This is a genomic window from Pseudoclavibacter sp. AY1F1 (assembly GCF_002931075.1).
GTDB lineage: Bacteria > Actinomycetota > Actinomycetes > Actinomycetales > Microbacteriaceae > Pseudoclavibacter.
In genome coordinates this window covers 395,783-437,501 of sequence record NZ_PSTQ01000003.1, presented here as the reverse complement: position 1 = coordinate 437,501, position 41,719 = coordinate 395,783, and the positions used below count along the sequence as shown (strand labels likewise).

Here is a 41,719-nt window from a genome sequence, read left to right as displayed (position 1 = left end):
CGCGAACGCGTGGCCAACGATGATTGTGAACGCCACAGTGAACACGGTGATGAGGTTGAGAAAGACACCCGCTCTTGCGGCGGGGATGACGGTCAGCGCACGGTTCCACAGCAGGTACGACAAGACAGACGGGAACACGGCGATCAGCACGAGCGAGGTCAGCGCCTCCCCCGAAACCGGCAGCTGAGGGCCACCAGTCGCGAAGCTCACCGGAGCCACGATCAGCACCGTGAACACCGCCTGAATCGCCGTCGACGTGATCGGAGGCAGCTTCGGAGCGCGCCTCCCGACGATCGTGTACGCGGTCCAGATGCTGACAGCCCCCAGCATGAGTAGCTGCCCCGTCTCAAACCCCGTTGTCGTGAGTGCGGCAGGGTCACCTCCGCTGAGCACCACAACGACGCCGATGAGAGCGATCAGCACCCCGACAATGCCGCTCGCGGTGAGCCGCTGCCCGAGGAACACGGCCGCCGCGACCGCGATGAGCGCCGGGTTGAACGCGTTGATGAGCGACGCGCTGAACGCGTCACTGTGCTGCAGAGCCGAGTAGAACACGAGCGTGTAGCCGACGAGCCCGGTGCTGCTCAGCGCCAGCAGCCACGGCCACGCCCGCAACACCTCGAGCCAGCGCGGCCGCTCGACGATCTGCGCGATCGCGATCAGCGGGACCGCTGCGAGCATCCACCGCAAGAGCACGAGGCTCAGCGGGTCCATGGTCTTCAGCACGGCTTCGCCGATGATGTAGTTGCCGGCCCAGAACAGCGTCGCGCCGAGCAGTGACACGATCGCGATGATGAGGGGCCTGCGACCGGATGCATCCGGTGCGGTGCCCGGCCGCCCCGACGACCCCATCGGCCCCAACGTCACGAGCGCACCACGAAGACGGACACGACACGCACCTCTCAGACCTCGGAACGGTCGGGCGGATCAGCTTCACCTCCGCAGACTCACCTCGCGATTACCCAGCGTAGTGAGCCGAGCGAGCCCCGCGAGGCCAACCCCCAGGGGGAAGAAGACGGCCAGTTCCCGGCCACCATCGCTAGCATGCGATCCATGCCCATCAAACTCGAGAACGTCGGCATCGCCGTTCGCGACATCGAAGCCACCATCGCCTTCTTCACCGACCTCGGCCTGACAGTGCTCGGGCGCGACGAGGTCAGCGGCGACTGGGCCTCCACCGCGGTGGGCCTCGACGGCAACCACGCGAAGATCGCCGTCCTGCAGACACCCGACGGGCACGGACAGCTCGAGCTCTTCGAGTACATCCACCCCGACGCCATCGAGACCGAGCCCACGCTCCCCAACGAGATCGGGATGCACCGCGTCGCCTTCTCCGTCGACGACATCGACGAGTCGCTGGCCATCGCCGCCAAGCACGGCTGCCACCCACTCCGGGGTGTCGCGAACTACCAGGACGTGTACAAGCTCACCTACCTGCGCGGCCCGAGCGGCATCATCGTGATGCTCGCTCAGGACCTCACAAAGAGCTGACGCGCAGCGTTAGTCGCTGACGCCGAGCTCCCCTTTTGCCAGGTACTCCGAGAACGACAGCGGCGCCCGGCCGGTGATCCGCTCGACATCGTCGGAAACGCGCGACAGCTCGCCGCTTGCGATGGCCGTGTACGTGCTCACCCAAGCGTCGTTCTGCCAGGCGGGAGCACCCCACTTCTTCCTCGACTCGTACGCCTCGTCGATGGTCTCGTCGTGGAATGAGACGTCGGTGCCCCGAGCGTGCGAGATCGCTGCTGCGATCTCGGTCGCCGTGAGCGCCTCCGGACCCGTCAGGTCGTACGTCGCCCCCTGGTGTGCATCCGGTGCGAGCAGCACGGTCGAGGCGACCGCCGCCACGTCGGCGCGGCTCACGATCGACACCCGACCGTCGCCGGCGGGCCCGCGCAGCACGGAGTCGTCGCCGACGAAGAGCGGCATGACGTCCATGTAGAAGTTGTCGCGCAGGAACGTCCACGTCATTCCCGACGCCTTCAGGTGCTCCTCCGTCGCGAAGTGGTCCCGCGCCAGAGTGAAGGTCGAGTCCGGTGAGGCCCCGAAGAACGACGTGTATACGACGTGCTCGACCCCGGCATCTGCCGCCGAATCGATGAACGCCCTATGTTCCTCCAGCCGCGACTCGCTCTCCGCAGCCGACACCATGAACAAGGTCCGGATGCCGCGAAGGGCGGCAGTGGATGCGTCACGATCGGCGTAGCTGAAGGATGCGACAACGCGCCCCGGGAGCCTCGGCGCCTTCGCCGGAGTGCGCGCGAGGAGGAGCTGGGACGCCCCGGCGTCAGCGAGTTGGCGCGCGACGAGACCGCCAACAGCTCCCGTGCTGCCGGTCACCGCGAGACGCACCAGCCCTGGGGCGCTCATGCCGCTCGGCGCTCGTCGTAGCGCAGCTGCGCCTCCGCGACGCCGGACATGTGCTCGGTCGCCCAGTCGGTGAGGACACGCAACGGGCCGAGCAGACTGCGGCCGGCGTCCGTCAGCTCGTAGTCCACGCGCGGCGGCACCTGCGGGAACACGGTCCGCGTGACGAGTCCGTCGCGCTCCAGCCCGCGGAGGGTCTGCGTGAGCATCTTCTGCGAGACGCCGTCAACTGCCGCCTGGATCTCCGAGAAGCGCCTCGGCCCTTCGTGAAGCGTGCCGACGACAAGCACCGTCCAACGATCGCCGATGCGGTCGAGCAACCTCCGCGACGGGCAGTCGCGTACATATGGGTCCCACAGGGGTTCGGACATGCTGCGACCTTTCTCGAGTAACTGAACGTTACTCAGTCACCGAGAGAGACTCAAGGGATGCGGCACAGGCACTTTGCGGTAACTGACGCCCCGCAAAGTGCCTTCTTCCCTTCCACGCAGTGGGTCTCCTACGGTGACTGTCGGCGCCCGAGACCGGTCGCCGCGACGAAAGGACCACCATGGCCAAGATCACCATCCTCGGCGGAACCGGATACGCCGGCAGCAACCTCGTCAAGGCAGCCGCAGCAGCGGGCCACGAGGTCACGTCCTTCAGCCGCTCCCTCCCGGACGAGCAGATCACGGGCGTCAACTACGTGACCGGCAGCGTCCTCGAAGACGGCACCCTGGAGCGTGCATTCGACGGCGCAGAGGTTGTCGTCTCCGCACTGTCGCCACGCGGTGAGCTCGAGGGCCGCACCCGCGGGGTCCTCGAGGCCGCTGCCGTACTCGCCGCTTCGCGTGGCGTGCGCTTCGGAGTCATCGGGGGCGCTGGGTCGCTGTTCGTCGCCGAAGGCGGTCCGCGTCTCGCCGACACCGAAGGCTTCCCCGAGCCGGTCAAGCCCGAAGCCGCAGAGATGGCGGGCGTGCTCGACGACCTGCGCGCATCCGGCACCGAACTCGACTGGTTCTACGTGAGCCCCGCCGCAGCTTTCGGCGCGTGGGCCCCAGGCGAGGCGACCGGCGAATACCGCATCGGCGGCGACGTCCTCCTCACCGACGCAAACGGCGACTCGAACATCTCCGGTGCCGACTTCGCGGCCGCGATCCTCGCCGAGATCGAGACGCCAACCCACCGCCGCGCACGCTTCGGCGTCGCGTACTGAGCCCACCCACTCACCTGCTCCCGCCTTCCCGCCTTTCCGCTCCCGCTCCCGCCAGCCCAGTCCCGGGTGCATCCACACGAGCAATGCATGTTCGTTTCGAAATGAGCATGCATCTCTCGTGTGGATGCCCTCAGGGTCAGGGCGTGGGCGGGGGCGGGGGCGTGGGCGGGCAAGCGCCGGCGTGAGCTACGGGACGATGACTGCGCGGCCGCGCACCTCGCCGGCGTGCAGCTTCTCGTACGCGGCGGTCGCTTCGTCGAGGGAGAACTGCTCGACGTGGATGTTGATGGCGCCGCGCTTCGCGAGCTCCACAACCTCCATGAGCTCGGTGCGCGAACCCCAGTTGATGGCGCGCCCCGTGACGTCGAGCGGCACCGTCGTCTGGCCGATCGGCACCGCGCCGCTCGCGACGCCGACAACAACAACAGAGCCGGCGGCGGCGACCATCTTCGCCGACAGATCAGCCGTCGGCTGAATGCCGACGAAGTCGAAGACCACCGTCGCGCCAAGGCCGCGTGTGAGGTCCTTGACAGCTGGGATCGCGTCCGGATTCGAGAGGAACGTGTGGTCGGCGCCCACGGTGCGGGCGAGCTCGAGCTGCGCTTCTCCGACGTCGAGCACAACGACCGTCGCCGTCGAGAGCGCCTTGAGCAGCTGGATGGCGACGTGGCCGAGGCCACCCGAGCCGATGACAACCGCCGTCGACCCGGGAACGAGCTTCGGCAGCGCCGACTTCACAGCGCGGTAGGGCGTGAGGCCCGCGTCGGTGAGTGACACGTTCTTGACCGGGTCGAGGTCACCGATCGGCACCAGGTGGCGTGCGTCGTCAACGATCATGTACTCGGCCATGCCGCCGTCGCTGAAGATGCCGGGCGCGCGCATCCCCTTCTCGCAGTTCTGCTCGGCTCCACTCGCGCAGTGGTAGCAGCGGCCGCAACCCCAGGGGCCGTAGACGATGACCGACTCGCCGATCTCGACATCGTGGACGCCGCTGCCGATCGCCTCGACGATGCCCGCGACCTCGTGGCCGAGCGTCAGCGGGAGCGGCTTGAAGTAGTAGTCCTCGGCCGACGTGCCCATGATGAACTCGTCGGAGTGGCAGGCTCCGGCGGCCGTCACCTTGAGCAGGATCTCGCCAGCGGCGGGCGTCGGGGTGTCGATCTCGACGAGTTCTGGGCGCGAGCCGATCGCGCGGTACTGCAGTGCTTTCATGGCGCTGCCTCTCTCCGGGCGGAGCGACAGCCCGGCTTCACTGGACGACGCATCGCGCCGCGAACCCGGATGCGGGGTTCCTCCCGATGCTACGCCCCACTATGTGGAGAGTCAGCGAATCGCAAGAGACTCACGCGACAAACGCCGCGACCACGAAGCAGACCGCCGCGAGCGTGAAGTGCAGCCCCGCCATGGGACGGCTCGCCTTCACGTCGCCGCTCGTGAGGCGGTCGTAAATTTCGCGGAACCGGTCGCGTGGGCGGTCCTTGAAGCGGATGCCGAGCACCAGCGCGAGGACAGTTGGCACCGCGTAGATAGCCGTGTACCCCGCGAGCGCGGCGACCGCAGTCGGAGCCGACACCTCGGCGTCGATGAGCCGTTCGACGGCGAAGAACATCGGGAACGCGTTCGGCAGGTCGGCAAGCGTCGCGACGATGCCGAGCGGGAATGCCGTCAGGGGGTTCACCCAGCGCAGCAGCGGATACCCCCGCCGCTCGCGCGTGCGGAAGCGGCGCACCCCGAACACGACGAACATCGCGCCGAAGCCGAGGAAGATGATGCGACGCATCCACGTGGCGAGGTCTTCGACAAGCGTGCCGGCGAAGCTCGCCCCGAAGTACACGAGCATCGTCAGCCCGAAGAAGGCGACGACGGCGCCCGCCGCGTAGACCCAACCGGTCGCTACAGGGCGCTGCACGGTGAGCAGAATCAGGATGACGACGGCAATCGTCGAGAGGTTCAGCGAGTCGACAACCGCGAGCCCGAGGAGCGCCGCGACCAGGCCGCCGCTCACTCGTCACTCTCCCGCATGCCACTCTCCCGCATGCCGTGGACTCTACCGGGCGCGGGCATCGCGGGCCCCTCCACCGCGGCTCGGCTCACGGGCACATCACATCTCGGCGACCTCGGTTGGGACGTTGCTAGGTTGCGGACATGAGCAGGTCCCAGCCACGCGCGACCCAGCAGCACACGACCCAGCAGCAGACGACCCAGCAGCAGACGGGGAGCAACCCCGCGCCCGCACGCCGCGCGGGCGCCCTGCTCGCGAGCCGCCTGGCACTGGTTGCCGCGGCGACCGTGGTGGCCTGGATGCTCGCGGGTGGGCTTGCGGGCACTGCTTCGTTCCCGCCATCCCCGATGCTTGCATCCCTCAGCCTGCTGCCCGTCAACATCGTCTCGCTTGTGCTGGTCGCGCGATTTCTCAAGACCGAAGGCACATCGCTCCGTGGGCTGTTCAACTTCGAACGACGCCGCCTCCCAGCGGATCTCGCCTGGGCGGTCCTCTGGCTCACCGTCCTCGCGGTGCCGTTCGCCGCGACCATCCTCGGCACCGTCTGGCTGCTGCACGGCGAGCAGACCTTCACGGCGTTCGAGACGATCTTCTTCGCCCCGGATGCCGCCACGATCTCCTCGCCGGGCCTCGCGCTCGCGCTCGGCGTCCTGACGGTGCTCACGTTCGCGCCACTCAACGCCCCGGCCGAGGAAGCCGTGTATCGGGGATACGCGCTCTCCCGACTCTCGGCAGCATGGCCACCCGCGCTCGCCATCGCCGTGACGGCGCTCACCTTCGGGCTCCAGCACGCGTTCTTCGCTCCGTCCTCCGGCGCGATGCTCGTCTACGTGGCGGCCTTCACCGTGTGGGGACTCGGCGCAGCCCTCATCGTTCGCTGGCAGAAGCGCCTCCTGCCGGTCACGATCGCGCACTTCGTCGTCAACCTCATGACAAGCCTGCCCGCCGTGATCTTCCCGGCACTGCAGCTGACCGGCGCGATCCCCGCCTGAGACGCACGACCTGAAGCCCGCGACCTCGGGCCGCGATCCCGGCCTCACCAGTCAGCGCACCGGCACGTCCGCGAGCGCCGCGGCGAGCGCATCCGTGAAGCGCTCGATGTCGTGCTCCTGGAACGACAGCGGCGGCCGCACCTTGAGCACGTTGTTGTTCGGCCCCGCCGTCGACGTGAGCACTCGGTGCTCGCGCAGCGCGTTGACGAGAGCGAGCGCCGTCTGACCGTCAGCAGTCTTGGCTGCAGGATCCGAGACGATCTCGACGCCCGTGAACTGGCCGGCCCCGCGTACGTCGCCGATGCGCGCATCCCCCACCGAGCGGATCGCGGCCCGCAGCTGGTCGCCGACGACTGCTGCACGCTCAGGCAGGCCCTCGTCGCGTAGCACGCCGAGCACGGCCTGCGCCGCCGAGATCGCGACGGGGTTGCCGCCGAAAGTGTTGAAGTACGGGATGCCCGTGGCGAAGGGCTCGAGCACCTCGGGGCGCGCGGCCATGCCGGAGACGGGGATGCCGTTGCCCATGGGCTTCCCCAAGGTGACGATGTCGGGCACGATGTCGTGCCGCGCGAAGCCCCACATGCGCGGGCCGAGGCGGCCGAAGCCGGGCTGCACCTCGTCGGCGATCCACACGCCGCCCGCCTCGTGAACGGCGTCGAATGCTGGCTTGAGGAAACCTGCCGGGTCGGCAGCGACCCCGTCAGACGAGAACACCGAGTCGGCGAGGAACGCCGAGAACTTCACGCCGTACTTGGCCAGGTCTGCGATCGCGGCGCGAATGTCGGCGGCGAGCTTCTCCCCGACCAGCTCCGGCGCGGTGCGGTAGGTGTCCGGCCCCGGCACGGTGCGCACCTCGAGTCCAAGCGTCTGGCCGCTGCCGAGCGCCGGCGAGACGGCCGAGGTGAGCCCGGACGTGCCGTGGTAGGCCTCGCTCGTGACGATGACACCGGTGCCGCCCGTATACGTCGCCGCGACGCGCAGGGCCAGGTCGTTCGCCTCCGAGCCGGTGCACTGGTACATGACCTGACCGATCTCGGCCGGCATGGTCGAGAGGAGGTCCTCCGTGTAGTCGAGGATCGCCTCGTGCAGGTAGCGGGTGTGCGTGTTGAGGGTTCCGGCCTGCGCTGCCATCGCCTCCACGACCCGCGGATGCGCGTGGCCGAGGCTCGCCACGTTGTTGTACATGTCGAGGTACTCGACGCCGTCGCTGTCGTACAGGTACGTGCCGCTCCCACGCACGAGGTGCACGGGGTTCGAGTAGAAGAGCCGGTAGGAGGGCCCGAGGAGCCGCGTCCGCCGCTCGACCATGGCCTCGGTCTCGGCCGCCGCGGGGGACTCCCCCACCCGGTAGCTGTTGCCGTCCATGATCGTGGATCTGCTCACGTGACGTGTCCTCTCCCGCGGGCGCACCTCGCCCGGTCGGCGCTTCGATCCTGTCGACCCGAAGCGAGCGGACTGTTTCCTCCTGGTAAATCATGTGTAACGAGTGCCCCTTGAAGCCGCATTTCCAGCGAATCAGCACCTAGACATGGATCACCCCGCACTCAGCCGGCACACACCAGAGCCGCCGCGATCCGCGCATCCGCTGCCCGGATCGCCCCAGCCCGAGGAGACGACCATGATCGAGGCAACGCTCAAGCAACCCGTTTCGGGGCTCCGCGTCTTCGACGCCCTGGTCAAGGGCGAGGCAGCTCCGGCTTGGCTGCACGACGGGATGCTCGCCGCTTTCGGCGTCTCACCAGATGCTGCGACGAAGCTCATTTCGGTCTCCGAGAACGCGTCGTATCTTGTCGAGCTCGGCGGCCAGCCCATCGGGGTCGTGCGCCTGCAGCAGCCCGGCTACCAGGAGGGTGACGAGCAGCTGCGCTCCGAGATGCTGTGGGTCGAAGCGATCCGCGACTCCGGATGCGCGGAGGTTCCGTCCCCGATCCCCGGTGCGGACGGCAGGGTGACCCAGAGCATCCAGTCGCCGGACGGGCTCACCCTGAAGGCGGTCTACTTCGAGCACGTGACCGGCTCGATCCTGCAGGACATCGACGACGCGGCCCCCTGGTTCACGGAGCTCGGTCAGATCACGGCCCGCCTGCACGACCACGCCCGCAGCTGGCGGCGACCAGCAGGCTTCACGCGCTTCACGTGGGGCCTTCCCGACCTGCTCGGGTCCACCGCGCGGTGGGGCGACTGGCGCCGCGCATCCCTCACCCCGGCGCAGCTCGACCACCTCGAGCGCGCCGAGATGGCAGCCCTGACTCGCGTGCAGACCGCGCCGGCCGGCTGGCAGGACTGGGGGCTCGTGCACTCCGACCTGCGGCCGACCAACGTGATCCGCGACGGCGAACGCCTCATCGTCATCGACTTCGACGACTCCGGCTTCAGCTGGTTCCTCTACGACTTCGCGTCCGCGCTCACCTTCCAGGAGCACAAGCCCGCAGTGCGCACCATGGCGCGCAACTGGATCGATGGATATCGATCCGAGGGGCAGCTGACGGATGCGCAACTCGAGCTCGGCTGCGCCCTCTCGATGGTGCGAACCCTCACGATGCTCGGCTGGAGCACCACGCACCGCGACGAAGCCCTCCCGCCTGACCTGCAGGGCGGCGGCGTCATCGACGCCGCCATCCTCGCCGCCGACCAGTTCAAGGCCTCCCCCACCTGGCTCGTCGACTGACTTCGGGGCGTCCGCGCCCCGACTGCTCCACCCGTGCATCCCGCACGCTTCTCTCCCATGACCCCCACACAAGGAGCCATGTATGCCCGCTGCCGATCTCGCCTGGATGCTCGCCGCCTTCGGCCTCGTCCTCCTGATGTTCCCCGGAATCTCGTTCTTCTACGGAGGAATGCTCAACAGCAAGAACATGCTCAACATGGCCATGATGGTCTTCGGATCCATGGCCGTCGTCGCCGTCATCTACGTGCTGTTCGTGCACGGCATGGTGCTCGGCAACTCGGTTGGCGGTGCCGGAATCATCGGCGACCCGCTCGCGTTCGTCGGCATGGAGTCGTTCATGACCGACACGTCTGAGGGCGACACCATCGCCGTCGACGCCTACTGGGGCGCCTTCTACATCCTGTTCGCCGCCATCAGCATCGCGATCGTCGCATCCGGTGCCGCGGGGCGCATGAAGTACTGGGCCTGGCTCGTCTTCGCCGCCCTGTGGACGATCCTCGTGTACGCACCCCTCGCCCACTGGGTGTTCGCGTTCACGAGCGACGACGGCGAGACGGTCGGCGGGTGGATGCGCAACGTCCTCGGCCTGCATGATTACGCCGGCGGCACGGCGGTGCACATGAACGCCGGCGCTTCGGCTGTTGCCCTCGCTATGGTGCTCGGTCGCCGCAAGAACACCGAGATGCGCCCGCACAATATGCCGCTTGTCCTCCTCGGCGCCGGGCTCCTCTTCTTCGGCTGGATCGGCTTCAACGGCGGCACGGCCGCCGGCGCGAACTTCCTCGCCGGCTACGTCGTGCTCACGACCACCCTCTCCGCCCTCACGGGTGCCATGGGGTACCTGCTCATCGAGCGCATCCGCGACAAGCACGCGACGACCCTCGGCATGGCGACCGGCATGATCTCCGGCCTCGTCGGCATCACCCCGGCAGCGGATGCGGTCACCCCACTCGGCGCCCTCGCGCTCGGCTTCGTCTCGGGTGCCGTCGTGGCGCTCTGCATCGGCTGGAAGAACCGCGCCAAGATCGACGACGCGCTCGACGCCTTCTCGGTGCACGGCATCGGCGGCATCGTCGGGGCCCTGTTCGTGGTGTTCCTCGGTGCCGCCGCGGCACCGGCCGGCGTCACGGGCCTCTTCTTCGGCGGCGACGCGAGCCTCCTGTGGCGCGAGCTCATCGCCATCGTCGTGACCTGCGTGTACGCGTTTGTCGTGACCTACCTCATCGCCTGGGTCATGAACAAGATCGTGCCGATCCGCGTGCCGGACGAGGTTGAGGCCGTTGGACTCGACCGCGGCATCCACGCGGAGAGCGCGTACGAGATGGAGTCGCGCTGACCATGATGGATGCACGCAGCAGGGACACTCGCAGGCCCCAGTTCACCCCGCGCGACCAGAACACGCAGACGACGCGCGTTCCGCACGACCAGAACGCCCAGACAACGCCAGCCCAGAAGAGGAGCGCACGCCGATGAAGCTCGTGACAGCAGTGATCCAGCCGACGAAGGTCGACGACGTGAAGGACGCCCTCGAGGCGGCCGGCTTCACGGGCCTCACCATCACCGAGGTGGAGGGGCACGGCCACCAGAAGGGGCTCACCGAGTACTACCGGGGGCAGGCCGTGAAGGTCTCGTTCCGTGCCAAGACCCGCGTGGAGGTGCTCGTCGCCGACGAGACCCTCGACAAGGCGCTCGAGGTTGTCGTCGCGGCGGCCCGCACCGGCAACGTCGGGGACGGCAAGGTGTGGGTGACCGATGTGAGCCACGTCATCCGAGTCCGCACCGGCGAGTCGGGCCCCGCCGCAGTGTAGGTCACGCCCCGCGTGGTTCGCGCCCCGTGGCGCGCCCCTCCTCGGGTGCCCAGATCGTTGTGGCCCGTTGTTCCTCCCGGCACTGGGAGCGACAACGGGCCACAACTCTGCCTGCGGGCTAGTGCGGATGCGCGAGGCGCTCAGCGCTCCGGATGCTCACGGCGCCGCGCGCGAGCTGCCTCAAAGGGTCGTCACAGAGCGTCCAGAACGACCTTCTGAGGCAACTCGCACGAAGAACGAGACGGCGCGAGGGGTGTCAGCGCTCCGGATGCTCGCGGCGGCGGGCCCGGTACGCCGCGACGGCCGAGCGGTTCGCGCATCGCGTCGAACAGAAGCGCTTCGTGCGGTTGCGGGTGAGGTCAACAACAACCCCGTCGCAGCCGTCGGCGTCGCAGACCCCGAGGCGCGACATCTCGTCGGCGCGGATGAGGTCGACAACCGCGAGCGCCGTCTCGACTGTGATGCGCTCGTCGAGCGGGCGGTCAGAGTCGACGGCGTGCAAGTGCCAGTCGTGCCAGTCTTTGCCGTCGGGAGTGCCGTGGCGCACGAGCTGCGGGGTGGCGTTGTGCTCGACCAGCGCCTGGTTGACGAGCAAGGCCGCAGCGTCACGGTCGGCGGTGAGGAGCTCGCGGAGCCGCGGGCGGATCGCCCGGATGCGCTGGAACTCGGCCTCGTCGCCGTCGAAGCGGCCCGTGTAGCCAAGGTCCCGGAAGAAGTCGGCGAGCTCGCCGCGCGTGCGCAGCGAGAGCGGCTCCACATCGCTGTTCACGATCGCCGCGGCTGCAGCGAGCGCCTCTTCGGTGTCATTGGTGAAAAGCACCTTTGCAGATTACCAAACCGCAGCTAGTGTCATCTTCTATGAGGGCAAACGGCAATGACGCGAGCGGCGCAGCAGCCGCCTCAGCCGCCACTGCGACCGCGGCGGGGCCGCACACGGCACGGCTCGCGACAGGCGCAACCGCGGGGAACCCGGCGACCCCAGCAAACCCGCGCCTCGCATCCGGCCTGCTGTTCGCGCTCATCTCGGCGGGAGCCTTCGCCCTGTCCGGCCCGTTCGCGCGCGGCCTGCTCGACGCCGGCTGGACTCCCGGCGCCGCCGTCACGGCCCGAGTCTCGCTCGCGGCACTCGCCCTGGCGCCCGTTTCCCTCCTCGCGCTACGCGGCCGCTGGCACCTTCTCGCCGACCGCGGCAACCTCGCGAAGCTCGCGGTCTACGGCGCGATCGCCGTCGCGGGCACGCAGCTCGCCTACTTCACCGCCGTCGCAACCCTGCAGGTGGGCGTCGCGCTGCTCATCGAGTACACGGCCCCAGCCATCGTCGTGCTCTGGATGTGGCTGCGGCACCGACAGCGCCCGCACTCACTCACGCTCCTCGGCGCGGTCATCGCCGCCGGCGGGCTCCTGCTTGTCCTGCAGATCTTCGGCGGCGTGCAGCTCGACATCACCGGCGTTTTGTGGGCGCTCGGAGCGATGCTCGGGGTCGCCTTCTACTTCGTCATGTCGGCCGACACCGAGACGGAGCTCCCCGCGACGGTGCTCGCCGGCGGCGGCCTGCTGGTCGGCGCGGTCGTGTTGGGGATCGCCGGGCTCGTCGGCGTGCTCCCCATGACCGTGACGGATGCGCCGGTCGAGCTGGGTGGGGCCTCCATGCCGTGGTGGGTCGCGGTCCTCGTGCTTGGACTCGTGACGGCGGCCGGCGCCTATGTCACCGGCATCGCTGCCGCGCGCCGCCTCGGCCCACGCCTGACCTCCTTCGTCGGACTCTCGGAAGTCGTCGCGGCGGTGCTCTTCGCGTGGCTGCTGCTGGGCGAGCTCCCCAGCCCGGTGCAGCTTGTCGGTGGCGCGCTCATTCTCGTCGGCGTTGTTGTCGTGCGACTCGGCGAGACGCGCATCTCACGGTAGACGGCACCGGACGACCGACACCCGACCCCCTGACCGGCCGCGGGACCCGACCTGGCCTGGCCTGACCTGACCTGACCTGACCTGGCCTGGCCAACTTCAGTGCAGAATCGAGCCAAATTCGACGACAACACCGCCCGGGGCTCGAAATTGCACTGATATTGGTCAGGCTTCGCGGAGCAGTTGGACGGTGCCGCTCCGAGAATCCCAGAGCCGGAGCCCGATGGCCTGAGCCTCGATTGGTGTGAACTCGAGTGCCGACAGCGCACGTTCGAGGTCCAAGAGCCTCAGGCGCCGGGCGAGGGTGACGTGCGGCGTCCAATGCCCTGGCTTCGTATGCGGCAGGTCCGAGGTCGCCGGGAGTGCTCCGGCCAGCGCGTGCACCTCGGCGTGGAGCTCAAGCAAGCCACTCGTCGGGAGCACGCTCCGGGCCAGCACCGCACGGTCGCCATGGCGAAACAGCACAGGCGATCCAAGAGCCAGCGCCAGCGCCAGCGGGAGCCGACCGAATGCTCCGCGCACCGCCGCAGCAACGAGCGGAGGATGAGAAGGCCCGGCGTGGTCCGAAACCAGACCACCCGTGCCCGTGTGGGGCTCAGCCTCAGCGCCGGCGGAGCGCGAGACAGAGCCAGCGGCGGACTCGGAGCCGGATCCGGAAACGGAGCGGGATCGAGAGCGGGAGCGGGAGCGGGAGCCAGAGTCAGAGTCAGAGTCAGAGTCAGAGTCAGAGTCAGAGTGAGAGTCAGATCCAGAGTCAGAGTCAGAGTCAGAGTCAGAGTCAGATCCGGATCCAGAGCCAGATCCAGATCCAGATCCAGAGTCAGATCCGGATCCAGAGTCAGAGTCAGAGCCAGATCCAGATCCAGATCCAGATCCAGAGTCCGATCCAGATCCAGAGTCCGATCCAGATCCAGAGTCCGATCCAGAGTCCGATCCAGATCCAGAGCCAGAGCCAGAGCCAGAGCCAGAGTCAGGGCCAGAGTCAGGGCCGGAGACAGGAACAGGAGCGAGCGCGCTTCGCACGAGCAACGACAGGTGGGGACGGTTACTGGCCCCCATGTGCGCGCCCATGCTCGACACGCCCAGCTCCTGCAGCACCCGCCACTCGTCGCGGATGCGGGCCTCGGTCTCAGCATCGAACAGCAGCTCGAGGCTGACGACGTCACTCATAGGCCACCGCAGTGAGCGGGCTGGGCGCGGCCACGCGTCAGATGGCTCGGAGGGCCGCCGCCACGGCGCGCTGACCGGATGCATCCAGCTCGTGGACGGGTCTCGGCAGGTTGACGGTCGGCACGAGCCCGAGTTGCGCGGCTATCGCGGACGCGACCCGGTAGCTCCCGTGGGCGCGGAACAGCTCCCACAGCGGGTCGAGTTGCGCCGAGAGGCTCAGCGCGAGTTCGGCCTCGCCTCCGATCGCCGCCCGCGTGATCGCCAGGCACTCGGCGGGAAGAACTCCCGCGAGCACCGAGTACCAGACGTCGCATCCGCCGAGCAGCCCGGCAGCCGCGTAAGGATCGCCGCTGATGCCAACGGAGATAGGGCTGCCGACCTCGTCACGGAGAGCCGTGACTCGCTCGCTCACCTGGGCGACATCGAGTGAGGCCGGCGGGATCTTGATCGACTTCACCAGGTCGAGGCCGGCGATGCGCGCATGTAGCGCGTCGCTCACGACGATGCCCGTGGTGGTCGGGTTGTCGTAGACGATGATCGGCACGCTCGAAGTCGCGGCGACCTCTTCGTAGAGCCCGTAGACCTCGTCCTCCGTGAGCGGCTGGTACGACACCGGGGCGAGCAGCACCGCCGAGGCGCCCGCATCTTCTGCCGACCGGAGGTTCTCGAGCACGTCGCGGGTCCGGAGCGCACCGATACCGACGATGACCGGCACCGACCCCGCGTGCTTCACGGTGAGCTTCGCGACGGATGCGCGCTCCCCGAGGTCGAGGTACGCGTAGCTGCCGGTCGAGCCGAGCGCGCTTATCGAATCCACACCCGCGGCTTGGAGTCGCTCGATGAGCGCCGCGTAGCTGGCTGCATCGACGCCCGTCGATGTGATGGGTGTGAGCGGGAAGGCGCTGACGCCTTGGAAAAGCGAGTCAGGCATGAGGCTTTCCTCCTTCGACAGGCCGGGTGCCCTCAGCAGGCGGGGGCTCTGCGGCAGGCCAGGGCAGGTTGAGGGCAGCCCACTGCAGCAGCAGCACGGTCTTCGCATCCTGGATCTCACCGGTCTTGATCATGCGCAGCGCCTCGTCGAAGTCGAGTGCGACCGATTCGATCTCCTCGCCCTCCTCTTCGACGCCTCCTCCACCGGTGACGGGAGCTGCGGCCGCCCACGGGGCGGCGAAGAAGTGGATGCTCTCGGTCACCGAGCCGGGGCTCATGAACAGCTCGAAGACGGGCGTGACGTGTCCCACGACAACCCCGAGCTCCTCCTCGGCCTCGCGACGGATCGCGTCCTCTGGGGAGTCGCCGTCGAGCAACCCGGCTGCCGTCTCGAGGAGCATGCCATCCTCGTGGCCGTTGACGTAGACGGGATAGCGGAACTGGCGGCCGAGCAGGATCTGTCGCGCATCGAGGTCATAGAGCAGGATCGTGGCACCGTTGCCGCGGTCGTAGGTCTCACGCTGCTGGGTCGCCCACTCACCGTCGCGCCCGCGGTACCGGAAGGTCGTACGCCGCAGCACGTGCCAGCCATCGGAGGTGACCTCGACGTGGTCGACCTCGACGTTCGGATTGCGAGTCAGCTCGCGTCCGGCCTGGTCGAGCCCGGTGCGACCGCGGCTGTCGGGCACGTCGACGCCGAGGTGTCCGTGGGTGAGTGGATGCGACATGACCCCAAGATACGCACGGCCACCGACAGGCGCATCCGGAAATACGCCGTAACCCTGACGATCGAACCCAGCTCGCGGGAATAGCTTGCAGGTACAAGTGGTTGTTGCCGTACGAGTGGCTCCGGCCACTTCCCCCACAGACCACGAGCGTAAGCGCTTTGAACGGAGCCACATGACCGAGCAGCTGACCGTCCGCAACGAGACCTCCGTCCCGATCCTGGACGCCCTCTCCGACCGCTGGAGCCCTCGCGGCTTCGACGCCGACCACGCGATCTCCGACGAGGACATCACGGCGATCTTCGAGGCCGGCCGCTGGGCTCCTTCTGCGAGCAACACGCAGCCGACGACCCTCGTCGCGGGCGTGCGCGGCACCGCGACCTTCGACAAGATCTACGGCGCACTCATGGACTTCAACCTCGCGTGGGCTGACCGCGCCTCTCTCCTCATCGCCGTGACCGTCGAGCACAACCGCGACGGCAAGGCCCTCCGTTGGGCCGAGTACGACGCCGGCCAGGTCGCCGCGCACCTCACGATCGAAGGCCAGTCGCGCGGCCTCCACACGCACCAGATGGGCGGCTTCCACGTCGATGCGCTCGCCGAGGCCCTCGAGCTGCCAGTCGGCCGCATCCCGATCACGGTCATCGCCGTCGGCCAGTACGACTCCTCCGACGCGGTGAGCGAGAAGATCCGCGCCCGCGACACCTCGCCCCGCTCGCGCCGCGAGCTCGACGACTTCGCCACGATCGAGCGCTGAGCAACCCACGACACGATGCCGCTTGGCCTCAGCCGGGTGGCGTATACACGTTGACGGCGGCCAAGTCCGCCAGACACGACCCAGGTGCGCGGCGACCAGCTTCGACACCAGAGCAGCAGCTCATGACACGACCGAAGACGTAAGGACAGCACGATGACAGATGTCAGCACCGCCGACCTCGCCAACCGTTTGGCAGATCTTCACCAGGCTCCCGAGATCCTCCGAGTTGTGAACGTCTGGGACGCGATCAGCGCGAAGACCGTCGCAGACCTCCCCGAGACGAAGGCCATCGCAACCGCGGGCCACTCGATCGCCGCGTCCTACGGGTACGCGGATGGCGGCATGCCCCTCGATGTGGCCCTCGCCGGCGCGAAGGTGATCGTGGATGCAGTCGACCTGCCGGTCACGGCCGACCTCGACGACGGCTACGAGGACCCGGCAGAGACGATCCGCCGCGCCATCGGGCTCGGCATCGTCGGCGCGAACGTCGAGGACCGCTTGCGCCCGTTCGACGAGTCCGTCGCGCGAGTTGCCGCGATCATCGCCGCCGCCGAGTCGGAGGGCGTCAACTTCCAGCTCAACGCCCGCACCGACGCCATCGTGCGCGGCGGCGAGCGGCCTATCTCGGAGAGCATCGACGACGCTATCGCCCGCGGGCGCGCGTTCCTCGACGCCGGCGCTTCGCTCGTCTTCGTGCCGGGTGCCGTCAGCCGCGAAGTTGTCGAGCCCCTCGTCGCGGGCCTCGGCGCAGGAAAGCTATCCGTCATCGGCCTGCCAGGCGCGCTCACCGCGGCGGAGTTCCAGGAGCTCGGCGTCGCCCGCGTCTCCTACGGCCCGCTCACGCAACGCGTCGCCCTGCGCGCACTCCGTGACCTCGCGACCGACCTGTACGGCAACGGAGTCATCCCGGCCGACACGCCAGCGCTCAACTAGGCACGAGCATCCGCCCAGGGGGCAAGCCTCTCCAGCGCTTCACGCAGGGCAAGCGCAGAGCGGGCTTGTGGTCGTCAGAACTGAGTTTTGACGACCACAAGTCCGCTCTCGGCGGCTCAGGCCAACGGCCGGGCGGCCCGTCGCGCTAAACCCTCGGGGCGACCGGCGCCGATGCCGGTGCCGCAGCCGCAGCCGCCACCAGGTCGGGGTGCCCGGCCAACCCGCGCTGCCCGTGCATCGAGTAGGTCGCCATGACGATGGCAAGCGGCACATGATCGCCAACGAGCATGAGCGGCTCCCCCTCACCGAACTGCAGGGTCAGCGTCCGGTCGCGCAGGGACGGGTAGCTGGCCACGACCCCCGAATACCAGAATGAGAGCCACCGCCCACCTGCACAGCACACGAGCCGCTGGTTCGAGACGAGCACCCGAGCCGTCTGCCATTCACGCCACTGCTCTGCGGCTTCCCTCTGTGCCTGCGACTTCGCGGATGCGTTGCCCATGGCTGTGACGGCGAGACCGGCGACGACGAACGCCGGGTGCCCGAAGAAGAACCCGGAGCTCGTGGAATACGCAACGTCTCGTCCGTAGTACCTGGCGTAGGTAGCTGGAGCGTCTTGGAAGAACACCTCGCCATCGGCAGGACGGAAATCCCAGACGTCGATGGTCTGCGGGATCCGCTCCTCGAGGAGCTCGTCGCGGAAGCGCAGCGCGGCGGCGAGCCTGTCGTGCGAGTAGCGCTGCGTCTCGAGCTGAGATTTCTCTTTCCGCGTGAACCTGCCGCGGCGGTGCCTGGACTCGCGATGGTTCTCTGCAGCCCCGCGTAGCGTCGCTCGCCCAAGACCTGCGACGAGGATCACGGCGAACAGGATGCACGCCCAGAACAGTGCGGCGAGTGCGAAGCCTCGGAGCGTTCGGGCGACCTCATCCTCCCCAGATGGGCCTTCGACGAGCCTCGTCATCACGACAGCGATCACAACTGCGGCCAGCGCGAGACCCGCGACGAGGAGGATCAGCGGCAGTACCCACCGGCCGCGCCTCCGCCACCGGTCAACGTCCCCGACCTGCGCCCGGGCCGCGGACGCCCAACGACGCTCAAGGGCTTGTAGCAGGTCCACCCGCACCACGTAGCTCGCGAGGATCACAAGCGCCAGGAGCGACGCGGGCACCACCAGAAAATAGCCGAGCGCGCCGAAGCCGAACGCCGTCTCGTTCGCTTCCGATCCGATGTGGAGCCGCTCGAGCATCCCGGGCGCCGGGCCGAGGCCGAACACGACAATGGTGATGAGTATCCCAAGCCAGATGAAGCGACCGACTTGTGGGCCCCGTTTCGTCGTCATCCAACCAAGTTAGGACCGACCACCGACGTTCGACCAGGTCAGCACTCCCCCACCGGCCGTGAAGGCGAAGTGATCTCCTCAATCACGGCAACCGGACAGTGCTCAGGCGGCGACGCCGACCTCGCCCGTCGCCGGTGCGGCATCCACCGCTCGCCTGCTCGCGCGCGCACCGAGTGTCTCGCGCAACCACAGGGCGCCGGCGATGGCGAGGCACACGATGAACGCGCCGAGCGCGCTGACGACGGGCACGAGCGCCTCGCTCGGACCCGAAACGAACGGCATGAACGCGACGACGAAGAAAGTGATGACCGCGACGGCCGGTGAGAAGAGCAACGGCAGCGTCCAGGTCTTGAAGAGGGGCGTCTCGCGGAGCCGGATCCACCCGAATGTCGTGCCGACCGCGTAGACGGCGTAGGCGATCAGGCCGACGATGAAGAGGAGCAGCACGAGCGGAACAAGCGTTCCGAGGAAGAACTGGTACGCGTCGCGGCCGAACAGCACCATGATGTCGTCGCTCGCGACAGGGGCCGACGTGAGTCTCCGCAGTGACAGCGCGATGACGCCGACGATGCCCAGCACGGCGACGACGGGTGCGGCGATGAGTGGCAGTATCCAGCGCAGGTGCTCCATGCCGCTCAAGATAAGCGGGCCAGGGGATGCTCGCCTGTCGCGACGCGCCCGAGTTACCCACCAGAGACGTGCGCGTTGCCCTCTCCTCCTTCTCCTCCTCCTCCTCCCCCACCTTCTCCCCTCCTCCTCAACGCAAAAGAGTGAGCCGGACGCAGGCTCCAGCGAATTGGAGGATGCATCTGGCTCACTCTTCGGCTCGAGGCTCGGCCCCTCTGAAGGCAGCGCCGAAGGCCCCGCTGAAGGCAGCGCCGAATCTGCGCCTACTCCACCGCGGCCGTGTGAGGCGTCGTCGACTGCACGTTCAGTGAGTCGCCGTCGCTTGCGACGACCACCGAGACGGTGTCGCCGTCGCGGACAGTGCCCGCGAGGAGCGCCCGCGCGAGGCGGTCGTCGATCTCGCGTTGCATGAGACGTCGCAGCGGCCGCGCCCCGTAAATCGGGTCGTAGCCGCGCTCGGCCAGCCAGGCGCGAGCGTCGTCGTCGACCTTGATCGTGAGGCGACGCTCGCCGAGCCTGCGCTGCAGGCGGTCGATGTAGAGCGCCACGATCTGCGCGAGCTCGTCCTGAGAGAGCGCACTGAACACGACGATGTCGTCGAGGCGGTTCACGAACTCAGGCTTGAACGACTGCCGAACGGCCGCCATCACGCGGTCCTCGCGCTGCTCCTGCGAGAGGAGCGGGTCGATGAGGAACTGCGAGCCCAAGTTGGAGGTGAGAATGAGGATGACGTTGCGGAAGTCGACTGTTCGACCCTGGCCGTCGGTGAGGCGACCGTCGTCGAGCACCTGCAGGAGGATGTCGAAGACCTCCGGATGCGCCTTCTCGACCTCGTCGAACAGCACAACGGAGTACGGCCTCCGCCGCACGGCTTCGGTGAGCTGCCCGCCCTGCTCGTAGCCGACATATCCGGGAGGGGCACCGACGAGCCTGGCGACGGAGTGCTTCTCTCCGTACTCCGACATGTCGATGCGGATCATCGCCTTCTCGTCGTCGAAGAGCAGCTCGGCGAGCGCCCTCGCGAGCTCCGTCTTGCCGACCCCCGTGGGGCCGAGGAAGAGGAACGAACCGGTGGGGCGGTCGGGGTCAGCGATGCCTGCGCGGGTGCGACGGATCGCATCCGCCACCGTTGCCGCGGCCTTCTCCTGGCCGACGAGTCGTTTGCCGAGTTCGGCCTCGAGGTGCAGGAGCTTCTCCATCTCGCCCTGCAACAACCTGCCGACGGGAATTCCCGTCCACGCGGCGACGACTCCGGCGATGTCCTCCGCCGTGACGTGGTCGTTGACGAGCTTCGGGCCGCCGTCCTCCGTTGCCTCCGCCTCGTGCAGCTGCTTCTGGATGCCAGGCAGCTCGCCGTAGAGGAGACGCGACGCGAGCTCGAGATTGCCCTCGCGCTGCGCCCGGTCGGCGCGCATGCGGATGTTGTCGAGCTGCTCGCGCAACTCGCCGATGCGATTGAGGGATGCACGCTCCACGTTCCAGCGCGCCTTCAGCTCCCCGAGGCGCGCGTTCTTGGTGTCGAGGTCAGCGCGGAGTGCGGCCAGCCGCTGCTTCGACGCATCGTCGTGCTCCTTCTTGAGGGCAAGCTCCTCGAGGCGCAGCCGGTCGACCTGCCGCTGGAGGGTGTCGACCTCGACGGGCGAGGAGTCGATCTCCATCCGGAGGCGCGAGGCGGCCTCGTCGATCAGGTCGATCGCCTTGTCCGGGAGCTTTCGCCCCGTGATGTAGCGGTTCGACAGCGCAGCCGCCGCAACGAGCGCCTGGTCGGCGATCGAGACCTTGTGGTGAGCCTCGTACCGCTCCTTCAAGCCGCGGAGGATCGCGATCGAGTCCTCGACGCTCGGCTCTCCGACGAACACCTGCTGGAAGCGCCGCTCGAGCGCCGCATCCGACTCGATGAACTGGCGGTACTCGTCGAGCGTGGTCGCGCCGATGAGGCGCAGCTCGCCGCGAGCGAGCATGGGCTTGAGCATGTTCGCGGCCGAGATGCTCGACTCGCCGCCGCCTGCACCCATGAGGGTGTGCAGCTCGTCGATGAAGGTGATGATGCGGCCGTCAGACTCGGTGATCTCCTTGAGGACAGCCTTGAGCCGCTCCTCGAAGTCACCTCGGTACTTGGCGCCGGCGATGAGCGCCGACATGTCGAGGCTCACGAGTTCCTTGTCTTTGAGAGACTCGGCGACGTCGCCCGCGACGATGCGCTGCGCGAGCCCCTCGACGACCGATGTCTTCCCGACGCCGGGCTCGCCGATGAGGACGGGGTTGTTCTTGGTGCGCCTCGTCAGGACCTGGCTGACTCGGCGGATCTCGGAGTCACGACCGATGACCGGGTCGAGCTTGCCCGAGCGGGCGATGTCGGTGAGGTTGATTCCGTATTGTTCGAGTGCGCTCTTGGCCTCTTCGTCTGGTGCCTGAGCGCCTTGCATGTTTGCCATGGGGCTCCTTTGAGAAAGTTGCTTCCGACTCAGTGGGATCGAAATTCAGTGGGATCGAAATTCAGTGGGATCGAAATTCAGTGGGATCGAAATTCAGTGGGATCGAAACTCAGTGGGATCGAAACTCAGTGGGATCGAAACTCAGTGGGATCGAAACTCAGTGGGATCGAAACTCAGTGGGATCGATGTGACGTCAAGAGTTGAGTCGGTATGACTCAAGTTTAGAGCCTGGAACGCGCCATTGCCAGCCTATCCGGTGTCGCTCAGTCAACTCCCAGCGATGAGTGCATCCCGGATACCCGGTGCTGACCTGGACTTCTCCGAACGTGGCAGAGTGCAGTCCATGGCTGATGCACCCGACGAGTCCGCGCTCCCCTTCCGGACTCTCCGCTTTGGCAGAGTGGAGCTACTCGGAGAACCCTTCTCGATCGTGAAGGTCGACGATTCGGAGACTGTACGCGCATCCGGATTCGGGAGCCCGAGTTCCCTGGCCTACTCCGTCTTCGGCCGGCAATCGGAACTCCTTGAGGTGCGTCCCCTCGCCGACGCCGATCCGGCGCTCGCTGCAGTCCGCGCCTACGACAACGGCGACCCCGCGCTGCTCGAGACCATCGACATCCACCAGGACGGCACCGAACTGCGCCGCGCGATGTGGAAGGCGGCCAGGCTCGTCGAGCCCGGAACGCTCGCGAGCTACGGCGACGTCGCCGCGATCGCTGGGCATCCACGCGCCGCACGCGCGGCCGCGAGCGCGTGCGGCGCCTGCCTCGTCGGGCTCTTCGTGCCGGTGCATCGCATCGTCCGCTCGAGCGGCAAGCTCGCCGGGCACGCCGACGATATCGCCGTGCGGCAGGCGCTGATCGATCACGAGCAGGCGATGGGGATGGGGACCCGCCACTGACGATCAGGAAAGGGCAGCAGTTGACCGTCGCGCATACAGCACGGGAAGGATACGCGTGCGCTGAACCGGTCGGCTTGGGCCCTCTTCGAGTCGCGACGCCATGGTCTCGACAGCAAGGCGCCCGATGTGCTGCTTCGGGGGACGCAGCGCCGTGATGGGCGGCTCGGCGTTCTGCGCAACCTCATCGTCGTAGGCGATCACGGCGAGGTCGTCGGGGATCGACCAGCCGTGGTCGCGGGCGTATTGCTGCAGGAGCACCGCCTGTGGGTCCGAGTGGATGAGCAGGGCGGTCACCGAAGCCCGGCGACAGTCGGCGAGCACTCGGGCGATGAGCTCTTCCCTCGCCTGCCCGTCCATGGCGTCGAGATTCGCGTCGACGTCGACAGCAGTTTCGAGGCCGAGCTCCCTGACCGCGCTGGTCCACCCCTGCCGGAGCTGCGCTGAGGTCGGGGAGCCCGCCGACGTCAGGATGCCGACCAGACGGTGCCCGAGCGCCGACAGATGCTCGGCGGCGAGGGAACCGCCGAAGGCATGGTCTGTGGTGACCCATTCCAGGCCGGTCAGCGAGGCGACAGAGGAGGCATGGCGCTCGGCGAGCACGACGGGCACCGGAAGCGACTCGAGCCAGTGCAGGAGCGCCCACCCGTCAGGGCCACTGGTCTCCGGTGCGGCGATGATCCCGTGCAGACCCCCCGATTCGACGAGGGAGGAGATCTGACGGCGCTGGTCGTCCACGGAGTAGCTGGCACCGCGGAGCACAAGCTGCACGCCCAGGTCGGTGGCCGCCGCCCGAGCCCCGACGATGACCTGCGGCCAGTAGTAGCTCAGCGACGGGGTGACCATGCCGACCCGGAAGCGGATCGGGGTCGCCCGTGCGGCGACGGTGGGCACCGACGTGTCGAGGCGGCTCCGCAGGGTCGCGCCGCCGTGAACCCTGGTGAGAAGCCCACGGTCGGAGAGGTTCGTGATGTCGCGCCGAATCGTGAGCTCGGACACCTCGAGCTGCCGAGCCAGCGCAGCCACTCGGACGGAGCCCGCGCGCCGGAGTTCGCCGAGGATCCGTTCGCGTCGCGTGAGGCCGAACTGCGGCATGTCTTCCACGGAGCCGAGCGTACAGACATGTTCGCTTCGCGTCGAGCATGAACGATCCTGTTCGTTTCGCTGGTCTTTTCCCCGGGCCCCCTCCAAGATCAGCTCGGAAGCACACAGTCGTGCCCGCCGCGCACTCAACGAACGAGCCCGCGCGGACAGCGCACAGAACGGAGAGCGCACATGCCTCAGGACCAGAGGCTCGATCGAGTCGCCAGCACGCCACGGAGTCGCAGGAGGCGGATGAGTCTGGCACTCATCGCGGCGACGGCTGCGGCGATGCTCGCACCGGTGCTCGTCGCCCCGACACCCGCTTACGCGGCAGGAGCGGACCCTGTCTCGGTGACCATCGACGGCGCAGACGTCGCGAACGCCGCCGAGAACGTGAACGGACTCACGTTCAAGGGCTTCGGCGTCCTCACGGCCAACTCGACGAGCGCCTTGCTCCTCGACTACAAGGCGCAGCATCCCGAGAAGTACTGGGAGCTGATCGAGACGCTGTTCGGGGGCGACCGCCCGATCATGAACACCATCAAGATCGAGATGGGCAACGACCGCAACACCTCCACGGGACCGAACCCGTCGACGATGCGCACGCGCGACGAGTACCCCAACGTGAAGCGCGAGCCAGGCTTCCAGCTCGCAGCCGACGCGCAGCTCGTCGCGCACGGCGACGTGCACGTCAGCATCCTGCGCTGGAACCGGCCGGCCTGGGCCACCGACCACGCCGCGCAGTACATCTGGTTCAAGAACACCGTGCTCGCCGCCTACCGCGAATACGGGATCATGGTCGACTCGATCAACCCAGACGCGAACGAGACGAGGACCCCCGAGATCCAGCTGTACAAGGACTTCTCCGGCTGGCTCCGCGGCGACGAGAAGGGCTACGAGGGCACCAGCTCGGCAGACCCGAACAGCGGCTTCGCCTCGGACGAAGAGCGGGACCTCTACCGATCCATCGAGACGGTCGCCGCCGACACGGTCGGAACCCCTCCCGTGTCCTTCGGCAACGAGATGATGTCCCCCACCGATTCGTCGCTGCGTGACGCAGTGGACGTCGTGGGCTTCCACTACTCGAGCGCCGACGACAGCGCCGGCAACCTCAAGAAGGTGGCCGAGGAGCTCGACAAGGAGGTGTGGAACTCGGAGGGCCAGTCCACGTTCTCCAACTCGGCCGACCGGCCGAACAACACCAACAGTGACGAGCAGGGCAGAACGGGCACCGGATTCGGCGGTCCGAACAGCGCGCTCGAGATGGGCAACTGGGTCACGACCGGGTTCGACGAGTCCCGCCGTACCCTCAACATCTTCCAACCCGCGATCGGCTCGTTCTACGACGGGTTCCAGTACTCCTCGAAGGAGCTCGTGAGCGCCCGCGACCCGTGGTCCGGCTGGCTGTACTACGACGGCGGCCTCGCCATGATCGAGCAGTTCACCAAGTTCGCGAAGCTCGGCTGGGAGAACGACGACAACACCGCCGGCATCTGGCGTGCCATCCCGCAGGCGTCAGACAGCGAGCTCGGGAAGGGCAACCCGCCAGACGGTGCCCGTCTCGGCCGGGCGTCCTACACGACCCTGGCGGCTCCCGATGCCAGCGACTTCTCGACCGTCATCATCAACGACAGCAGCTTCACGAAGAGCTACCGCATCACGGCGAAGGACATGGCCATCGGCGCAGACCGCACGGCCGAGCTCTGGGAGACGCGCGCCGCGGATGCCGGGCAGGCCTACAACGACAACTACCTCAAGCCCATCGGCGAGATCTCGCCGGACGGAGACGGGCTCTATACCGTCGAGGTCAAGCCGTGGTCGTCCCTGACGCTCACGACGCTGGACCAGGCGACGGCAGCGGCCGATGGCACCCTCACCCCCAAGGACGGCTACGCGAGCTCGCTGCCGACGTCCCCCGAATACACCGACCAGGACGGCGGCCGCGACGTCCTCGACACCGACCCGACCGGTTCCCAGAATGGGGTCACCGACGACGAGGTGCTCTATGCCGACGACTTCGACTACGCCAGCGCCGGCAACATCAGCGGCTACGACCCGGCCACCGGAGCGCTCGTCGACTCCGGGGAGTCGTTCCTGGACAGCCGCGGCGCCAAGGGGAAGCCGAACGGAACGCCAGCCTTGCAGCCAGAAGACCAGGGCGTGACCCCCCGCTACACGAACGACACCAACGGCGCATTCGAGTCGGTTGCCACCGCCGATGCTGCACACGGCCGCGTGCTCAGGCAGCAGGTGGGCCCTGGCATGGCGGGCGGCGCCTGGAACAGCGGCGACCCCAAGACGACGATCGGTGACGCCCGCTGGGCGAACTACACGGCATCGACCGACGTGCTGTTCGAGGCCGCGGGAGCGCAGTACGCCACCATCGGTGCCCGAGAGCAGGGCGGCACGGCGAACGGGCAGAACGTCTCGGCAGCCGAGCTCAAGGTCGAGCCCACCGGAGCGTGGACCTTCACCCGCTACGGCACGACACTTGCCACCGGCACGGTGGCGGGCAACGCGGAGGTCGCGTTCAACGCTGGCGCCGGCGTCTGGAACACCATCGCCGTGACCGTCGCCGCCGACACTTACACGGCCTCGATCAACGGCGTGCAGGTCGCGGCGTACACGGACGCCGCACCGCAGGCCACGGGGCGCATCCAACTCGGATCCAGCTTCAACTTCGTGCAGTTCGACAACCTGCAGATCCAGGCCCTGCCCGGATACACGCCCTATTACACGCAGATCATCGACGGGATGCACCAGAGCAGCTGGTCGAACACGTCGACGCCGGTACTCGAGTTCGATGCCAACTGGAGCCACGTCAACGGGCAGGGCATGTTCGAGTGGCAGCGAACAGCGTCCAAGAGCACCGCGAAGGGCGCCGCGCTGAGCTACTCCTTCACCGGAACTGGCCTGGACATCATCGGAGCCAACCCCGGGACTGCGACGCTCGACGTCGAGGTGGATGGGATCCCCGTCGTTCTCGGAGCCCCGACCTGGAACGCGGGCAGCGCCCGAACGACCTTCACGCTCCGCGGACTCGCCAACGGCGCCCACACGGTTGACATCAAGACCGCCAACGACACCGCGATCAACGTCGACTCGGTCGCCACGATCAGTGCAGTCGCCGACTCTGCGCGCGTCGACACGGGGGCACTCACCGAAGCCGTCTCCACAGTCGCGCAGCTCGTCGAGGCCGACTACGCACCCCAGTCATGGGCTCCGTTCGCTGCGGCTCGGACGGCCGCGCAGGCCGCGACCGCCGACCCGGTCGGGTACGGACTCGACGTCGAAGGGGCGACGGCGATCGAGGTGCGACTCGCATCCGCTGCAGACGCACTCACCCCCAAGGATGTCAGCGCCGACGTGACCGACCTGGGCTCCGTTGCCATCACGGCCGCCGAGCGTGCCCTGCCCGGTTCCGTCACGCTCTCGGGGACCGAGGAGGAGGTCATCTGGACTGCAGCTTCGAACGCCAGCGCCAAGACCACCGGTGAGCTTGCGACCTTCACGGCCAGTGGCCGAACCTCGGAGAAGACCGAGGCCGGTGTCTACCAGCGCATCTCAGCAACGGTGCTCGTCGTCCCTGCCGATCTCGACTACTTCATCGACTCCGGTTCGAGCGGTTCGGCAGCGGGCTCCGCCCATGCGGCCGCGGCGGCCGTCTCGCCCAACCTCCGCAACGAGACTGCCGACCAGAAGTGGAACGGCACCTCCCCGGGCAGCACCTGGGGGTACTCGACCGCGGCGACCGCGCTCGCGAGCGGCACCCCGCAGGACTGGGGATCGTCATACGTCGGTGCCGACTTCAACAAGCCGGTGACCTACCATCTGACCCTCCCCGCGGGTTCCTACAACGTCGTCGGGGTTCAGGCCCCGCGTGCCGGACTCACCACGAACCTGTCCGCGAAACTCGCCGCGAACGGTGAGACCGTCTCGAAGACCGCGGTCTCGACAGGATCGGCGACCCCCATCGCGCAGACGCTCACGCTCGACGAGGAAGCCGTCGTCCAGCTGGAGTTCGGCACCAACGGAACGAGCGGCTACAACGCACGACTCGCGCTCGTCTACGTACAGACGCTGCCCCGCGACCTCGGCGTGCAGGGCGTGCTAGGCACCGACGACCCACTCCCCGAAACGGTGATGGTCGCAGACGCCGAACGTGCCGTCACGTGGGAGCCCGCCGCCCACGAGCAGGCCCGCACCGAGTACGAGACGATCACGGCGCACGGACGCCTCGACGAAAGTGACGCCCCAGTTGTCGCGCAGTTCGAGATCGTTCCCACTGGGCTCGTCTACTTCATCGACGCCGGGACGAACGGCGTCGCCTCGCCGCAGTACGCGGCAGTGTCAGCCGCCGTCGACGGACTGCGAAACGACAAGGTCGACCAGGTCTCCACGTCGGCCGAGCAATGGGGACACGTCGCTGACGGCATGAAGCTGAAGACCGGGACCGACATCAAGGACAAGTACTCGACGGGTCTCTACCAGGACACCACCAAGCTGAGCTACCGGCTCCCGCTGGAGGCCGGTACGTACACGCTGACCGGCGGCTTCACCGAGTGGTGGAACCTCAGCAGAACCCTGTACCAGACCGTGTCGGTCAACGGCACGGAACTCGCGAAGGGAAGCATCCCGCTCTCCGGCTCGACGCCCAAGCTCTCCGCGGGTCTGACGTTCACGCTCTCGGAGGCAGCCACGGTCGACTACCTCGTGACCAACGAGGGCGCGGGTGGCGAGAAGCCGGTCATCTCCTGGCTCGCCGTTGCCGACGAGACACTGCCGGGCACACCGCAGAACCCTGTCGCGGCGCAAGCCGACAGCAGCTCCATCACCGTCTCGTGGGACGACCTCACCGACACCGGAGCCGGGTTCACGGGGTACCGGGTCTACGAAGCAGGAGGCTCGGAGCCGGTCTGCGAAGCGGCCGAGACGAGCTGCACCGTCACCGGACTCGCTCCGGGTTCAACGCACTCCTACGAGGTGACCGGCGTCAACGCCTCCGGGGAGGGTCCCCGCTCGGCGGCGACCGCACCTGTCACCCTGGCCGAAGCTCCCGCGGACGACGGCGCGACGAAGGCCCCGGGCAAGGGAGTGCTCTCGTCCAACGATGGCTGGAACACCGGGCTCCGTGACGGCGAGTTCCAACTGACGATGAACCTCTGGTGGGGTGAGAACGGCTCCATCTTCCGGCTCTACCAAGACGGCCAGCTGGTCAGCGCCACACCGCTCACCATGAACTCGCCGGCGGCCCAGTCAGCCGTCGTCGACATCGCCGGTCTGAAGAACGGGACCTACGTCTTCACGGGCGAACTGGTGAACTCGAAGGGAACGACCTCAACCGAGTCGCTCACGGTGACCGTGACGAACGCTGCCCCGGGCGCACCGTCCCTCTCCTCGGACAACTGGGACGGCGACGGCAACTACAGCGTCACTGCGAACCTCTGGTGGGGTACGAATGCCACCGCCTACCGCTTCCTCGAGAACGGCGTCGAGGTCGGCGCCGGCACGCTCACCGCTGCGAGCCCCGCGGCTCAGAAGGCGGCGCTGCAGATAGAGGGCAGGGGTCCGGGGCAGTACTCCTACACGGTCGAGTTCATCAACGCAGCGGGAACCACCGTGAGCACGACGCACACCGTCTCGGTCACGAAGTAGCTGCACGCACTGGGCGGGCGCCGCGTTGAAGGTGAACGCGACGCCCGCCCAGTTGCGCTCGAGGTCAAGCCGAAGGCCTTGGGGCGCCGGAACCGCACCTCGCACACGCGAACTCGAGCCGCCCCGCGCCCAGGAAGCGACTGAGCGCCGTCGGTACGTTGGTCTCTGACCGCAGCAGCCGAAAGGCTGATCAAGCAGGCCAAATCAGGGATGTGGGATGGCAGACAAGCAGAGACGGCGCCCCCTGCTCGCCTTCAGCATCGCGACGGGCGCGTTCTTCGTGGTCGTCACGGTCGCGGGGTTGCTCGGGCTTGAGGGGCGCTGGATGGCGCTCCTGATCTTCGGCGGGATCCCCTTCCTCTTCGCCTTCGCAGCGATCATCGGCCTTCGAGCGACCGACTCGAGGATGGCGAAGTCCGGCCCCGGCGTGTTCACGGCGCTCGGCCCCGGCGAGATCCGGGAGCTGGAGGCACCCACGACATCGACGACCCGGCTCGGCTATCGCGCGGCCTGGGCGAACCTCCCCATCCTTCTCCCGCCACGTCGCCTCGTGATGCTCGTGGTGTTCGCCGCCGCGGGGGCAGCGATTGGCGCTGTCCTGACCGGCATGTTCGTGGACGGCGTCGAGTCGTGGCGTCTGGTCGTCGGCACCGCGCTGTTCGCCCTGTGCGGCGCCCTCGCGTCGGCCGTGGTGCCGCTCGCGATCTGGCTCTGGGTCGCGCACCGCGGCGCACCGCTCCCGCGTGACACGCGCAGGATGATCGAGAACTCCGTCAACCCGGCGAACGAGCGCATCCGCCTCAACCTCTCCAGAGTCGATGAGATCGAGCAGGCGATCGCTCAGCGGCGCATCGTGTTTCCGCTCCTGCTGCCCCTCGCGCTGTGCGTCTCAGCCGCAACTGCAGCGGCCTGCGTCGCTGAACTCATCATCACGAGTGGCGAGAGCTTCCCTGCCCTCGCGTCGTTTGTGTGGACGTCGCTCATGCTCTTGATGCCGCTGACTGCCCTCGGACACACGGAGCAGCTCGCGTTGGCTCTGGAGGAGGTGCGATCGTCCGAAGCTGCAGCGTGACGCGCTGCAACCACGGTCACACCGCGCCTACCTGTAGTCGAGTCGAACCCGCAGGTGCTCGCCGACCTCGAACTGCGCGTCGACGAGCTTCAGCGGGTCGAGCTGCAGGTCGCGAAGGTCGATGGGGTCCTTGAGCTCCTCGCGGATCTGCTTCCGCACGGCGAGCAGCAGCAGCCCGATGAAGGGGTTGTGGCTCGTGAGCGTTGGCTTGAGCAGCTGCAGCTTGAGGTCGTCGCCAAGCTGAGCCTCCGTCGTGAAGAGCAGACTGGCACCCAGCAGCCCCCGCTTGACCTTGCCGGCGACGCGCACGTGCGCCCCGCGGGATCCGGCCTGCGTGAGCTTGATCTCCATGCTCGACACCTTGAAGCCTTGGCTCTCCGCCGACTCCTGGACCATCTTGACCACCGCGTCGGAAACCGCCTGCTGCTGCGCCGAGAGGTCGATCGACAGGTCGTCGACGGGGAAGACCGTCACGGCCTCGCCCCCGGACGTGCCGTGCTTGAGCGCAAGCGCCAGCTGGCCGAGCTCATCCTCCGCCCAGTCGACGTGCACCCCGGTGGCCGTGACCGTCGCGTCGACCTCGACGTCCTGGATGCGGATGGGAAGCGCACGTGCGCGCACCTCGGCCACCTTCGCATCCGCCCTCGACACCTCGGTGCCGAATACCGGGAACTCGGGCGTCGGCGGGGCGTCCATGACCGTCGGATCGAGCGTCACCTCGAGGCCCGAGAAGTCGAGGTCGAGCCCCAGAAGGTCACCCGCGAGCGGATGCGCGGTGACACGCGCCGCATCGAAGCCCCGCACGTCCATGGTCGGGTCGAGCTCGAAGATCGGGGGAACCGTCTCGTGCAGGAACCGCTCGATGACCTGCGCAACCTCACCTGGGGTAGTCGGGCGTGGACCCGATGCGATCACCAGCGCCTCGGGCTCGTCCCCAGAAGATGCAGCGCTATCTGGGGTCTGCGGGGGAGTCTCCATGCCCTCAACCCTACGGGCGTGGGCCCTACCGACCCTGGCCGCGCGCCAACACCAAGTAGGATCGATCCTCGACGCGACCCAAGCGGACGCGACAGTTCACTCCGGCTCGACGAGCCCGAGCACCAATTTCGAGAGAAACGCAGCTATGGACAGCAAATTGATCGCGTGGAACGGCGACGTGCAGCCAGAAGCCGTCGACATCCTCACGGGAGACGGCGGACTCGTCGTCGTCCCGACGAAGGTCGGCTACATCATCATGACCTCCGACAAGGAGGGACTCGAGCGCAAGTTCGAGGCGAAGGAGCGCAACCGCAACAAGCCGGGTGTTGTGCTCTGCGGCTCGCTCGAGCAGCTCCGCGCCCTCGCGCAGCTCACGCCTGAGATCGACGCGTTCTACGAGCGCCACTGGAACGACGACATCCTCCTCGGCTGCATCCTGCCCTGGAAGGAAGAGGCTGTCGCGGCGCTTCCCGATGACGGCACGAAGGAACTCATGATGGACGGCCGCGGCACGAGCTGCTTCGTCATCAAGTTCGGCGTTCCGGGCGAGAAGCTCGCGAAGGAGCTCTACGACAACCACGGACGCTTCGCGTTCGCGAGCTCCGCGAACCCGTCCGGCAAGGGCAACCGTGGACTCGTCGAGGGCATCGGCGAGCGCATCCACGACCGCGCCGACCTCATCATCGAGGCTAACGACTACGTCGCGTCGATCCAGCCTGAAGCGACGACGGAGACGCGTCACGAGCAGGGCGTCATGATCTCGATGGTCGACGCCGAAGGCACGCTCATCCCCGAGCAGGGCGGCCAGCGCTCCATCTCCCCCGCGCCTGTCGTGATCCGCAAGGGCCTCGACATCAACCGCATCATGGCGATCCTCGCTGAGTCCTTCAACAGCTGGGACTTCCGCCAGGGCGAGTACTACTGATTCTCGCCTGACGCGTGGGCTGATTCGCACTTATCGCGTGGGCTGATGGTCGCCCGCCTGACGGGGCGACTCACCACCCGAATTGTCGGACGGGCTCGCTACGCTTCATGCGTGCGAGCCCGTTCTTCTTTTGCTGACCTCACCCGCCTGATCGAGTCGAGGCCTATTTCGCGCGGTCGCCTGCGCCGCGTCCTGAACGCGCCTCCCTCAGCCGCGACGACGCGCGAGTGGTGGGGCTCGTTGCCCGTCTCCGTGCACAAACGGCTCATGAAGCAGGTGCCGCTGCTTGTCGGTAATCTCGACGGCATCCCGTGGTCGGTGCGTGTGCGGGCGAACCGGGAATCTCTCGGACGGGCCATCAGGGCGCTCGAGTCTGGCGCGTCGATTGAGCGTGCGCTTGGCAGCGCGAGCGCGTTCGCGGGCGGTGAGATCAAGAGCATCTTGGCGGATGCGAGCCGTGGCGAGCTGCGCGACCGCGAGCGGCTCCTCCACCAGCTGAAGGAGCTGCACAGCGGGCGCGGTTTTGTCGACCGTGGAGGCCAGCCGAGGTTCGTGCTGGCCTTCGACCCTGAACGAGATTCGATCGTCGAGTACGTGGGGCCCGCGATCTCCGAGTCGGAGGATCCGCTGGCTTCGCCGTTCGCGGAGGGTGTCACGTCGGTTGGCGTGTTCGTGCCGGGCAATGAGGCTCGCCTGCTGGATTTCGAGGGCAAGGCGCACACCATGTCGGAGTTGCTGAAGCTCGCGCCGGCAGGCACGGCTGGGCTTGTGGTGTGGCAGGGCGGCCGGTTCCCGCGAGGCCCGTTGGCGCTGTCGGCGGCGATGGCTGACGGTCTGGCTCGCAAGCTGGGGGCGTTCGTGAACTCGATTCCGCGCGACGGCCGGGTGGCGCTGACGGCGTTCGGCTTCAGCTTCGGTGGTGGGGTGACCGGTCGCGCCATGTCGCTCGGGATGCGGGTTGACCGGGTTGTGCACGTGTCGAGCGCTGGCCTCGGGCACGGCGTGACGTCGCTTGACGACCTGCCGGCGTCGGCGCGTGTTCCGCACTATTCGCTGCTGGCTCCCGTGGATCCATCTGTTGGTCCGATCCTCGGCGTCAACGTGCATCTCCCCTTCCTGGGGTCGGCGGGGCATTTCGGGCATGGCGCTGACCCCGCGAACACGCCTGGCGTGGTGAGGCTCGAGACGGGCGTGCTGGGGGCGGCTCAGGAGAAGCGAGCCGCCGGCGCGCCGCTGTCACTCGGTGACCTGCTGACTGGGCATACGACGATCCTCGAGCAGTGGGGTACCACCGCGAAGCGCAACATGGCGGCCGTCCTCATGGGCGATGGCGCCGAGGTCGAGTTGGCTCCCGATGCGGGGGCTCTTGCCCGCGTCGCGCAGCGCCTCATGTTGCCGTACGCGCCGTTCCTGAAAGTGCGGGAGCCGGAGCTTCGCCGGGTCGGCTGACCCTGGTTGACCCCGTGGGCCCGGGCTGAGCCGGGCTGAGCCCGGCTGACCCCGTGGGCCCGGGCTGAGCTCGGCTGAGGCCGACTGAGCCCGGCCGACGAGAGCTGGCTGGACGCAGCTGGGGTCCTGGTTCAGCGCCTGGATCAGGGCTCTGGGCCAGCGCCCTGGATCAGGGCTCTGGGCCAGCGCGCTGGTTCAGAGCTCTGGTGGGGCGCTGGTTCAGCGATCGTGGTCGAGCGTTGGTTGCTGCGCGCGCGTGGCGGCCGGGGCGGGGCGCTGATTCGAACCGGGGTTGAGGGTCGTCTCGAGCTTGGTGGTGAGTCGCGACCGCACGTCTGTGATGCCCGGCGCGCTCGGCTTGGTGTGCTCTGAACTGTGCTCGAGGGCATCCCGCGCGGCGCTGGTGCGATCGCCGAGATCCGCGAGTTTGGACGCCGCGTCGGCTGCTTCTGGACTGTCGGGTGCGTGGGCGAGGCCGGCGATACGGTCGCCGTCGCGGCGGAGGTCGTCGATGGTGGCGAGCACGTCGCTGCCGATGTCGGCCCGGTCGAGGACGAAGTTCGCGTCGCGGTCGAAGGTGCCAAGCCAGGCTCTCGACGCCTCGCTTCCCAGGGTTTCGATTCGTCGCCCGGCGTCGACGGCGGCGCGGGCTTCGGCGCGGGCTTCTGCGCCGTGTCCGGCGGCGGGCGAGCTCGCAGCGGCCGCGTCGATGTCGGACGCGTAGAGTGCGCGGCCGGCACGATCAACGACGAGGACCCTGTCGACGTGCCCCTCGGCAATCACTCGCTCGAGCGACCTGGGCATCTGCTCTGCGGCGACATCGTGGAATGCCTGCGGTGTCCACCGACCGACGCCCTGGTCGCGCACCTGCTCCGCGTAGCGCGAGAGCACGCCGAGGCGCGAAACGGCTTCGGGCACGGCGAGCGCCCGCACCTCGACTCGGTAGCCGGCGTCGCGGAACTCCTTCGCGGTAGCAACAACCGCATCCGGCTGCCGGAACGTGGTCTCGAACACCACCGACGCCTGCCGATCCCGCAGGTAGTCGCTCGACATGCGCGCCCATGCACCAGCTGCCTGCGCCGTCACCTCCGGCATGCGCAACGGTTCCTCACGCATGAGGCGTGCGTAGTCGGGATGAAACACGCGCAGGTCATCGCCGACGACCGCAAGCGCACCGGCATGATCTTGTTGAGCACGCCCAACAGTTCGAGTCTTGCCAGCTCCCGGCTGGGCTCCGACAAGAATGAGCGTTGGCTCAGCCTCTGGTTCACTGGCCCGGAGCGCTTCGAGTTCTGGCTGAATCGACCGCTGAAAGATTGAGTGGAGCTCCCCCTGGGTCAGCTCAAGCCCCTGGCTCACTGTTCTTCTGCCCTGCATCGTGCGACGAATGAAGCCCTCAGCGCCTGCACGGCCTCCAGCGAGAAGGTGTCGACCGCATCTGCTTCGATGCGAACGCTGATCTGCTTTTCGAGCCAGCGTTGTCTTTCCTCTTCGGTGGTGGCCTCATTCTGCCGAGCCACGTACAACCCTCTAAGCCGATTCGCGGCTTCGCGCATGGCGTCGTAGATCATGGGGTCGTAGTCGTCGACGTGGTCGCTGTTGGCAACGTCGTCCGCGTGGTCCGCGTTGTCAGCTCTGTCAGCTCTGTCAGCTCTGTCAGCTCTGTCGGTCATATTCGTCCTCTCGTCGTTTGGGTCGTCTCGTCGTCTGGGCCTTCCGGGTACCTTTCGCCGCCACTCGCCTCGACGCGGTACCGCTCGAGGAGCTCGTTGCGCTTGCCGACGACGCTCACGTTCGACTGTGCGTCAACGTCAGCAATCTCCTCACGCAGCGCGGCGAGCTTGTTCTGCCAACGGCGGACGTCGGGGGCATTTCGAGCACGCGCGGCTCTCGCGACGTAGAACGCTGCTAGCCGACCACCCGCATCCAACAACAAGTCGTAGACCTCGGGCGAGTACCCTCCGGTACTCGGCACACCACGCGGATTGCCGGGCGAACTGTTGAACGTGTCTTTGCTCGGCACATACATCCTTCCGATTGCGTACTCGCGAAGGTAGTCGCGCGAACGCGCCTCAAACGATGACCGGAAGAATCTGTGGATAACGTCTACCGCGTCGATGCGGGCGTCGAGGCGAGCGCCCGGCAGGCGCCCAGCAGGAGACGGAATCCCGAACCGCAGCGCATCCTCGCCTAGGCGAGGATGCGCTGCACGGCTCGCACGGGGATCCTCAGCCACGCAGGCCGCTGGGACGCCTCGTAGATCACCTCGTACAGGGCCTTGTCGAGTTCGAACACTCTGATGAGCGCGGCAGATTCCGCTGCGCTCAGCGGCCGGTCTTCCTGAGACCCGCCTCGAGCTCCAGTCACGCCCGAGAGTTCGCGGGCGTCTGCGGCGTCGTGCGCGTCCTGGGCCTGCCGGCGGGCGGCGCGCCCCTCGAGCGTGATCGCCCCAGTGTGGCGCCCGGCCCTGGCCTCGCCGCTCACTGCCGCGGCGTAGCCGTTGAGGAACGATTGCCGCGCCCGAGCAGCCCAGTCGCCCGCGACGTTGCGCCCCGTGGTCATCTCGAGAGACCCAGCGACGTAGTCGAACGACCGAAGAATGCCCGCGATATCCCGTTGTGGAGCATCCGCCGTGTTGCGCTGCTCGATGGAACGCAGCGGCTCCCCCTCGAAGTCGAGGAACACCCAGCCGCGATCTTCGACGGCAAGCACCTGCCCGAGGTGCAGGTCGCCGTGCACCCGCTGCAACCGGGGCCAGTGCATGGCCGCGGCGTGCGCGTACACTTCCTCCGCCGCCCCACGCAGGCGCTCCAGCGCGGGCGCGACAGCAATCGCCGCATCCAGCCTCTGACGCATGGCCGCGACCTCGGCCTGCACCCTCGGCGCGGTCGACTCGACACTCGGCAGCACCTCGCGCAGCGTGCGGTGCACCTCCGCGGTCGCCTCACCGAGCGTATAGGCGGCGTCACCGAAGTCGTCGCCCGTCTCTGCCGCACGCAACGCCACGCGCCACGCGTCCTCGACGCCCGGCAGGAACTCCTGCGCGAACACGAAGTTGCCGGAGGCGCGGCCGCCTTGTGCGCGCGGGTCGGGCCAGTAGCCCGACAGGTGCCCGACGGCAGGCGGCACACGCACGGAGCCTGCTGCGGCGAGCGCGGACTGCAGCGTCACCTCCGGGTTCTCGCCATCGTGCAGCATGCGGAAGACCTTGAGGATGAGCGGCGCCGCGTCAGCCCCGTCCGGGAGTCTCATCTCGCAGATGATCGACGTGTTCGACTGCTCGCCAGACAGCACCCGGCTCGTCACGAAGCTCCCGACGACAGCTCCGGGCATCGGCAGCCCGTAGGCGGCGATGTCGCTCCGCCCGCCGGCCCCGGTCGCATGCCCCTCACGCTCGAGCAGGGCCAGGAGCGCCTTCGCGAACGCGATGTCGTGAGGCCCGTCGACGACGGCGCTCACACGCCCCGAGGCGTTGCTGATCGACCCGATGTAGCCGAGGGCCGGGACTCGCGCATCCACCTCTCGGAGCACGATCGGAACCTGGTACACGACCGGCTCATCCCCGGAAGAATCGAGGATGCATGGCACGGTCACCAGATGCACGCCGGCTTCACCATTCGGGTTGGCGAGCACGTAGCTGCCGAGGTGGGTGAGCTGCGGCGCCCGCCCCTCCCCGCCCGAGTACCACCGCTGCTTCGGCATCCAGTCGCGGAGCATGTGGATGAGATCGGTCATAGCGCCTCCGGTTCAGATGATCAGCCTACCGACCGGATGCCCCCGCCCGGCGCGCTTTTCGGTGACGATCAGCCACGTTTGCGGCTGATCACCACGGTGAACTTCGCACCCCGTGCGATCTGCCTGCTTCGGCCGACGATCCGCTCGAGCGCGGCCCGGTGCGCGAGGCCCGAATTGAACACCGTCAGCATGGTCCCGCCCGGCTTCAGCATGCGTGCTGCCTGCTCGAACAGCGGATGCGCCATGTCTTCCACGACCTCGTGACGGTCATGGAACGGCGGGTTGAGCAGCACGATGTCAACCGTGCCGGTCTCTATGCTCGAGCCCGAATCTTCGCGGCGCACCTCGACCCTGTCCCCGACACCAGCGAGGCGAATCGTCTCGCGGGACGAGGCCGCAGCCGCCCAGGAGCGGTCGCTCGCGACGACCTCGAGCCCCGGCCTGAGCTTGGCCAGAGCGACGCCGAGCACACCGGTGCCGCAGCCGAGGTCAACGGCGAGCCCGCTTGCAGGCAACGCGTCCGCGGGGAGCTCGTGCAGGACGGCGAGCAGCTCACGCGTGCCGAGGTCCAGGCGGGGGCCCGCGAACGCGCCCCCGTGGCTCGCGATCGCGAAGCCGAGCTCGTCGGAGTTCTGCACGATCGGATACCCGGTTTCGGCCCCGAGCAACTCGGCCTTCGGCCCGCTCGCGTGCAGCACTCGCGACTTCTGCCTGCCGAGGCTCGCGGAGACTGCACCGAACGAACGCTCCAGCGTCTCGTTCATGCCGCGGCTCATGTGCTTGATTCGGCCGCCGGCGACGACCCGCACGTCCGGATGCGCATGCGCGGCAACAAGACGGGCGACCTCGTCGAGCTCGGCAAGCGACTTCGGGAGCCGCAGCAGCACGAGCCGCGCCCCCTCGAACAGGGCGGGCTCCAGCCCGAAGCGGACAGCCTTCAGCGAACGGAAGCTCGCTCGCACGGCTTCGTCGCTCGCCCGTTCGTCGGTGACGGCGTCGTGGAAGGTGCGGACGGTATCGAGGTCGAACCGCTCCGCGGCAGCGACGGCGAGCGCGCCCGTGGCGTCGCCGACGACGACAAGCGGGGCCGTCGGCCCAGCCAGCTCGGCGGCCTCGTCGAGGATGAGTCGATCGACGGGGTCAGGCTCGGCGCCGGTAGCGGCCCTGCCCAGTGCGGTGTCCGCCACGCCTAGGCGACGGTGTCGATGAGGGGCTCGAGTTCTTCGCCCGTGACATAGCGACGTCCGGAGACCTCCCCCACCTTGATAGCGACGTACTCATTTTTGGGGGTAGCGATGAGCGGGCTCACGTCGAGGTCAGCAGCCCACTCGAGCTCGGCCTCCGTACTCAGCACGCGCGCCTCGCCACGCGCGACGATGCTCGTCGCGAAGCCGTCTCCGAGCGCATCCGCCTGGAACACGACCTCTTTCGCGATAGACGCACCGGCAAGCTTGAAGCCGGGCGCAGATTTGAAGACGATCTCGCCGGCGCTCCCGCTGCCGCTTTCCTCGCTGTACGCGATGTTGAGCGGGTAGATCTCCACACGGCCGTTCAACGCGAACGCGATGCGTCCGAACCTCGTCGCGCTCAGGAGCTCGCGGCTTTCCTCGTCGCTCAGGACGGTGATGAGTTGCTCGTCTTCCATGTCTCCATCATGGCCGTTCGAGGCGCGGCCCGCGCGACTTTTCCCCAGGTGGATGCGCGAGGACCGGCCAGAGGAGCGGGGCGGGATGCCTGGCGCCCTGCCCCGCATCCGCTCACGGACGACTTACGCTGAGACGAAGAAGAGACGCTTGTTGGCGAACTCCCCGATTCCAATGGGGCCCATCTCACGCCCGAAGCCGGAGTTCTTGACCCCGCCGAATGGCAGCTCAGCGGCCTCCGCTGCGATCGTGTTGACGTGCGCCATACCCACCTCGAGACGCTGCGCGACGCGGGTAGCGCGAGCCTCGTCCGTCGAGAAGACCGAACCGCCGAGGCCAAGCGCGCAGTCGTTCGCGAGCTCGAGGGCCTCCTCGTCACTCGAGACCCGGTAGACGGTCGCGACGGGGCCGAAGATCTCGACACCATAGGACTCGGAATCGCGGGGAACCCCGGTAAGCACTGCGGGCGAGTAGTGAGCGCCCGGCCCTTCCGCAAGAACGCCGCCGATCTCGAGGGTCGCGCCCTCCGCGATTGCTTTCTGCACCTGAGCGTCGACCGTCTCCGCGGCCGCGCGGCTCGACATCGGCGCGAACTCACCCTCGGCGAGGTCCAGCTGATCGCCCGGCACGAGACCGGTCGCGAGCTTCTTCAGCTCCGCAACGAACTCGTCGTAGATGTCGTCCATGACGATGAGCCGCTTGTTCGAGTTGCAGACCTGCCCCACGTTGTACACGCGGAAGTCCCACGCCTGCTTCGCGACGTCCGCGACGTCGTCCGAATCGAGCACCACCATCGGGTCGATGCCGCCGAGCTCGAGCACACACTTCTTCAGGTTGCTGCCCGCCTGCGCGCCGATGATGGCACCCGCACGCTCGGAACCCGTCAGCGAGATGCCCTGAACGCGGTCGTCGGCGATGAGCGTCGCGATCTGGTCGTGGGAAGCGAAGACGTTCTGGTAGCCGCCAACCGGAACTCCAGCCTGCTCCATGATCTCCTGGATGGTGAGGGCGGACCGGGCGCAGATATCGGCGTGCTTGAGCAGGATGGTGTTGCCGAGCACCAGGTTCGGCGCGGCGAAGCGAGCCACCTGGTAGTAGGGGAAGTTCCACGGCATGACCCCGAGGAGCGTCCCGACGGGGCGGTGCTCGACAAACGCCTTGCCCGGAATCGTGCTCGGGATCTCGTAGTCGGTGATGAGGCTCGGGCCGTGCACGCCGTAGTAGTCGATGATCGACGCCGCGAACTCGACCTCGTCGATCGACTCCTGCACGGACTTGCCCATCTCGACCGCAATGAGGTTCGCGAGCTCGTCCTTGCGCTCGAGGAAGATCTCGGCGACGCGCCTCACGACGGCCGCGCGGTCCTGCACGCTGCGCTCGCGCCACTCACGGTAAACCGAGTCGGCGCTCGCAACGGCCTGCTCGATCTGCGCATCCGTCGCGTCGTCGAAGGTCTCGACGATCTCGCCAGTGGCTGGATTCTGCACTCGATACTTGGACATCTCGCTCCTCGGCTCGGCCGTCTTGTCGCTGCCAGTCTGACGCAAAACTCGTTGCCAGTTTGGTCGAATACCTCCGTGCGCCTCTACAAAGTCGCCACTCGGGCGTCCGTGGCCGTCCGTAGTCTGACGATGCTTCCGTTCGCGACGCTCAGCCGGTTCGACAAGCACAGCGAGCTCAACGAGCTCAACGACCTCAACCAGCACAGCGAGCTCTACCAGCTCAGCGATCTCTACCAGCTCAGCGACCCCGCCCACCCAGCAATCCCAAGGAGTATCACGTGGACTCTGCCCTTCCCACGATCCAGCACTGGATCGACGGCGCCCTCGCGACAGCGACCCCCGCCCGCACGGCCCCCGTCTTCAACCCAGCGCTCGGCGTGGCCACCGCGCACGTCGCACTGGCGGAACAGCAAGAGATCGACGCGGCCGTCGCCGCGGCGAAAGCGGCCTTCCCGGGCTGGTTGAACGCATCCGTCGCGAAGCGCCAAGGAGTGCTGTTCCGTTTCCGTGAGCTGCTGAACGAGCGGAAGTTCGAGCTCGCGAAGATCATCACCTCCGAGCACGGCAAGGTCGTCTCCGACGCCGCTGGCGAGATCCAGCGCGGCCTCGAGGTCGTGGAACTCGCCACCGGGTTCCCCCACATCATGAAGGGCGACTTCACCGAGAACGCCTCCACCGGTGTGGACGTGTTCTCCATCAAGCAGGCCCTCGGCGTCGTCGGCATCATCTCGCCGTTCAACTTCCCCGCCATGGTCCCCATGTGGTTCTTCCCCATCGCGATCGCCGTCGGCAACACCGTTGTCCTCAAGCCCAGCGAGAAAGACCCCTCCGCCGCCCTCTGGCTCGCGGAACTCTGGAAAGAAGCCGGCCTCCCCGACGGCGTCTTCAACGTCCTCCACGGCGACAAGCAAGCCGTCGACGGCCTCCTGAAC

38 protein-coding genes (1 of these 38 only partly in view) are annotated in these 41,719 nt (G+C 67.8%); 16 read left to right on the top strand and 22 right to left on the bottom strand.

The window, feature by feature from the left end; genetic code table 11:
* A partial coding sequence (locus tag C5B85_RS08280) for a DMT family transporter (protein ID WP_258070661.1) occupies nt 1-867 on the bottom strand: 867 nt, incomplete at its 3' end.
* A gap of 186 nt (nt 868-1,053) precedes the next feature.
* Between C5B85_RS08280 and C5B85_RS08275 the strand changes: the two genes are divergently transcribed.
* On the top strand, nt 1,054-1,491 hold the full coding sequence (locus C5B85_RS08275; RefSeq protein ID WP_104285568.1) for a VOC family protein: 438 nt from the start codon (nt 1,054-1,056) through the stop codon (nt 1,489-1,491).
* A gap of 9 nt (nt 1,492-1,500) precedes the next feature.
* Here C5B85_RS08275 and C5B85_RS08270 read toward each other — a convergent pair whose 3' ends face one another.
* Nucleotides 1,501-2,370, bottom strand: a complete 870-nt coding sequence (locus C5B85_RS08270) for an SDR family oxidoreductase (RefSeq protein ID WP_104285521.1) — start codon at nt 2,368-2,370, stop codon at nt 1,501-1,503.
* Nucleotides 2,367-2,738, bottom strand: a complete 372-nt coding sequence (locus tag C5B85_RS08265; RefSeq protein ID WP_104285520.1) for a helix-turn-helix domain-containing protein — start codon at nt 2,736-2,738, stop codon at nt 2,367-2,369. Before C5B85_RS08265 ends, C5B85_RS08270 begins: the two co-directional genes overlap by 4 nt.
* 179 nt (nt 2,739-2,917) lie before the next feature.
* Here C5B85_RS08265 and C5B85_RS08260 point away from each other — a divergent pair, with 179 nt between their 5' ends.
* Nucleotides 2,918-3,562 carry an NAD(P)-dependent oxidoreductase gene (locus tag C5B85_RS08260; protein ID WP_104285519.1) on the top strand — a complete coding sequence of 215 codons (645 nt, stop codon included), beginning with the start codon at nt 2,918-2,920 and terminating at the stop codon, nt 3,560-3,562.
* Between the two features lie 186 nt (nt 3,563-3,748).
* Here the strand turns inward: C5B85_RS08260 and C5B85_RS08255 are convergent, their stop codons facing one another.
* Both C5B85_RS08255 and C5B85_RS08250 read right to left on the bottom strand, forming a co-directional pair.
* On the bottom strand, nt 3,749-4,774 hold the full coding sequence (locus C5B85_RS08255; protein ID WP_104285518.1) for an NAD(P)-dependent alcohol dehydrogenase: 1,026 nt from the start codon (nt 4,772-4,774) through the stop codon (nt 3,749-3,751).
* Nucleotides 4,775-4,904: 130 nt separating this feature from the next.
* Complete coding sequence (locus C5B85_RS08250) at nt 4,905-5,567, bottom strand: GAP family protein (protein WP_104285517.1); 663 nt, start codon at nt 5,565-5,567, stop codon at nt 4,905-4,907.
* Between the two features lie 140 nt (nt 5,568-5,707).
* Here C5B85_RS08250 and C5B85_RS08245 point away from each other — a divergent pair, with 140 nt between their 5' ends.
* Nucleotides 5,708-6,556 (top strand): CPBP family intramembrane glutamic endopeptidase, encoded by an 849-nt coding sequence (locus C5B85_RS08245; RefSeq protein WP_104285516.1) that lies wholly within the window; start codon nt 5,708-5,710, stop codon nt 6,554-6,556.
* A 51-nt stretch (nt 6,557-6,607) separates the two neighbouring features.
* On the opposite strand, the gene C5B85_RS08240 is transcribed toward C5B85_RS08245, so the two are convergent.
* Entirely contained in the window at nt 6,608-7,939 is a 1,332-nt protein-coding gene (locus C5B85_RS08240) for an aspartate aminotransferase family protein (RefSeq protein WP_258070660.1), read from the bottom strand.
* A gap of 235 nt (nt 7,940-8,174) precedes the next feature.
* On the opposite strand from C5B85_RS08240, the gene C5B85_RS08235 reads away from it, so the two are divergent.
* The 3 genes from C5B85_RS08235 (at nt 8,175) to C5B85_RS08225 (ending at nt 11,032) form a co-directional block, all read left to right on the top strand.
* Complete coding sequence (locus C5B85_RS08235) at nt 8,175-9,224, top strand: phosphotransferase enzyme family protein (protein ID WP_181064341.1); 1,050 nt, start codon at nt 8,175-8,177, stop codon at nt 9,222-9,224.
* Between the two features lie 82 nt (nt 9,225-9,306).
* Complete coding sequence (locus C5B85_RS08230) at nt 9,307-10,560, top strand: ammonium transporter (RefSeq protein ID WP_104285513.1); 1,254 nt, start codon at nt 9,307-9,309, stop codon at nt 10,558-10,560.
* 133 nt (nt 10,561-10,693) lie between these two features.
* Nucleotides 10,694-11,032, top strand: a complete 339-nt coding sequence (locus C5B85_RS08225; RefSeq protein ID WP_068477926.1) for a P-II family nitrogen regulator — start codon at nt 10,694-10,696, stop codon at nt 11,030-11,032.
* A 256-nt stretch (nt 11,033-11,288) separates the two neighbouring features.
* Here C5B85_RS08225 and C5B85_RS08220 read toward each other — a convergent pair whose 3' ends face one another.
* A complete protein-coding gene (locus tag C5B85_RS08220; protein WP_104285512.1) occupies nt 11,289-11,852 on the bottom strand; it encodes a CGNR zinc finger domain-containing protein in 564 nt (187 codons plus the stop codon).
* A 38-nt stretch (nt 11,853-11,890) separates the two neighbouring features.
* Between C5B85_RS08220 and C5B85_RS08215 the strand changes: the two genes are divergently transcribed.
* On the top strand, nt 11,891-12,934 hold the full coding sequence (locus tag C5B85_RS08215; RefSeq protein ID WP_104285511.1) for a DMT family transporter: 1,044 nt from the start codon (nt 11,891-11,893) through the stop codon (nt 12,932-12,934).
* Nucleotides 12,935-13,096: 162 nt separating this feature from the next.
* On the opposite strand, the gene C5B85_RS18935 is transcribed toward C5B85_RS08215, so the two are convergent.
* Nucleotides 13,097-13,990 carry a 2'-5' RNA ligase family protein gene (locus C5B85_RS18935; protein WP_181064344.1) on the bottom strand — a complete coding sequence of 298 codons (894 nt, stop codon included), beginning with the start codon at nt 13,988-13,990 and terminating at the stop codon, nt 13,097-13,099.
* Here C5B85_RS18935 and C5B85_RS19165 point away from each other — a divergent pair.
* On the top strand, nt 13,967-14,116 hold the full coding sequence (locus C5B85_RS19165) for a hypothetical protein (RefSeq protein ID WP_181064345.1): 150 nt from the start codon (nt 13,967-13,969) through the stop codon (nt 14,114-14,116). The genes C5B85_RS18935 and C5B85_RS19165 overlap by 24 nt on opposite strands.
* 22 nt (nt 14,117-14,138) lie before the next feature.
* Here C5B85_RS19165 and C5B85_RS08205 read toward each other — a convergent pair whose 3' ends face one another.
* The gene (locus C5B85_RS08205) at nt 14,139-15,032 is read right to left on the bottom strand and encodes a dihydrodipicolinate synthase family protein (protein WP_104285510.1); all 894 of its coding nucleotides are present in this window, start codon (nt 15,030-15,032) and stop codon (nt 14,139-14,141) included.
* Nucleotides 15,025-15,759 (bottom strand): NUDIX domain-containing protein, encoded by a 735-nt coding sequence (locus tag C5B85_RS08200; protein WP_104285509.1) that lies wholly within the window; start codon nt 15,757-15,759, stop codon nt 15,025-15,027. The genes C5B85_RS08205 and C5B85_RS08200 overlap by 8 nt, the downstream gene beginning before the upstream one ends.
* A 172-nt stretch (nt 15,760-15,931) precedes the next feature.
* Between C5B85_RS08200 and C5B85_RS08195 the strand changes: the two genes are divergently transcribed.
* Both C5B85_RS08195 and C5B85_RS08190 read left to right on the top strand, forming a co-directional pair.
* Nucleotides 15,932-16,513 (top strand): nitroreductase family protein, encoded by a 582-nt coding sequence (locus C5B85_RS08195; RefSeq protein WP_104285508.1) that lies wholly within the window; start codon nt 15,932-15,934, stop codon nt 16,511-16,513.
* Between the two features lie 153 nt (nt 16,514-16,666).
* Nucleotides 16,667-17,446, top strand: coding sequence for an isocitrate lyase/phosphoenolpyruvate mutase family protein (locus C5B85_RS08190; protein ID WP_104285507.1), 780 nt, complete (start codon nt 16,667-16,669; stop codon nt 17,444-17,446).
* A gap of 145 nt (nt 17,447-17,591) precedes the next feature.
* Here the strand turns inward: C5B85_RS08190 and C5B85_RS08185 are convergent, their stop codons facing one another.
* The 3 genes from C5B85_RS08185 to C5B85_RS08175 all read right to left on the bottom strand — a co-directional run bounded on the left by C5B85_RS08185 (nt 17,592) and on the right by C5B85_RS08175 (nt 21,847).
* Entirely contained in the window at nt 17,592-18,785 is a 1,194-nt protein-coding gene (locus tag C5B85_RS08185) for a hypothetical protein (RefSeq protein ID WP_104285506.1), read from the bottom strand.
* A 102-nt stretch (nt 18,786-18,887) separates the two neighbouring features.
* Nucleotides 18,888-19,415 (bottom strand): hypothetical protein, encoded by a 528-nt coding sequence (locus tag C5B85_RS08180; RefSeq protein WP_104285505.1) that lies wholly within the window; start codon nt 19,413-19,415, stop codon nt 18,888-18,890.
* Nucleotides 19,416-19,675: 260 nt separating this feature from the next.
* Nucleotides 19,676-21,847, bottom strand: coding sequence for an ATP-dependent Clp protease ATP-binding subunit (locus tag C5B85_RS08175; RefSeq protein ID WP_104285504.1), 2,172 nt, complete (start codon nt 21,845-21,847; stop codon nt 19,676-19,678).
* 343 nt (nt 21,848-22,190) lie between these two features.
* Here C5B85_RS08175 and C5B85_RS08170 point away from each other — a divergent pair, with 343 nt between their 5' ends.
* Nucleotides 22,191-22,748: a methylated-DNA--[protein]-cysteine S-methyltransferase gene (locus tag C5B85_RS08170; RefSeq protein WP_181064340.1), complete on the top strand. Its 558-nt coding sequence runs from the start codon at nt 22,191-22,193 to the stop codon at nt 22,746-22,748.
* 3 nt (nt 22,749-22,751) lie between these two features.
* Here the strand turns inward: C5B85_RS08170 and C5B85_RS08165 are convergent, their stop codons facing one another.
* On the bottom strand, nt 22,752-23,840 hold the full coding sequence (locus C5B85_RS08165; RefSeq protein ID WP_104285502.1) for a substrate-binding domain-containing protein: 1,089 nt from the start codon (nt 23,838-23,840) through the stop codon (nt 22,752-22,754).
* Between the two features lie 240 nt (nt 23,841-24,080).
* Between C5B85_RS08165 and C5B85_RS08160 the strand changes: the two genes are divergently transcribed.
* Both C5B85_RS08160 and C5B85_RS08155 read left to right on the top strand, forming a co-directional pair.
* Complete coding sequence (locus C5B85_RS08160) at nt 24,081-29,483, top strand: fibronectin type III domain-containing protein (protein WP_181064339.1); 5,403 nt, start codon at nt 24,081-24,083, stop codon at nt 29,481-29,483.
* Nucleotides 29,484-29,700: 217 nt separating this feature from the next.
* Nucleotides 29,701-30,555 (top strand): hypothetical protein, encoded by an 855-nt coding sequence (locus tag C5B85_RS08155; protein WP_104285500.1) that lies wholly within the window; start codon nt 29,701-29,703, stop codon nt 30,553-30,555.
* A gap of 27 nt (nt 30,556-30,582) precedes the next feature.
* Here C5B85_RS08155 and C5B85_RS08150 read toward each other — a convergent pair whose 3' ends face one another.
* Nucleotides 30,583-31,533 carry a hypothetical protein gene (locus C5B85_RS08150; protein ID WP_146077887.1) on the bottom strand — a complete coding sequence of 317 codons (951 nt, stop codon included), beginning with the start codon at nt 31,531-31,533 and terminating at the stop codon, nt 30,583-30,585.
* Nucleotides 31,534-31,678: 145 nt separating this feature from the next.
* On the opposite strand from C5B85_RS08150, the gene C5B85_RS08145 reads away from it, so the two are divergent.
* Both C5B85_RS08145 and C5B85_RS08140 read left to right on the top strand, forming a co-directional pair.
* Complete coding sequence (locus C5B85_RS08145; RefSeq protein ID WP_104285498.1) at nt 31,679-32,458, top strand: L-threonylcarbamoyladenylate synthase; 780 nt, start codon at nt 31,679-31,681, stop codon at nt 32,456-32,458.
* Between the two features lie 111 nt (nt 32,459-32,569).
* Nucleotides 32,570-33,907 (top strand): alpha/beta hydrolase, encoded by a 1,338-nt coding sequence (locus tag C5B85_RS08140; protein ID WP_181064338.1) that lies wholly within the window; start codon nt 32,570-32,572, stop codon nt 33,905-33,907.
* Nucleotides 33,908-34,126: 219 nt separating this feature from the next.
* On the opposite strand, the gene C5B85_RS08135 is transcribed toward C5B85_RS08140, so the two are convergent.
* The 7 genes from C5B85_RS08135 to C5B85_RS08105 all read right to left on the bottom strand — a co-directional run bounded on the left by C5B85_RS08135 (nt 34,127) and on the right by C5B85_RS08105 (nt 40,787).
* Nucleotides 34,127-35,284 (bottom strand): zeta toxin family protein, encoded by a 1,158-nt coding sequence (locus C5B85_RS08135; protein WP_104285496.1) that lies wholly within the window; start codon nt 35,282-35,284, stop codon nt 34,127-34,129.
* On the bottom strand, nt 35,263-35,580 hold the full coding sequence (locus C5B85_RS08130) for a hypothetical protein (protein ID WP_146077885.1): 318 nt from the start codon (nt 35,578-35,580) through the stop codon (nt 35,263-35,265). Before C5B85_RS08130 ends, C5B85_RS08135 begins: the two co-directional genes overlap by 22 nt.
* Nucleotides 35,577-35,930 carry a hypothetical protein gene (locus C5B85_RS18930; RefSeq protein ID WP_146077884.1) on the bottom strand — a complete coding sequence of 118 codons (354 nt, stop codon included), beginning with the start codon at nt 35,928-35,930 and terminating at the stop codon, nt 35,577-35,579. Before C5B85_RS18930 ends, C5B85_RS08130 begins: the two co-directional genes overlap by 4 nt.
* 167 nt (nt 35,931-36,097) lie before the next feature.
* Nucleotides 36,098-37,642: a phosphotransferase gene (locus C5B85_RS08120; RefSeq protein WP_104285493.1), complete on the bottom strand. Its 1,545-nt coding sequence runs from the start codon at nt 37,640-37,642 to the stop codon at nt 36,098-36,100.
* Nucleotides 37,643-37,710: 68 nt separating this feature from the next.
* Nucleotides 37,711-38,829 carry a class I SAM-dependent methyltransferase gene (locus C5B85_RS08115; RefSeq protein ID WP_104285492.1) on the bottom strand — a complete coding sequence of 373 codons (1,119 nt, stop codon included), beginning with the start codon at nt 38,827-38,829 and terminating at the stop codon, nt 37,711-37,713.
* 2 nt (nt 38,830-38,831) lie between these two features.
* Complete coding sequence (locus C5B85_RS08110; protein WP_181064336.1) at nt 38,832-39,287, bottom strand: pyridoxamine 5'-phosphate oxidase family protein; 456 nt, start codon at nt 39,285-39,287, stop codon at nt 38,832-38,834.
* Between the two features lie 123 nt (nt 39,288-39,410).
* Nucleotides 39,411-40,787, bottom strand: coding sequence for an NAD-dependent succinate-semialdehyde dehydrogenase (locus C5B85_RS08105; protein ID WP_104285567.1), 1,377 nt, complete (start codon nt 40,785-40,787; stop codon nt 39,411-39,413).
* Nucleotides 40,788-41,065: 278 nt separating this feature from the next.
* On the opposite strand from C5B85_RS08105, the gene C5B85_RS08095 reads away from it, so the two are divergent.
* On the top strand, nt 41,066-41,719 hold the beginning of the coding sequence (locus tag C5B85_RS08095; protein ID WP_104285490.1) for a CoA-acylating methylmalonate-semialdehyde dehydrogenase. It continues 867 nt past the right edge of the window; only the first 654 of its 1,521 coding nucleotides appear in the window; its start codon is at nt 41,066-41,068; the stop codon falls past the right edge of the window.

What these genes read in the sequence shown, in the direction of transcription:
- C5B85_RS08275 (WP_104285568.1), top strand. Translation starts at nt 1,054, where the DNA reads ATGCCCATCAAACTCGAGAACGTCGGCATCGCCGTTCGCGACATCGAA.
- C5B85_RS08270 (WP_104285521.1), bottom strand. Translation starts at nt 2,370, where the DNA reads ATGAGCGCCCCAGGGCTGGTGCGTCTCGCGGTGACCGGCAGCACGGGA.
- C5B85_RS08265 (WP_104285520.1), bottom strand. Translation starts at nt 2,738, where the DNA reads ATGTCCGAACCCCTGTGGGACCCATATGTACGCGACTGCCCGTCGCGG.
- C5B85_RS08260 (WP_104285519.1), top strand. Translation starts at nt 2,918, where the DNA reads ATGGCCAAGATCACCATCCTCGGCGGAACCGGATACGCCGGCAGCAAC.
- C5B85_RS08255 (WP_104285518.1), bottom strand. Translation starts at nt 4,774, where the DNA reads ATGAAAGCACTGCAGTACCGCGCGATCGGCTCGCGCCCAGAACTCGTC.
- C5B85_RS08245 (WP_104285516.1), top strand. Translation starts at nt 5,708, where the DNA reads ATGAGCAGGTCCCAGCCACGCGCGACCCAGCAGCACACGACCCAGCAG.
- C5B85_RS08235 (WP_181064341.1), top strand. Translation starts at nt 8,175, where the DNA reads ATGATCGAGGCAACGCTCAAGCAACCCGTTTCGGGGCTCCGCGTCTTC.
- C5B85_RS08230 (WP_104285513.1), top strand. Translation starts at nt 9,307, where the DNA reads ATGCCCGCTGCCGATCTCGCCTGGATGCTCGCCGCCTTCGGCCTCGTC.
- C5B85_RS08225 (WP_068477926.1), top strand. Translation starts at nt 10,694, where the DNA reads ATGAAGCTCGTGACAGCAGTGATCCAGCCGACGAAGGTCGACGACGTG.
- C5B85_RS08215 (WP_104285511.1), top strand. Translation starts at nt 11,891, where the DNA reads ATGAGGGCAAACGGCAATGACGCGAGCGGCGCAGCAGCCGCCTCAGCC.
- C5B85_RS18935 (WP_181064344.1), bottom strand. Translation starts at nt 13,990, where the DNA reads ATGGGGGCCAGTAACCGTCCCCACCTGTCGTTGCTCGTGCGAAGCGCG.
- C5B85_RS08205 (WP_104285510.1), bottom strand. Translation starts at nt 15,032, where the DNA reads ATGCCTGACTCGCTTTTCCAAGGCGTCAGCGCCTTCCCGCTCACACCC.
- C5B85_RS08200 (WP_104285509.1), bottom strand. Translation starts at nt 15,759, where the DNA reads ATGTCGCATCCACTCACCCACGGACACCTCGGCGTCGACGTGCCCGAC.
- C5B85_RS08195 (WP_104285508.1), top strand. Translation starts at nt 15,932, where the DNA reads ATGACCGAGCAGCTGACCGTCCGCAACGAGACCTCCGTCCCGATCCTG.
- C5B85_RS08190 (WP_104285507.1), top strand. Translation starts at nt 16,667, where the DNA reads ATGACAGATGTCAGCACCGCCGACCTCGCCAACCGTTTGGCAGATCTT.
- C5B85_RS08185 (WP_104285506.1), bottom strand. Translation starts at nt 18,785, where the DNA reads ATGACGACGAAACGGGGCCCACAAGTCGGTCGCTTCATCTGGCTTGGG.
- C5B85_RS08180 (WP_104285505.1), bottom strand. Translation starts at nt 19,415, where the DNA reads ATGGAGCACCTGCGCTGGATACTGCCACTCATCGCCGCACCCGTCGTC.
- C5B85_RS08175 (WP_104285504.1), bottom strand. Translation starts at nt 21,847, where the DNA reads ATGGCAAACATGCAAGGCGCTCAGGCACCAGACGAAGAGGCCAAGAGC.
- C5B85_RS08170 (WP_181064340.1), top strand. Translation starts at nt 22,191, where the DNA reads ATGGCTGATGCACCCGACGAGTCCGCGCTCCCCTTCCGGACTCTCCGC.
- C5B85_RS08165 (WP_104285502.1), bottom strand. Translation starts at nt 23,840, where the DNA reads ATGCCGCAGTTCGGCCTCACGCGACGCGAACGGATCCTCGGCGAACTC.
- C5B85_RS08160 (WP_181064339.1), top strand. Translation starts at nt 24,081, where the DNA reads ATGAGTCTGGCACTCATCGCGGCGACGGCTGCGGCGATGCTCGCACCG.
- C5B85_RS08155 (WP_104285500.1), top strand. Translation starts at nt 29,701, where the DNA reads ATGGCAGACAAGCAGAGACGGCGCCCCCTGCTCGCCTTCAGCATCGCG.
- C5B85_RS08150 (WP_146077887.1), bottom strand. Translation starts at nt 31,533, where the DNA reads ATGGAGACTCCCCCGCAGACCCCAGATAGCGCTGCATCTTCTGGGGAC.
- C5B85_RS08145 (WP_104285498.1), top strand. Translation starts at nt 31,679, where the DNA reads ATGGACAGCAAATTGATCGCGTGGAACGGCGACGTGCAGCCAGAAGCC.
- C5B85_RS08135 (WP_104285496.1), bottom strand. Translation starts at nt 35,284, where the DNA reads ATGCAGGGCAGAAGAACAGTGAGCCAGGGGCTTGAGCTGACCCAGGGG.
- C5B85_RS08130 (WP_146077885.1), bottom strand. Translation starts at nt 35,580, where the DNA reads ATGACCGACAGAGCTGACAGAGCTGACAGAGCTGACAGAGCTGACAAC.
- C5B85_RS08120 (WP_104285493.1), bottom strand. Translation starts at nt 37,642, where the DNA reads ATGACCGATCTCATCCACATGCTCCGCGACTGGATGCCGAAGCAGCGG.
- C5B85_RS08110 (WP_181064336.1), bottom strand. Translation starts at nt 39,287, where the DNA reads ATGGAAGACGAGCAACTCATCACCGTCCTGAGCGACGAGGAAAGCCGC.
- C5B85_RS08105 (WP_104285567.1), bottom strand. Translation starts at nt 40,787, where the DNA reads ATGTCCAAGTATCGAGTGCAGAATCCAGCCACTGGCGAGATCGTCGAG.